Source organism: Kitasatospora sp. MAA19 (assembly GCF_029894125.1).
GTDB lineage: Bacteria > Actinomycetota > Actinomycetes > Streptomycetales > Streptomycetaceae > Kitasatospora.
The window spans coordinates 57,672-115,088 of record NZ_JARXYZ010000025.1; the positions used below are offsets into that span (position 1 = coordinate 57,672).

General features: G+C 72.8%; 50 protein-coding genes (1 of these 50 cut by a window edge). 27 read left to right on the forward strand and 23 right to left on the reverse strand.

The features are described from left to right. Nucleotides 1-2,150 carry the 5' portion of a PEP/pyruvate-binding domain-containing protein gene (locus P3T27_RS29805; protein WP_280684027.1) on the reverse strand. Its footprint begins 16 nt before the window's first position, so only the first 2,150 of its 2,166 coding nucleotides appear in the window; the start codon lies at nucleotides 2,148-2,150; its stop codon lies off the left edge, out of view. 494 nt (nucleotides 2,151-2,644) lie between these two features. Between P3T27_RS29805 and P3T27_RS29810 the strand changes: the two genes are divergently transcribed. Together P3T27_RS29810 and P3T27_RS29815 are read left to right on the forward strand one after the other, a co-directional pair. After that, the gene (locus P3T27_RS29810) at nucleotides 2,645-3,448 is read left to right on the forward strand and encodes a glycerophosphodiester phosphodiesterase (RefSeq protein WP_280684029.1); all 804 of its coding nucleotides are present in this window, start codon (nucleotides 2,645-2,647) and stop codon (nucleotides 3,446-3,448) included. A gap of 89 nt (nucleotides 3,449-3,537) precedes the next feature. After that, nucleotides 3,538-4,851: an MFS transporter gene (locus P3T27_RS29815; RefSeq protein WP_280684138.1), complete on the forward strand. Its 1,314-nt coding sequence runs from the start codon at nucleotides 3,538-3,540 to the stop codon at nucleotides 4,849-4,851. 53 nt (nucleotides 4,852-4,904) lie between these two features. Here the strand turns inward: P3T27_RS29815 and P3T27_RS29820 are convergent, their stop codons facing one another. Next, on the reverse strand, nucleotides 4,905-5,069 hold the full coding sequence (locus P3T27_RS29820) for a hypothetical protein (protein WP_280684140.1): 165 nt from the start codon (nucleotides 5,067-5,069) through the stop codon (nucleotides 4,905-4,907). 238 nt (nucleotides 5,070-5,307) lie between these two features. Here P3T27_RS29820 and P3T27_RS29825 point away from each other — a divergent pair, with 238 nt between their 5' ends. The 8 genes from P3T27_RS29825 to P3T27_RS29860 all read left to right on the forward strand — a co-directional run bounded on the left by P3T27_RS29825 (nucleotide 5,308) and on the right by P3T27_RS29860 (nucleotide 12,977). Continuing rightward, nucleotides 5,308-5,610, forward strand: coding sequence for a muconolactone Delta-isomerase family protein (locus tag P3T27_RS29825; RefSeq protein ID WP_280684031.1), 303 nt, complete (start codon nucleotides 5,308-5,310; stop codon nucleotides 5,608-5,610). After that, on the forward strand, nucleotides 5,607-5,966 hold the full coding sequence (locus P3T27_RS29830) for an SgcJ/EcaC family oxidoreductase (protein WP_280684033.1): 360 nt from the start codon (nucleotides 5,607-5,609) through the stop codon (nucleotides 5,964-5,966). The genes P3T27_RS29825 and P3T27_RS29830 overlap by 4 nt, the downstream gene beginning before the upstream one ends. Nucleotides 5,967-6,034: 68 nt before the next feature. After that, nucleotides 6,035-6,541, forward strand: a complete 507-nt coding sequence (locus tag P3T27_RS29835; RefSeq protein ID WP_280684035.1) for a carboxymuconolactone decarboxylase family protein — start codon at nucleotides 6,035-6,037, stop codon at nucleotides 6,539-6,541. 192 nt (nucleotides 6,542-6,733) lie between these two features. Then, nucleotides 6,734-7,996, forward strand: coding sequence for a DUF4157 domain-containing protein (locus P3T27_RS29840; RefSeq protein WP_280684142.1), 1,263 nt, complete (start codon nucleotides 6,734-6,736; stop codon nucleotides 7,994-7,996). 299 nt (nucleotides 7,997-8,295) lie between these two features. Further along, the gene (locus tag P3T27_RS29845; protein WP_280684037.1) at nucleotides 8,296-8,805 is read left to right on the forward strand and encodes a hypothetical protein; all 510 of its coding nucleotides are present in this window, start codon (nucleotides 8,296-8,298) and stop codon (nucleotides 8,803-8,805) included. Nucleotides 8,806-9,186: 381 nt separating this feature from the next. Next, nucleotides 9,187-10,311 (forward strand): IS630 family transposase, encoded by a 1,125-nt coding sequence (locus P3T27_RS29850; RefSeq protein WP_280684039.1) that lies wholly within the window; start codon nucleotides 9,187-9,189, stop codon nucleotides 10,309-10,311. A gap of 45 nt (nucleotides 10,312-10,356) precedes the next feature. Continuing rightward, nucleotides 10,357-10,935, forward strand: a complete 579-nt coding sequence (locus P3T27_RS29855; RefSeq protein WP_280684041.1) for a maleylpyruvate isomerase N-terminal domain-containing protein — start codon at nucleotides 10,357-10,359, stop codon at nucleotides 10,933-10,935. Then, complete coding sequence (locus P3T27_RS29860) at nucleotides 10,932-12,977, forward strand: WD40 repeat domain-containing protein (protein ID WP_280684043.1); 2,046 nt, start codon at nucleotides 10,932-10,934, stop codon at nucleotides 12,975-12,977. Before P3T27_RS29855 ends, P3T27_RS29860 begins: the two co-directional genes overlap by 4 nt. Before the next feature lie 83 nt (nucleotides 12,978-13,060). On the opposite strand, the gene P3T27_RS29865 is transcribed toward P3T27_RS29860, so the two are convergent. Beyond that, nucleotides 13,061-13,903 carry an IS5 family transposase gene (locus P3T27_RS29865; protein ID WP_280684045.1) on the reverse strand — a complete coding sequence of 281 codons (843 nt, stop codon included), beginning with the start codon at nucleotides 13,901-13,903 and terminating at the stop codon, nucleotides 13,061-13,063. 271 nt (nucleotides 13,904-14,174) lie between these two features. Continuing rightward, nucleotides 14,175-14,471, reverse strand: coding sequence for a hypothetical protein (locus P3T27_RS29870; protein ID WP_280684047.1), 297 nt, complete (start codon nucleotides 14,469-14,471; stop codon nucleotides 14,175-14,177). Between the two features lie 156 nt (nucleotides 14,472-14,627). Between P3T27_RS29870 and P3T27_RS29875 the strand changes: the two genes are divergently transcribed. Further along, nucleotides 14,628-15,140 (forward strand): GNAT family N-acetyltransferase, encoded by a 513-nt coding sequence (locus P3T27_RS29875; protein WP_280684049.1) that lies wholly within the window; start codon nucleotides 14,628-14,630, stop codon nucleotides 15,138-15,140. Between the two features lie 322 nt (nucleotides 15,141-15,462). Here the strand turns inward: P3T27_RS29875 and P3T27_RS29880 are convergent, their stop codons facing one another. From P3T27_RS29880 to P3T27_RS29895, 4 genes are all read right to left on the reverse strand, one after another. Continuing rightward, the gene (locus P3T27_RS29880; protein ID WP_280684051.1) at nucleotides 15,463-16,158 is read right to left on the reverse strand and encodes a hypothetical protein; all 696 of its coding nucleotides are present in this window, start codon (nucleotides 16,156-16,158) and stop codon (nucleotides 15,463-15,465) included. Next, nucleotides 16,155-20,396 carry an NEW3 domain-containing protein gene (locus P3T27_RS29885; RefSeq protein WP_280684053.1) on the reverse strand — a complete coding sequence of 1,414 codons (4,242 nt, stop codon included), beginning with the start codon at nucleotides 20,394-20,396 and terminating at the stop codon, nucleotides 16,155-16,157. Before P3T27_RS29885 ends, P3T27_RS29880 begins: the two co-directional genes overlap by 4 nt. A 32-nt stretch (nucleotides 20,397-20,428) precedes the next feature. Next, nucleotides 20,429-22,873 (reverse strand): discoidin domain-containing protein, encoded by a 2,445-nt coding sequence (locus tag P3T27_RS29890; protein WP_280684055.1) that lies wholly within the window; start codon nucleotides 22,871-22,873, stop codon nucleotides 20,429-20,431. Nucleotides 22,874-23,086: 213 nt separating this feature from the next. Then, nucleotides 23,087-24,163 (reverse strand): LacI family DNA-binding transcriptional regulator, encoded by a 1,077-nt coding sequence (locus P3T27_RS29895; protein WP_280684057.1) that lies wholly within the window; start codon nucleotides 24,161-24,163, stop codon nucleotides 23,087-23,089. A gap of 169 nt (nucleotides 24,164-24,332) precedes the next feature. Between P3T27_RS29895 and P3T27_RS29900 the strand changes: the two genes are divergently transcribed. From P3T27_RS29900 to manA, 7 genes are all read left to right on the forward strand, one after another. Continuing rightward, nucleotides 24,333-25,622 carry a sugar ABC transporter substrate-binding protein gene (locus tag P3T27_RS29900; RefSeq protein ID WP_280684059.1) on the forward strand — a complete coding sequence of 430 codons (1,290 nt, stop codon included), beginning with the start codon at nucleotides 24,333-24,335 and terminating at the stop codon, nucleotides 25,620-25,622. A 96-nt stretch (nucleotides 25,623-25,718) separates the two neighbouring features. Then, nucleotides 25,719-26,591, forward strand: a complete 873-nt coding sequence (locus tag P3T27_RS29905) for a sugar ABC transporter permease (protein WP_280684061.1) — start codon at nucleotides 25,719-25,721, stop codon at nucleotides 26,589-26,591. Nucleotides 26,592-26,596: 5 nt separating this feature from the next. After that, a complete protein-coding gene (locus tag P3T27_RS29910; RefSeq protein WP_280684063.1) occupies nucleotides 26,597-27,514 on the forward strand; it encodes a carbohydrate ABC transporter permease in 918 nt (305 codons plus the stop codon). Between the two features lie 105 nt (nucleotides 27,515-27,619). Next, nucleotides 27,620-28,888: a glycosyl hydrolase gene (locus P3T27_RS29915; RefSeq protein WP_280684065.1), complete on the forward strand. Its 1,269-nt coding sequence runs from the start codon at nucleotides 27,620-27,622 to the stop codon at nucleotides 28,886-28,888. 52 nt (nucleotides 28,889-28,940) lie between these two features. Then, nucleotides 28,941-31,982, forward strand: a complete 3,042-nt coding sequence (locus P3T27_RS29920; RefSeq protein ID WP_280684067.1) for a glycoside hydrolase family 38 C-terminal domain-containing protein — start codon at nucleotides 28,941-28,943, stop codon at nucleotides 31,980-31,982. A gap of 175 nt (nucleotides 31,983-32,157) precedes the next feature. Continuing rightward, nucleotides 32,158-33,108 (forward strand): ROK family protein, encoded by a 951-nt coding sequence (locus P3T27_RS29925; RefSeq protein WP_280684069.1) that lies wholly within the window; start codon nucleotides 32,158-32,160, stop codon nucleotides 33,106-33,108. Between the two features lie 24 nt (nucleotides 33,109-33,132). Further along, the gene (manA, locus tag P3T27_RS29930) at nucleotides 33,133-34,383 is read left to right on the forward strand and encodes a mannose-6-phosphate isomerase, class I (RefSeq protein WP_280684071.1); all 1,251 of its coding nucleotides are present in this window, start codon (nucleotides 33,133-33,135) and stop codon (nucleotides 34,381-34,383) included. Here manA and P3T27_RS29935 read toward each other — a convergent pair. The 8 genes from P3T27_RS29935 to P3T27_RS29970 form a co-directional block, all read right to left on the reverse strand. Then, nucleotides 34,266-34,742 (reverse strand): DUF2267 domain-containing protein, encoded by a 477-nt coding sequence (locus P3T27_RS29935; protein ID WP_280684073.1) that lies wholly within the window; start codon nucleotides 34,740-34,742, stop codon nucleotides 34,266-34,268. The two genes, manA and P3T27_RS29935, sit on opposite strands and share 118 nt — an antisense overlap. A gap of 367 nt (nucleotides 34,743-35,109) precedes the next feature. Continuing rightward, nucleotides 35,110-35,655: a thioesterase family protein gene (locus tag P3T27_RS29940; RefSeq protein ID WP_280684075.1), complete on the reverse strand. Its 546-nt coding sequence runs from the start codon at nucleotides 35,653-35,655 to the stop codon at nucleotides 35,110-35,112. After that, nucleotides 35,652-35,963 (reverse strand): hypothetical protein, encoded by a 312-nt coding sequence (locus P3T27_RS29945; RefSeq protein ID WP_280684077.1) that lies wholly within the window; start codon nucleotides 35,961-35,963, stop codon nucleotides 35,652-35,654. The genes P3T27_RS29940 and P3T27_RS29945 overlap by 4 nt, the downstream gene beginning before the upstream one ends. A 276-nt stretch (nucleotides 35,964-36,239) precedes the next feature. Then, nucleotides 36,240-37,199 (reverse strand): DUF6528 family protein, encoded by a 960-nt coding sequence (locus tag P3T27_RS29950; RefSeq protein WP_280684078.1) that lies wholly within the window; start codon nucleotides 37,197-37,199, stop codon nucleotides 36,240-36,242. A 119-nt stretch (nucleotides 37,200-37,318) separates the two neighbouring features. Continuing rightward, a complete protein-coding gene (locus P3T27_RS29955) occupies nucleotides 37,319-38,704 on the reverse strand; it encodes an FAD-binding oxidoreductase (protein ID WP_280684080.1) in 1,386 nt (461 codons plus the stop codon). Nucleotides 38,705-38,809: 105 nt separating this feature from the next. Then, a complete protein-coding gene (locus P3T27_RS29960; protein ID WP_280684082.1) occupies nucleotides 38,810-39,307 on the reverse strand; it encodes a flavoprotein in 498 nt (165 codons plus the stop codon). A 214-nt stretch (nucleotides 39,308-39,521) separates the two neighbouring features. Continuing rightward, a complete protein-coding gene (locus P3T27_RS29965) occupies nucleotides 39,522-39,713 on the reverse strand; it encodes a hypothetical protein (protein WP_280684084.1) in 192 nt (63 codons plus the stop codon). Nucleotides 39,714-39,913: 200 nt separating this feature from the next. Beyond that, complete coding sequence (locus P3T27_RS29970) at nucleotides 39,914-40,399, reverse strand: cysteine/serine endopeptidase inhibitor (RefSeq protein ID WP_280684086.1); 486 nt, start codon at nucleotides 40,397-40,399, stop codon at nucleotides 39,914-39,916. A gap of 256 nt (nucleotides 40,400-40,655) precedes the next feature. Here P3T27_RS29970 and P3T27_RS29975 point away from each other — a divergent pair, with 256 nt between their 5' ends. Then, the gene (locus P3T27_RS29975; protein ID WP_280684088.1) at nucleotides 40,656-40,895 is read left to right on the forward strand and encodes a hypothetical protein; all 240 of its coding nucleotides are present in this window, start codon (nucleotides 40,656-40,658) and stop codon (nucleotides 40,893-40,895) included. 16 nt (nucleotides 40,896-40,911) lie between these two features. Here P3T27_RS29975 and P3T27_RS29980 read toward each other — a convergent pair whose 3' ends face one another. Further along, entirely contained in the window at nucleotides 40,912-41,721 is an 810-nt protein-coding gene (locus P3T27_RS29980) for an SMP-30/gluconolactonase/LRE family protein (protein WP_280684090.1), read from the reverse strand. A gap of 562 nt (nucleotides 41,722-42,283) precedes the next feature. Between P3T27_RS29980 and P3T27_RS29985 the strand changes: the two genes are divergently transcribed. Beyond that, entirely contained in the window at nucleotides 42,284-42,937 is a 654-nt protein-coding gene (locus P3T27_RS29985) for a 4'-phosphopantetheinyl transferase superfamily protein (RefSeq protein ID WP_280684092.1), read from the forward strand. Nucleotides 42,938-42,978: 41 nt separating this feature from the next. Continuing rightward, on the forward strand, nucleotides 42,979-43,362 hold the full coding sequence (locus P3T27_RS29990) for a barstar family protein (RefSeq protein WP_280684094.1): 384 nt from the start codon (nucleotides 42,979-42,981) through the stop codon (nucleotides 43,360-43,362). Nucleotides 43,363-43,420: 58 nt separating this feature from the next. Here P3T27_RS29990 and P3T27_RS29995 read toward each other — a convergent pair whose 3' ends face one another. Both P3T27_RS29995 and P3T27_RS30000 read right to left on the reverse strand, forming a co-directional pair. After that, nucleotides 43,421-44,326, reverse strand: coding sequence for a polysaccharide deacetylase family protein (locus P3T27_RS29995; RefSeq protein ID WP_280684096.1), 906 nt, complete (start codon nucleotides 44,324-44,326; stop codon nucleotides 43,421-43,423). A gap of 239 nt (nucleotides 44,327-44,565) precedes the next feature. Continuing rightward, nucleotides 44,566-47,250: a hypothetical protein gene (locus P3T27_RS30000; RefSeq protein WP_280684098.1), complete on the reverse strand. Its 2,685-nt coding sequence runs from the start codon at nucleotides 47,248-47,250 to the stop codon at nucleotides 44,566-44,568. Between the two features lie 102 nt (nucleotides 47,251-47,352). Between P3T27_RS30000 and P3T27_RS41055 the strand changes: the two genes are divergently transcribed. Together P3T27_RS41055 and P3T27_RS30010 are read left to right on the forward strand one after the other, a co-directional pair. Further along, entirely contained in the window at nucleotides 47,353-47,688 is a 336-nt protein-coding gene (locus tag P3T27_RS41055) for a hypothetical protein (protein ID WP_348534149.1), read from the forward strand. 135 nt (nucleotides 47,689-47,823) lie between these two features. Then, nucleotides 47,824-48,318, forward strand: coding sequence for a hypothetical protein (locus tag P3T27_RS30010; RefSeq protein ID WP_280684100.1), 495 nt, complete (start codon nucleotides 47,824-47,826; stop codon nucleotides 48,316-48,318). Nucleotides 48,319-48,362: 44 nt separating this feature from the next. Here the strand turns inward: P3T27_RS30010 and P3T27_RS30015 are convergent, their stop codons facing one another. Further along, complete coding sequence (locus P3T27_RS30015; RefSeq protein ID WP_280684144.1) at nucleotides 48,363-48,821, reverse strand: DinB family protein; 459 nt, start codon at nucleotides 48,819-48,821, stop codon at nucleotides 48,363-48,365. A gap of 280 nt (nucleotides 48,822-49,101) precedes the next feature. Here P3T27_RS30015 and P3T27_RS30020 point away from each other — a divergent pair, with 280 nt between their 5' ends. Continuing rightward, complete coding sequence (locus tag P3T27_RS30020) at nucleotides 49,102-49,914, forward strand: class I SAM-dependent methyltransferase (protein WP_280684102.1); 813 nt, start codon at nucleotides 49,102-49,104, stop codon at nucleotides 49,912-49,914. 147 nt (nucleotides 49,915-50,061) lie between these two features. On the opposite strand, the gene P3T27_RS30025 is transcribed toward P3T27_RS30020, so the two are convergent. Continuing rightward, complete coding sequence (locus P3T27_RS30025) at nucleotides 50,062-51,021, reverse strand: hypothetical protein (RefSeq protein ID WP_280684104.1); 960 nt, start codon at nucleotides 51,019-51,021, stop codon at nucleotides 50,062-50,064. A 193-nt stretch (nucleotides 51,022-51,214) separates the two neighbouring features. On the opposite strand from P3T27_RS30025, the gene P3T27_RS30030 reads away from it, so the two are divergent. From P3T27_RS30030 to P3T27_RS30040, 3 genes are all read left to right on the forward strand, one after another. After that, nucleotides 51,215-52,558, forward strand: coding sequence for a condensation domain-containing protein (locus P3T27_RS30030; RefSeq protein WP_280684106.1), 1,344 nt, complete (start codon nucleotides 51,215-51,217; stop codon nucleotides 52,556-52,558). A 152-nt stretch (nucleotides 52,559-52,710) separates the two neighbouring features. Beyond that, on the forward strand, nucleotides 52,711-53,682 hold the full coding sequence (locus P3T27_RS30035) for an NAD-dependent epimerase/dehydratase family protein (RefSeq protein WP_280684108.1): 972 nt from the start codon (nucleotides 52,711-52,713) through the stop codon (nucleotides 53,680-53,682). Between the two features lie 125 nt (nucleotides 53,683-53,807). After that, nucleotides 53,808-54,656: an AAC(3) family N-acetyltransferase gene (locus P3T27_RS30040; RefSeq protein ID WP_280684110.1), complete on the forward strand. Its 849-nt coding sequence runs from the start codon at nucleotides 53,808-53,810 to the stop codon at nucleotides 54,654-54,656. Between the two features lie 124 nt (nucleotides 54,657-54,780). Here the strand turns inward: P3T27_RS30040 and P3T27_RS30045 are convergent, their stop codons facing one another. Next, the gene (locus tag P3T27_RS30045) at nucleotides 54,781-56,304 is read right to left on the reverse strand and encodes a M1 family metallopeptidase (RefSeq protein ID WP_280684112.1); all 1,524 of its coding nucleotides are present in this window, start codon (nucleotides 56,302-56,304) and stop codon (nucleotides 54,781-54,783) included. Nucleotides 56,305-56,510: 206 nt separating this feature from the next. After that, a complete protein-coding gene (locus P3T27_RS30050; protein WP_280684114.1) occupies nucleotides 56,511-57,383 on the reverse strand; it encodes a sulfurtransferase in 873 nt (290 codons plus the stop codon). Nucleotides 57,384-57,417: the final 34 nt, after the last annotated feature.

Here is a 57,417-nt window from a genome sequence, read left to right on the forward strand (position 1 = left end):
AAGGGGCGCAGCTGCAGCAGGCTGACCCGGTCGTCCTCGATCGCCCACTCGATGTCGACCGGGGCGGCGTAGCTCTCGTCGGGCGAGAAGTGCGACTGCAACAGCCGGCTGATCAGGGCCAGTCGGCCCACGAGGTCCTTGGTCGCAGCGTCCAGGTCGGCGGTGGCGGTGCCCAGCGAGACCGTGCGGCTGCCGCCCTCCATGGTGTTGCACAGGTACTGGAGCGGGGCGCCCTGGCCGGAGACCACCTCGGTCACCGAGCGCGGCGAGATGTTGAGGTAGACGTTGCGGAAGTCCTGCGGGCTCAGCGGGTTGCAGGTGACCAGGACGCCGCCGACGGTGGCGCCGACCTGCTCCTGGACGATCACGCCCATGCCGCAGTGGTCCAGGGGGATGCCCGCCTGGTGCCGCAGCAGTACGGCGCGCGGTGAGAGCAGCGAGGCCCAGACCTCCCGGACCGCATCGAGGACCCCGTCGAGGGCCCCTTCGTGGACCTCTCCGTCGACCGCTTCGTGGGCCGCGCCGTGGACCGCGCCGTGGACCGGGCTCGTGCCGCCGACGTTCGCCACCGACTCGTAGAGTCCGGCGGCGGAGAAGCCGGGCAGGTCTTCGGCATTGGACGAGCTGCGCACGACCAGGACGGGTGCGCCGTACAGGTGCCGGTCGAGCGCGCGGTCGATCTCGGTGCGGACCGGGTCGGGCAGCGGGGTGGTGCGGATCAGCCGCTGCGCTTCGCGGCAGAGCTCTCCCAGCTGCGTGGTCTGCGTGGCCTGCGCGGCCTGCGGGGTCGGCGAGGTCTGCGAAGTGCGCGAGGCCAGCCAAGTCCCGCTCAGGAGCGCGGAGTCGAGCCGGCCGAGGACGCTCCGGAGCTCCGCCGAGGAGTCGAGGAAGCGCTGCTGGAGCGAGAACGGCAGCACGATCCCGCGCGGCACCTGGGTGTACTCCTTCACCAGGCGCTGGGCGGCGGCGACCAGTTCGGCCTCGTCCGCGTTCTCCGGGAGGCCGAGTTGCCGGGCCAGGTAGCGCAGCAGGTTGTCCCGGGGCGGCCTGGGGGCGCGGTAGAAGCCGAGCCAGCGAGGTGAGCCGTGCTGCAGCAGGTGGGTGAGTTCACCGAGGTTGGCGGCCTTGGTGCCGAACCGCACGTGGTCGCCCGCGCGCAGCTCGGACAGGGCGGTGATCGGGGTGGGCGCGAGGTCGGGCCGGTCCACGGTGACGCGTTCGGCCGGGGGCGTCGGCGGGACGCCGTCGGAATGCGGCTGCGCGGCTTCGAGGTGGAGGTCGGAGCCGTCGGCGTCGACCCGGTAGTGGACCCACCGCCCGGCCAGCCCGGCCCGCTCGATCCGGTCGACGGCCTCGGTGCCGACGGCGTTGGGGATCCGCCACCCGGCGGCCATCACGTTGATGTGGGAGAGCGGCGTGGTGTGTTCGGTGTGGATGATGCCCGACACCCGGGGGATGTCCTCGGGCACCCGGGGCATCACCACGATGTCGTGCCACTCCAGCGGCTCGGGGTCGGCCCGGTACTCCGCCTCGGAGCGGAACACCCGCAGCCGCCCGTGGGCCTGCCCGTCGTTCAGGGGCACGAAGGAGGCCGTGGAGTAGAGCTCGTGGGACAGGACGCGCGGTATCTCGCTCTCCGGTATCCCGGCGACGTAGTCCTCCTGCCGGTGGTTGGCCGGCTTGAGGACCAGCGGCAGCGTCGGGTCGATGTGGTCGCGCACCCGGTGGTAGAAGAAGCGCAGCATCTCCTGGGACATGGTGTCGACGTCGACGGTCTCCAAGGACAGGAAGGCGTCGTCCGCTCGGCCTTCTCCGGTACCGCCCCCGTCACCGCGCCGGGAGTGCAGCGCGAGGGTACCGAGATAGAAACGGCGATCGGGATTCCGGTAGACGTCGTCATTGAACGAATCGAGCCCGCGGGCCAGTTCGTCGAGCGACATGCCGAGTATCTCGCACCCGATGTAGCGGACGTGGAGGGTGCCGTCGGCGCTGTCGATGAAGTGGAGCACCGACTCGGCCCGGTCGAGCACGATCTTCACATAGGGATAGCCCCCGATGGTGCCGGCCAGCTGGGAAAACTCCTGGGTGGTGAGCTTTTCGCCGGTCAGGCGGGGCCGCGTGGTCGCTTTGTCGCGATCCGAACGGGTCATGCGCACAGTTCAGCCATTCGTCATCATGTACACGATCAGTGTGCAGCAGGTCAGAAGGTGGTACGGCTTCACACACACTGCCATCAAATCTGAACTTCTGACGAATAGTCATGCACCATCAGGCCACCATGAAATGTTTCAGCCATGTGAATCGCGTCAAGGAAACCTTGATGGCAGGCCACCTTGTGGCAAAGGTCACAGCAATGAAGTCTCTAAACGATCAAAAGTGATCAAACATCGCCGGAATGTTGCTTCTTGCACGATCTCCCGGCACAGGTCCCGGCGGATCACGCCATCGGATCGCATCATCGGATCGCACCGTCGGGACTCGTCATCAGGACTCGTCATCACGACGCGCAGCGGCCACGCCCCCGGTCCAGGCCGCACACTCGGGCGTTACTGCTTGACAGGATGCGTAATACTGTAACGCGCGCGGTCCGGACGGCGGCGGAGCGGACGGCGCGGCCTCCTCCCCCGGCAGCTCGGAGCACGACATGCACCCCTTCCTCGACCATCCGGGGCCGCTGGCCTTCGCGCACCGGGGTGGCGACCTCGGGCACCCGGAGAACTCGCTCGCGGCCTTCGAGGCCGCCGTCGCCCTCGGGTACCGGTACCTGGAGACGGACGTGCACACCACCGCCGACGGCGTGCTGGTGGCCTTCCACGACTCCCGCCTCGACCGGGTCACCGATCGCGCCGGTGCGGTGGCGGAGCTGCCCTGGGAGACCGTCAGGCGGGCCAGGATCGGTGGCAGCGAGCCCGTGCCGCTGCTGGAGGACCTGCTCGGCGCGTTCCCCGACGCCCGCTTCAACATCGACGTCAAGGCGGCGCCGGCCATCGGGCCGCTGGTCGAGACGATCCGCCGGACCGGCGCCTGGGACCGGGTCTGCGTCGGCGGCTTCTCCGACAGCCGGCTCGCCGCCGTCCGCGCCGCCGCGGGCCCCCGGCTGGCCACTTCGCTCGGCCCGCGTGAGGTGGCCCGGCTGCGGCTGCGCTCGCTGGCCGGGCCGCTGCCGCGGGGGCGCCGTTCGCCGTTCACCGGGGTGTGCGCGCAGGTGCCGGAGCGGCACCTGGGCCTGCGGGTGGTCGACCGGGCCTTCGTCCGGGCCGCCCACCGCCTCGGCCTTCAGGTCCACGTCTGGACTGTGGACGATCCCACACGGATCAGGTCTCTCCTCGACCTCGGTGTGGATGGCATCATGGCCGATCGCATCGACGTCCTGCGGGACGTCCTCGGCGAGCGCGGCTGCTGGACGGACGGCAGTACCGGCTCCAGCACGGTGACGGGGACCCCATGAGCACCACGAACTCGGCGACGCACCTACCGGACGATCAACCGACCGATCCGGCGGCCGCCGCCTCCGCCGACGGCCGCGCCCTGCGCCGGATGCAGTTCGGCTGGTACATCAACGACTGGGCCAACACCGCCTTCTCCACCACCGTCCTGACGGTGTTCCTCGGGCCCTACCTGACCACCGTCGCCAAGAACGCCGCCGACGCGTCCGGTGACGTGCACCCGCTCGGCCTGTCGATCCGCGCGGGCTCCTTCTTCCCGTACACGGTCTCCTTCTCCGTGCTGATATCGGTCGCGGCGATGCTGCTCACCGGCACGCTCGCGGACCGCACCGGGCGACACAAGGAGCTGATGTGCGGCTTCGCCTACGTCGGCGCGATCGCCACGACGGGGATGTTCTTCCTCGACGGCGACCGCTACCTGCTCGGCGGCGCGCTGCTGGTGGTCGCCAACATCGCGTACGCGGTGTCGGTCGCGCTCTCCTACGCCTACCTCCCCGGCCTGGCCGCCCCCGACGAGCGCGACGCGGTCTCCTCCAAGGGCTGGGCGTACGGCTACGCGGGCGGCGGACTGCTGCTGATCGCCAACCTGGCGCTGTTCGAGGGGCACGACGCGCTCGGCGTGTCCTCCGGCACCGCCGTGCGGATCTGCCTGGCCTCGGCGGGCCTGTGGTGGGCGCTGTTCACGATCGTCCCGATGCTGCGGCTGCCCTCCCGGGCGGGCGTCGCACCCAGCCGGGCCACGGCCTCGACCGGACAGCCCGCCGCCGGCAGCCTGCGCGAACTCGGCCGCACGCTCAGGGGCATGCGCAAGCACCCGCTCACGCTGCTCTACCTGGCCGCCTTCCTCTGTTACAACGACGGCATCCAGACCGTCGTCTCCCAGGCCTCGCTCTACGGCAGCGAGGAACTCGGCCTGGACCAGACCTCGCTGGTCGCCGCCGTCCTCCTGGTCCAGGCCCTGGCGATCGGCGGCGCCCTGCTGCTCGGCCGGATCGCCCGGCGGTACGGCGCCAAGCGGACCGTTCTCGGCTCCCTGGTCGGCTGGGTGATCACCCTCGCCCTCGGGTACGTCATGCCCGCCCACCAGCCCGTCTGGTTCTACGCCCTGGCCTGCATGATCGGCCTGGTGCTCGGCGGCAGCCAGGCGCTGTCCCGCTCGCTGTTCTCCCACCTCATCCCGGCCGGCAAGGAGGCCGAGTACTTCAGCGTCTACAAGGTCAGCGACCGCGGCACCAGTTGGATGGGCCCGCTGGTCTTCGGCCTCGCGTACCAGGTCACGGGCAGCTACCGGTCGGCGATCATCTCGCTGCTGGTGTTCTTCGTGATCGGCTTCGCGGTGCTCGTGAAGGTCCCCGTCCGCCGCGCGATCGAGGCCGTCGGCAACCCGGTCCCCGAGCGGCTCTGACGGGCCGGGTCCTGCTGCTCCTGTCACCGCTCCGCCGACCGGTCGCCGACCGGTCACGAGAGCAGCAGGGCCCGGTCCCACCCGGGTGGGACGGGCGTCGTCGCGGCCAGCAGGGTGCCGCGGGCGAGGTCGCGCAGGGGCGCGTCGTCGAGGGCGGTGCCGGCCAATCGGAGCGCGCGGGCGATGCCCGGACCGCCGTGGCACCAGGAGGCGGGCAGCGACTGTCTGTTGACACTTTCGGCCGGGCCGCTGTGATCCCCGTGTCCCCCGGGGGCGTGTCAGCCCGTGATCAGAGTGGTGCCGGGGATGGTCTTCCAGCCACTCCAACCGGTCTGACCCGGTTCACCGTCCGCGAGACCCGCGCGGGCCACGGCGCCCGGCCGTGAACGGCGTGGCAGCGCAGCGGTGACCGCACCCCCCTCGATACTCCGGTAGACCCCGTACGAGAGGACGCCCATGGAATTCCTGGTCGACATGGTGACCACTGTCCCGGACGGCACCCCCGAGGAGGCGATTGCCGACATCCGGGCCCGCGAAGCCGATCGTGCCCGCGAACTCGCAGCCTGCGGCACCCTGTTGCGGCTCTGGCGCCCGCCGCTCGCTCCCGGCGAGTGGCGCACCTGGGGCCTGTTCAGCGCCCCCGACGAGGAGCGGCTGGAACAGGCGCTCGCCTCCATGCCCCTGCGGGTGTGGCGGCGGGACACCGTCACCCCGCTCTCCCCGCACCCCAACGACCCCGGCCCGGAAGGCACCCGATGAACGACGCAGCCGTCCTGTGTGACGTCCTCGACCGCTGGAAGACCGCCGTCGACGCCCACCGGCCCGAGCAGGCCGCCGCCTGCTTCACCGAGGACGCGATCTTCCAGGGCCTCCACCCGTACAGCGTGGGCCGCGCGGGCGTCGCCGCGTACTACGCCTCCCAGCCACCCGGCCTGACCGCCGACTACCGCGTCCTGGAGATCCGCCGGCTCGCCGACGACCTCCTCCTCGGGTACCTGGGCGTCGACTTCGCCTTCCCCGACCGCCCCACCCTCACCGTCAACCTCGGCGTCCTGCTGCGCCGCTCCGACGACGGCTGGTCCATTGCCCACTACCAGGTCTCGCTGCTCCCCTGACCTCCGCTGTCACATTCCATCGCCGCGATCCGTCGGGTCGGTAGGAGCAACCCGAAAGGAACACCGCCATGGAAACCCGATCGATCACCACCGAGATCCCGCTGCGCCCCCGGCTGGCCCAGGACCCCGTCCAGCTCGTCCCCGAACTGGCCGAGGTCTCGGCGGCCCTGTTCAAGGCCGCCGGCAACGGCGCGGTGCCGCGCGCCACGATCAGCCTGGTCCAGCTACGGGCCGGCCAGATCGCCGGCAGCACGTACCTGACCGTCCTGCACACCGGCTTCCTCCGCAAGGCGGGCGAGTCGGAGGAGCGCATCACCTCGGTCGCGACCTGGCAGGACTCGCCCTACTTCACCGGCCCCGAACGCGCTGCCCTGGCCCTGGTCGAGGCCGCCCTCCAGCCCACCACCCAAGGCGAGCGGGTGTCCGACGAGCTCTACGCCCAGGTCGCCGAGCACTACGACGAGAAGGCGCTGACGACCCTCACCATCGCCATCGGCCAGGTCAACTTCTTCACCGCCATCGCCCTCGTCGCCAAGCCCGTCCCCGGCCGTTCCTTCACCGATCCCTGGGTGTGACGCCCGCCACCTCGTGAACCCGGCCCGCCGAGCCCCAGCTCGGCGGGCCGACGGGGAAGGTGGCCCCAAGAGACATCGGACGCTGCCCTGTCGTACCTTTCGCCGGACCTGCGGGGTCGAACAGACTGGAAGGGGCCGTCACCGATACCTTGAAGGGGCCTTCCTGTGCGCGCCCACGACCCCGGCAGTGCGATTGCCGCCGACCGACGACCAGTCCGTACCGGCCGGCCCACGACTGCCGCCCGGCGCCCGTCCGGTGCCGGGGTCGTGACTCCCGCGGCACTCGCCGCCATGCAACGGGCCGTGGGCAACGCCGCGGTGAGCCGGATGCTGGAGCAGCACGAGCACTCGACCGGGTGCGGGCACGACCGAGCCGCGCCCGACGTGCAGCGCTCCGCCGTCCACGAGGTGCTCAGGAGCCCTGGTACACCCCTGGCCGACGGGCTCCGGAGCGAGATGGAGACCCGGCTCGGCGCGGACTTCTCCGACGTCCGCCTGCACACCGGCGCGAGCGCCCGGGAGTCCGCGGCCGGGATCGGCGCCCGCGCCTACACCTCGGGCAGCCACATCGTGATCGGCTCCGGAGGAGGCGACAAGCACACGCTCGCCCACGAGTTGACCCACGTCATCCAGCAGCGCAGCGGCCCCGTCGCGGGCACCGACAACGGGACCGGGCTGCGGGTCAGCGACCCCTCCGACCGCTTCGAGCGCGAGGCCGAGGCCAACGCCTCCCGGGTGCTGTCCCGGCCGCCGGCCCGGGACCCCGAGCCGGTGCACGCGGCCCACACGCCCGGCACCCGGGCCGCCGAGCCCTCGGTGCAGCGGTGGCCCCAGCCGAAGCCCGCCGAGGAGGAAGGCGACCACACCGACGTCGACCCCGACTATCCGGGGCTGCGGCTCATCCTGGACGAGGCGAAGACCGAAGAGCACGGCGACGAGTACGGCGTAGAGGTCTACCAGCTCGCCGGCTCCGAGGAGCGTGTGATCTTCGACGGGGAAAGCAGCTACAGGTACATCAAGTTCGACGACGGCCTGGAGACCTACCGCAGCCTCAACAACGGGGAGATCGGGCCGGACCAGGCACAGGCGGACCTGAGCGGCCACTTCACGCGGCAACGGGACACGAGCTATCACGTCCGGGCCGGCGGCGCGGCCTTCCACGGGGCACGGATCGACCAGCTGCAGGACTTCGAGACGCAGGGCGTACGGTCGGGCCAACTGGTCGAAGTGAGCGTCGCGTTGCTGCAAGGGGCCAGCGGCCGTGCGCAGACCGTGGCGGGCGGGCTCGTCGAGAACCGACTCAACGCCGCCGTCACCGGTATGAGGAACAGCGCCGCGCTCGAACCGATCAAGATCAAGCTCAACGGAGACGGCATCAGCATCGAGGACGGGAACCACCGCCTGGGCGCGGCCGCCCGGTTGGGGCACGCCTACGCGCCCTGCAAGATCGTCTGACGGCCGACCACCTCTGACTGCCTCGAACGTGCGCCCTCACCCCTGACCGAGGCTGCCCCCCAGCCCACCACCCACACCGAGCCCGTACGCGGCCGCTCCTTCACCGACCCCTGGGCGTGAACCCATCAGCGGCACGGCGCGGACCGAGCCCACGCCGTGCCGCTGATGGCCCGTATCGGTCACCGTCCGCAGCCGTTCGGGGGACACCTCTCCGCTCCCGGTGCCCCGGCCGCCCGCGGCGGGCATCCGTGAGCTCGTCGACCCTCCGCACACCAGGAGGACCGTTCCGAGGAGGCGCCATGGACGAAGAGCAGGTAGTACCGGCCCAGGACGACGCGCTCATCACGCTGAGGGAGTGGGCCACGCTCGACAGCGCCCCGGCCCTGCACCGGCTGCTGGCCGAGATCGACGGCTCCGGCCACCCCACGGCGCTGCCGCTGTCCTTCTCCGGCGTGAAGGTCCTCGGCAACGTCGTCACCGGTGACGCGACCGTCAACTTCTTCCTCGGGAAGGAGACCACCGGTTCGTTCTGGCTGCTGTTGTTCGTTCCCGAGGACGACACCGGCACCCTCCTCCCGCCGCCCCACGGCGACCGGACCGACGGCACCGCCATCCTCTTCGCAAGCGCCACCAGCGTCCTCTCCCCCGGCAAGCCCACCAGCGACCGCCGCCGCGGCTACGGCCTCCAGCCGCCGAAGGTCCTCGCCTACCCGGCCGGCGTCCTCGTCGCCGCCCGCTGCGACCTCTACGGCGGCTACACGATGCTGGGCAGCCTCGGCTTCCAGGTCACCCTGGGACTCCAACCGTAGATGCCGGACCTGTACCGGCCCGCCGAGCACGCTGCTCGGCGGGCCGGCCATCGCCGCCGCCTCCGGCATCGCCGACCGCCCCAACGGCCCGACCTTGGCTTAGAACTCGCGCGGATAGGCGGAAAGGAGGATACCGGCGGGGTCCAGGCGGGGGCCTGCGTAATGTGCAATGGTGACGCTTCGTGTTCGTGTGCCTGCGCTCGCGTCCTGTCGGTGCCCTGCCCATGTGCAGGCGGGGGTCTGGCGGTCGTGCTTTCTGCGGTGCTGTGTTGCTGGGTACGGCTAGTGCTCTGACCGCATAGGTTCACCGGGTTTCTGCCCGCACCGAGGCTGGGGCCGATTGGATGGGGGCTGACATCCCAGCCAGCGCGTGGAGGCGCGGTGGCAGAGCCGGTCAAGGTCCGCAGACTGACTGATCAGGAGGGGCAGCGGCTGCAGCAGATTGTGCGTCGGGGCAGTACCAGTTCGGTGCGGTACCGGCGGGCGATGATGCTGCTGGCCTCGGCCGGCGGTAACCGCGTCCCGGTGATCGCCCAGCTGGTGGCGGCCGACGAGGACACGGTGCGCGACGTCGTTCACCGCTTCAACCAGATCGGCCTGGTCTGTCTGGACCCTCAGTGGGCGGGAGGCCGTCCCCGCCAACTCAGCCCTGACGACGAGAACTTCGCCGTCCAGACGGCCACCACCCGCCCGACCAAGCTCGCCCAGCCCTTCACCCGCTGGTCCATCCGCAAGCTCGCCGCCTACCTCCGCAGAGTCCACGGCCGGGTGATCCGCATCGGCCGCGAGGCCCTGCGCTGCCTGCGCGCCCGACGCGGCGTCACCTTCCAACGAACCAAGACCTGGAAGGAGTCCACCGACCCCGACCGCGACGCCAAACTCGACCGGATCGAGCACGCCCTGGAGCACTTCCCCGACCGCGTTTTCGCGTTCGACGAGTTCGGGCCGCTCGGCATCCGCCCCACCGGCGGATCCTGCTGGGCCAAGCAGGGCCGACCGGACCGGGTCCCGGCGACCTACCACCGCACCCACGGCGTGACCTACTTCCACGGCTGCTACTCCATCGGCGACGACACTCTCTGGGGCGTCAACCACCGCCGCAAGGGCACCACCAACAGCCTGGCCGCGCTCAAGTCGATCCGCGCCGCCCGCCCCGACGGCGCCCCGATCTACGTGATCATGGACAACCTCTCCGCCCACAAGGGCGCCAAGATCCGCCAGTGGGCCCGGAAGAACAAGGTGGAGCTGTGCTTCACCCCGACCAACGCCTCCTGGGCCAACCCCATCGAGGCGCACTTCGGACCGCTGCGGCAGTTCACCCTCGCCAACTCCAACCACCCCAACCACACCGTCCAGACCCGTGAACTGCACCGATACCTTCGCTGGCGCAACGCCAACACCCGCCACCCCGACGTCCTGGCCGCCCAACGCCGCGAACGCGCCCGCATCCGCAGCGAGAAGGGCCTGCGCTGGGGCGGACGCCCCCTCGCGAGCGCGGCAGCCTAACTGTGGACGGATGAACCCTCTTCGCCGCAGCCATAGCATCGCCTGATGCGCAACATCGACAACCGAGACGTCAACGAAGCCGTGACCGAGATGCTGCGGGTACTCGGTCCGCACGACGCGCAGGACTGGTCGGTACCGGCAGGTTCGCTGGAATGGAGCTGCTGGACGACGGCCGCCCACATCGCCCATGACCTGCTGGCCTACGCCGGACAGGTCGCCGCACGCCCGACGGACGCCTACCTGCCCTTCGACCTCTCCGTCCACCCGGACAGCTCCCCGCGCGAGGTGCTCCAGGTGGTCACCGCCTGCGCAGGGCTACTCGGCAGTGCACTGGCCACGGCCCGCCCGGAGGTCCGGGCCTGGCACTGGGGTCCCTGCGACCCGCCAGGTTTCGCGGCGATGGGTGTCGCCGAGGTGCTCCTGCACACCCGCGACATCACCCAGGGGCTGGGCGTGCCGTGGCTGCCCCCGGCGCCGCTCTGCGCGGCAGTGCTCCACCGGCTCTTCCCCGATGCCCCACCCGGTGACCCGGCTCATGTCCTCCTCTGGTGCACCGGCCGGGGCGACCTGGACGGCCATCCCCGCCGCACCTCATGGACATGGCAGGCGGCAGTAGCCGAGTGACCAGACCTACCGCGGGCAGACGGAGAGACGCCCCAAACACGGCGAACCATCCCGGGCACAGCACTAGTGTGCCGGTCATGTCTGATGATCTGCGGGACGGCCGCCCGCGTGCTGAATCTTCCGTGGCCGCCCAGCGGTTGGCCGATCCGGGGTTCCTGGTGAACGCGGACCCGGGATCGGTGATGGCGTTGCTGGATGCGGCGTCGGGTCCGGCGGCGCGATTGGCCGCGTCGGTGTACCGGGCCTCGACAGACCTGCATCGTGACGTCACTGCGGGGGTACGCCGACAGCTGCTGGCGCTGGATGCGGCCCGTTACGGGGACCGGGAGCTGTCGGCACGGATCACCGCAGTACCGGTGGAGGACGAACCCGCCGCACCGTGGGGCGTCGAGTGGGCCACCGGCTCCCAGCTGGACCGGTCCGTGCGTCGTATTCCGACTGGCCACACCGAACCGTTGCTGGCGATGGCGACGGCGGTGGTCGACGGCCGCCCCGTGGCGGTCACCGGCAGTTGTGACCGGACCGTGCGGGTATGGGACCTGACCACCGGCCGGCAGATCGGCCAACCCCTCACCGGCCACACCGGCGAGGTGGACGCGGTGGCGACGGCGGTGGTCGACGGCCGCCCCGTGGCGGTCACCGGCGGTTCTGACCGGACCGTGCGGGTATGGGACCTGACCACCGGCCGGCAGATCGGCCAACCCCTCACCGGCCACGCAGCTGCGGTGGGGGCGGTGGCGACGGCGGTGCTCGACGGCCGTCCCGTCGCGGTCACCGGCGGCGGCGATCACACGGTGCGGGTGTGGGACCTGACCACGCGCGAGCAGATCGGCGAGCCCCTCACCGGCCACACCTCTTATGTGTACTCGGTGGCGACGGCGGTGCTCGACGGCCGTCCCGTCGCGGTCACCGGCAGCCACGACGACACCGTGCGGGTATGGGACCTGACCACGCGCGAGCAGACCGGCGAGCCGCTCACAGTCGCCGACTCCGGCGCACCGGTGGAGCCGTACGAGGAGGGGGTGCGAGCGGTGGCGACGGCGGTGGTCGATGGCCACCTCGTGGCGGTCACCGGTGGCCACGACGAGACCGTGCGGGTATGGGATCTGACCACGGGCCGGCAGATCGGCCGACCTCTCACCGGTCACGACGGCTGGGTGTTGTCGGTGGTCACGACAACGATCGACGGCCGCCCCTGCATCGTCAGCGGAGGCGAGGACTGGACGCTCCAGGTGTGGGATCTGGCCACGGGCAAGCAGGTCGGCGAGCCGGTGATCGGCCATAGCGACAAGGTGCGGGCGGTGGCGACAGCGGTGCTGGACGGCCGTCCTCACGTGATCGCCGGCAGTCAGGACGGGATGGTGCGGGTATGGGACCTGGCCTCGGGCGGCCAGGTGGGTGAGCCGCCCACCGGCCACACTGGCGATGTGAACGCGGTGGCGACGACAGTGGTCGACGGCTGCCCCGTGGCGGTCACCGGCGGCGACGGCACGGTGCGGGTCTGGGATCTGACCACCGGTCGGCAGGTCGGCCTGCACCTCACCGGCCAGGACGACTGGGTGTGGGCGGTGGCGACGGCGGTGGTCGACGGCCGCTCCCTGGCGGTCACCGGCGGCGACGATGGCACGGTGCGGGTCTGGGACCTGACCGCAGGTCGGCAGATTGGCCAACCCCTCACCGGCCACACCGACTGCGTGCTGGCGGTGGCGACGGCGGTGGTCGAGGGCCGCCCCGTCGCGGTCACCGGCGGCAGCGATGGCTCGGTGCGGGTTTGGGACCTGACCACCGTCCAGGAGATCGGCCAACCCCTCACCGGCCACACCGGCGATGTGAACGCGGTGGCGACGGCGGTGGTCGACGACCGCTCCCTGGCGGTCACCGGCGGCGACGATGGCACGGTGCGGGTCTGGGACCTGACCACCGGCGTCCAGGTCGGGCCGGAGTTGGTGTTCCCGCTGCCGGTCTGCGCGGTGGCCGTGGTGCCGGATGGTCGGCTGGTGGTGGGCTTCGGCTGGGAGGTCGCGGTGTTGGCCCGCCGTTGACCGGGCCCCGCACAGACGTCTCGCAGTACGAGCCACTTGAGAGGCGGTCCCCCGAGGACATGGGGGTCTTCAGGGGCTGATGTTCAGGGGCGACGGCGGGGACGTGTCTGCCAGCGGTGGGTGGTCCAGGCTCGTCGAATGAGGCTGCGGACGGTGGTGATCGTGTCCGCGAGGTCGAAGAACGCGTCAATCACGACGGCGCGGCGCTCAAAGCAGCGGGCGAGACGGTGGAAGGCGTTCTGCCAGGCGTGGGTCCGCTCGACATGCCACCGTTCGCTTGCCTGGATCGGGGCCTTCTCACCCTTGTGCGCGATCCGGCCGTGCAGGCCGCGTTCGTCGAGCAGGGCGCGGGTCTTGTTCGAGTCGTAGCCGGCGTCCAAGTGCACCGTGATGTCCTCGGGCAGCGGCCCGAGGTCCACCAGGCGATCCAGGGTCGAGGCCAGCAGCGGAGAGTCGTGGCAGTTCGCCCCTGCCAGGACATGGCCGAGCGGGATTCCGTAGCCATCCGTCATGCCGGAGCGTTTCAGGCCCTGTTTGCCCCGGTCAACCGGCGAACGCCCGGCAACCTCGCCACCGCCGGGGGCCTTGGTGATGGAGCCGTCGATGGCAATATGATCCAGCACCAGGCCGACGATGCGGTCGTAGGCGGCGAGCGCGATCTGCCTGAACTGGCTGAAGATGCCCAGTCGGATCCACTCGTCGCGGCGGCTGCGGATGGTACTCGCCGAGCAGGTCGTGTCGGCGATCGCCTCGTAGGAGCAGCCGAACCGCAGCACCTGCAGGAGCTTGTTGAACACGATCCGGTCATGGATGCGCGGGCGGTGGCAGCGCAGGGGATGGTCTGGGTGGTAGGCCGCCCGAGCGGGCAACAACGCCGAGAACTGATCCCACAGCGGCTCAGCCAGCCACGACGGCAGTACAGGCACAAGTCGCCCCCGTTGACCACTGAGCGTCGCAACTCCGTGATCACCATACCTGCGCCTGCCTTTCCACCAGGGCTACCGCCGCGCCTATCTGCGCGACCTCTTACTGCCAGGGGGTGTTCGGGAATCCGATCGCCTGTCCGTGTCCACCGCCGGCCGTCAGCGATCACGTCCTGCGGCGAATCCGGCCACCAAGGCGCCGGCGAAAGCCACCCACCACACGAGCCGAGCAACGACAACCACACCTTTCATGGAACCGATGGCGCAGGCGAGTTCAGCTGCCACCGGCTGCTTCCCGCTGTTCCTGCCGAAGGCCACTCCGGAGGAGTTCGACGAGACGGACGATCATCTCCGGTGTCGTCGCTCCGAGTTCGATGAGGAAGGATCCGGTGAGCCTGCCCGCAGGCCAGTCGACGCCCGCGGACGGCAAGGTGATTCCGCCCAGCGCAAGGACGGCCACGAGATCGTCGAACGCATCGGCGGCGGCGCGACGCTGGTCGGCGGTGGCCCGGCCGCTCGCCCAGCTCGGACAGAGAGAAGTCGAACAGGCCACCGCCACCGCCACCGCCACCGCCACCAGTGTGTACGCGCTGATGGGCGCCGACCCGCTTCCGCCGAGGCTCCGCACCCTCCTCGGCGACTTCCACCGCGGCCTGATCACCCTGGCACCGACCTCGGCAGTTACGCGAGAGTGGACCGACAGAGTCCACGCCCAGGGAGGCACCCAGTGACGATAGCCCTACGCCGCCACGAGGCCGGCAGCATTCCCGCCGACCACACGCAGGTGCTCATCGACGTCCACGCGGACGCCTACCGGGACCAAGCAGACGACCCCTTCGTCCAGCGCTTCCCCTGGTTCGCCAAGCACTGGACGTCCCGGCCCGGCTACAGCTGCGTCATGGCCTACGACGACGACGAGCCGGTCGGCTACTGCTACGGCGCCCCGCTGGAAGACGGCCGCGAGTGGTGGCGCCCGCACATGTCGCCGCCTTCCAACACGTCAACGTTCGCCGTGTCCGAGGTCATGGTGCGCCCCGACTGGCGGAAGCTCGGCATCGCCGAGCAGACACACGATGCGCTGCTCTCCGGACGGGACGAAGCACTGGCCGTGCTCTACGTCGATGTCACCCACCCTCGGGTCCAAGCACTGTACGAGCGCTGGGCATACAAGAGGGTCGGCGAGCACCGTCCATTCGAAGACGCCCCGCTCTACGCCGTCATGGTCCGCACCCTTCGATGACCCGGTGAGTCCGAACCGCCGAGCAGCAGCTACAGTCCCGGCACCAAGCCGCCGCAGTACGGGTCCGTGACGGTACAGCGGGCCGCCGCGCGCCCTGGGCGGATGCGGCGGCTGACGTGCGGATGGGCTGGGTCACCGGCGGCCCGACCTGAGCCGGTCACAGCACGGGTGAACCATGCCCCGCTGACATGAAGCCGTCGACTCGGTCACGGGCTCCGCGGACCAGCCGGATGATCATTTGTCAGGCAGGCCGTAGCGAGGGCCGGAAGCCGCCTGGCCGCCGCGTTCGGTCTCCGAGCGCGGCGGCCAAGGCCTCGGGTTGTCAGTGGCGGTGGTGGTTGTCAGGTTGGGCCGGGTCGCCGGGGTGTTCCAGGCCCTCGACGAGGGTGAGGCGTCGGGCGCGCTCGTGGTCGAGCCAGCGGACGAAGGCGGCGCGGCGGGCGGCCTCCTTCAGGGCGGGGGTGGGGTCGTGGTCATCAGTGACGGTGTGGATGGCGAGGAGGGCGGCCGTCCAGGGACCGGCGGTGACCCGTTCACCCGGTGCGGCCGCGCGGAGGGCTTCGGCGAGGGCCGTCGGGAGGGTGTCGGGGTCGGCTTCCAACTCGCCGTCGGGGAGGGCGAGGTGCCAGCGGACGATCGGCGGGCGGGTGGTCACGCCGCGGTAGTGGGCGAGGTCGGCGGCGGAGGGTTCGACGTCGGCGGTGACGGACGCGTAGACGGCCCGAACGGCCGCGCTGCCCTCGTACGCGGCGGCGGTGATGGAGCCGAGTTCGACGGCGGCCTGTTGGTCGAGGCGGGCGGGGCCGGGTGCGGAGACGGCCAACGCCCGTTCGGCGGCCACCGTCTCACACAGGGCCTCGGTCAGAAGAACCTGCGCGACCCAGCGGGTGAGCTGGCGGTCCTCCGAACTGCCGGGCTGGGGCAGGGCGGTGGAGCGCGGGCCGGTGCGGAGGGCGGCGAGGCGGCGGTCGAGGGCGGTGCGCGGGAGGGGCCGTCCGTCGAGCAGGCCGAGGGTCATGCCTCCACCTCCAGGGCGACGGTCGGGGCGTACTGGCAGCGGCCGAACCACATGACCTTGGCCAGCGCCCAGTACGCGCCGGGGTCGGTGGACTCGGGGGCGACGATCTCGAAGTCGACGGTTGTCGAGGATTCAGCCAGGACGGTGAAACCGCGGACCGGGTCGGCGATGGCCTCCCAGGTGCCCCAGGGGGAGACGAGTTGCAGCTCGCCCCGGATCTCACCTCGGGTGCGGTTGGTGAGGGTCAGGGTGAGGGTGGTGCGGTCACCGGGCGTGAGGCGGAGCGTTTCGTCGGAGACGGTGACGGAGAGGCCGGTGTCCCGGCCCGCCTCGGCCTTGGTGCCCTGGGCGGCCGTCCAGTCCTCGGGAGCGTCGCCGGGGACGGGCAGCAGGCCGGGGAGCTCGCCCACGGCGATGGTCACCACGTCCTCGATCTCCTGGCCGTCGTGGGTGATCCGGACGGCGGCGAAGTACAGGCCGGGCGGGGCCTCGGCGGGCGGGGTGAGGGTGACCGGGAAGCGCAGGTGGCCGCCGGCCTCCAGCCGGTACGGGCGGCTGCCGAGGCTCGCCGTCCAGCCCTCGGGCGGCAGGACGACGGCCGTGCCCTCGACCGCCGCATCGCGCAGTTGCGAGGACAGGGCGACGGAGAGTTCGACCGCTTCGCCGTCCGTCCGCAGCAGGCCGGGCGAGGCACCGACGGACACCGGCAGGTAGCCGAGCGGCGCCGGGCCCCGGTTGTGCAGCCAGTAGCGGGCGTGGACGGGCTGCGCGGGTTCGGCGACCGGGCCGAGGACCGGCCCACCGGGCTCGGCGACACCGGCGACACTCGCGCCGCCAGCGCCCCCGGCAACACCCGCGACACCCGCGACACCCGCGACGCCGGGGGCGGCGAGCAGGGTGGCGATCTGCGAGCCGGCCAGGTCGAGGCGCTCGGCGGCCGCGCCGAGGGGCCGTTCCAGCAGGTCGGCGGGCCGCACCTCGCCCAGCCCGAGCGCGCCGCGGAGTTCCGCCGTGCGCCCGAGACCGGTCGACTCGACCAGCCGGACGGTGAGTTCGCTGCCGACCGCCGCGGCCGAGCCGTGCGCGATCGGGTTCCCGGCGGGCTTGAGCGCACCGAGCAGCACCTCGCGCTGCGGCTCGACCCGCAGCCAGGAGAGGGTGGCCGGCAGCGGGCCGTCCTGCGCCGGGGCGATCCGCGCGTACAGCGGGTGGTTGAACTCCTGCCCCTGCGCGGGCAGGGTCTGGTCCCGCCAGTCACCCGGGCCGCCGACCAGCGCGTAGCTGAACTCGTGCGTCCAGTGCTGGAGTTGGAAGGAGGATCCATCCGGCAGGGTGCGCCGGGGCGGGTCGATCCAGACGCCGGACGGCCAGCCGGTGCAGCTGCGCATCAGGGACAGGTGCAGGGCGCCGGTGGTGTCGACCGCGAAGCCGGGCAGGCCGAAGCTGAGCAACGCGACGGTGTGGTCGGCAAGTTGGTCCACGACCTCGGACGGGCAGACGGCGCCGATCCGGGCGTCGGCGAGGTCGGCGACCAGCGCGGCGGTGTCCGTGACGACCAGGGCGGGCAGCGCCCGCAGGTCGCGCAGGTCGGCGCCGGGCTGCCAGACCTCGGCGAGCGGGGTGAGGGCGGGCACCCAGACCGCGCCGTGGGCCTTGAGGACGCTCGCGTACTCCTCGCCCGCCCGCTCGATCAACTCCCGTGCGGCGTCGTTGTCTTCGGGGCCGCCGAGGACGATCCGGAAGTCGGGCAGGTTGGAGTCGACGTCCAGCCAGCCGTACCGGGCCCAGTCGGCGCCGGAGGTGGTGGCGGTGACGCCGACCCGGGCGAGGGCGACCACCAGCGGGCGGGCGTCGGCGGCGTCGTCCAGAGTCGGGACGACCACCTCGGCGACGCCCAACGCACGCTCCCCCGAAGGGGATCCGGCCGGATCACGCAGGACGGCGCGCGCGGTGGCGCCGAGGCCGAACCAGGTGTTCGCCGGGTTGTCCAGGGTCCACGGCGCCTCGGCGGAGTCGACGTCGGGCAGGGCGAAGCCGCGCCCGACGACGGCGCCGGCGACCTCGCTGACCGGCAGCGCACCGGGCAGGTCGACGGGGAAGCGCAGCCGCAGCAGACGGTCGGCGCCGGAGTAGTCGACGACCCGGGTGCGGCAGTCGACCCGGTCGAGGCCGCGCCACAGGGTGACGGTCTGCTCGTAGCGGATCCCGTCGACCGTGCCGCCGATCACCAGCCGCTCGCCGAGCGGGCCGGTCTCGCGGCGCACCTCGGCCGGGGCCGTGCCGGAGCCGCGCACCGGGCCGCTCGGCACCAGGTGCCAGGGGCCCTCGCCGAAGTCGGGGTGCTGCGGGTACTCCTCGTAGACCCTCAGTTCGTTGCCGATCCGGCCACCCTGGATCAACTCCCGGTCGTGCAGCAGGTCGTGGACGGAGGACAGGCCGCCGCCGCGGGCCGGGTCGGCGGTCACCCGGTAGCGGTCGTTGGTGATCTCCACCCCCTCGGCCGTCGTCCAGGGTTCCTCCGCCGAGCCCTCCACCAGCCGCCAGGTGCGCCAGCCGAGCGCGGGGACGTCGGCGGCGAGGAAGCGCAGCGTCCCTCGGTCGACGACGCTCGGCACCGGCTCGCCCCGGTCGTCCAGGACCCGTACGGCCCTGCCCTCGGGAGGCAACGCGATGGTGACCAGGTCGGTCCGGTCGAAGGAGAGCGTGTTGGTGACCACCACGGCCGCACCCTCGCCCGCCGTGGAGATCCGCGCGGTGAGCGCGTCCAGCGCCTCGTCCCGGACGGCGGCCGCGAGGTCGTGCGCCTCGCGCCAGCCGCCGAGCAGGTCGAGGTACACCTGGTCGGACTCGGAGCCGGTGATGGCGTCGTGGTGGGCGCCGTAGGCGAGTTGGCGCCAGACCTTGTCGAGCGCGGCGGAGGGGTACTCGCCGAGGCCGTGGACGGAGGCCAGGGTGGCGAGCTTCTCGGCGTCGGCGGCGGCGACCTCGCCGGCCCGCTGGGCCTGCTTGGTGTCGATGTACGAGACGTCCTTGCCGGTGTAGACCGGGTTCATGTCGCGGGTCTGCGGGCTGGGCCGGCGGCCGGTGGCGGCGAGTTCGGCCCGGACGGCGTCGAGGAAGTCGCGCGGGGTGGCGCAGACGAAGCGCGGCCAGAGGTACTTGGCGGCCCAGGAGCGGTGGATCTCGGTGACCCACTTGTTCGGCGGGGTGTAGTCCGTCCCCACCGGCAGCAGCAGGTTCCTGGTCGCGCCCACGGGCTTGAGCTTGCGGTACAGCTCGTAGACGGCCTGTTCGGCGGTGGCGAGGTCCGGGGAGGAGTCCATCCACCAGCCGGCCGAGTAGTGGTGCGGCATGTAGTGGGTGAGCACGCCCTCGCCGGAGGGGGCGATCCACTCGAACTCGCTCGGGAACTGCATCACCCGGGCGTCGTCCTTGGCCTCGCGGAAGTTCTTCTGGATCGGGCCCCACTGGTGGAAGGGGCCGCGGGCCCAGGCGCTGCCGGTGAGCCCGGCGGCGGCGAGGTGGCCGGGGAACTGCGGATCGTGCCCGAACACGTCGAGCTGCCAGGCGGTTTGGGGATCGCCGCCGAGGATGTCGCGTTGGTAGCCGATGCCGTAGACGATGTTGCGGATGGTGGTCTCGGCGCCGGTGAGGTTGGTGTTGGGCTCGTTGTAGGTGCCGCCGACGAGTTCGACCTGGCCGCGTTCCAGCAGCGTGCGCAGCGTCTCGCGGCGCTCGGGGTGCTGGTCGAAGTACGGCTTGAGGTAGTCGACTTCGGCGAGGACGAACTTGTACACCGGGTCCCGCAGCGCGAGGTCCAGATGGGCGTCGACGAGTGCGAAGCCGTTGCGCTCCCAGAGCGGCCGGGTGGTGGCGTCGGCGGAGAGCAGCTCCCAGGGGGAGGTGTAGGCGGCCTGGGTGTTCCACCAGACCGGGTCGTAGTGGAAGTGGGAGACCAGGAACATCGTCCAGCCGGGTTCGGCGACCTCCACCAGGGCGTCCACCGAGGCGCCTTCTGCCCTGACAGTGACGGGCAGTTGAGCGCCCGGCTCGGCGCCGGTGAGCTCCAGTGGGACTTCGACCGGCCCCGTGCCGGTCGCCTCGCCGCGCACGCCCGGGCCGCTGACGGTGATCCGGGCGGCCGGGCCGTCGAGCGTCACCCGCAGCAGCTGGCGCGGGGCGTCCTCGGGGCCGATGAAGAGGTCGGTGTTCTCGACGGCGGTGATGGTGACCGGCACGGGGAGGGTCCTTTCGGTGTCGGTACGGGGGCCTACTGGCCCCAGGCCTCGAACTCGTAGATGCGGGCGGCCGGATCGGTGTTCTGGGCGGGCTTGGTGACGACCAGGCGGACGTAGCGGGCCGTGCTGGTCACCGGGTGGGTGGTGGTGCCTGCGGTGTTGCCGGTGACGTTGGCGACCGTGGTCCACGGGTCGGTGGTGTTCGAGCGGACCTGGATCGAGAAGTCGCGGGTGTTGTAGGAGGCACTCTCGCCGCCCGCCGCCGCGTGCTTGACCACGAACGTGGACAGGCTCTTGGTCGAACCGAGGTCCACCTCGAGCCACTTGGAGCTGTCCAGGCTGCACCACTTGTCGCCGGTGCCGCCGTTGACGCTGCCGTTGACGGCCTTCGCGGGGCCCTCGTTGGCGTTGCACCGGCCGGAGGCGGTGGCCGGGCGGTTCAGCGCCAGGTTGCTGCCGGTCGCGGGCGGCGTGCCGGTCCAGCCGACGGTGGTGGAGGCGGCGGTGGAGCGGCCGTAGGTGGTGGAGACGGCCTCGACGTCGAGGGTGGTGGCGTCCTCGGTCCCGGCCCGGTCGAGGCGGCCGACGAAGTACGCGTCGTTGGGGGTCGCGCCGAGGAAGGTCCGGCTGCCGTCGGCGTTGCGCCGGTACACCTCGTAGTGGTGGACGTTGCCGCCGGGCGCCGCGGTCCAGGACAGGCGCAGCGACTGGCTGGAGCCCGCCGTCACGTCGCTCGCGCCGAGGACGGTGAGGCCGCTGGGCGCCGCCGGGGTGTCCACCGCGCCGTCGTAGACGGAGACCTGGCCGATCCGCACGTCGTAGGAGGGGTCGGAGCCGTCGGCCTGGAGGGCGATCTGGGCGATCGTGCGGCCCGCGTACGGGGACAGGTCGAGGCTGTGCCGCTCCCAGCCGGTACCGGAGTTGGCGCCCAGGTCGATCGTGGTGAAGCTGCTCGGCGCGTCGGTGAAGGAGACCGCGGCCTTGAGCTTGGTCGGCCCGGCGGCCGGGGTCTTGACCACCAGGTCCAGCTTGGTGGTCGCCGCCACCGGGAGCTTGGTCTCGTACAGCCGCACGGTGTTGGTCGCGTCCAGGGTGCCGGTGAGGCGCAGCGAGGAGCCGCCCTGGTAGGCGTCGGTGAAGTCGACGGACGGGGTGAGCTTGCTGCCGGTGGAGTTGACCACCCACCGGTAGGTCGGTGGGACGTCCTGGAGGGAGAGGTTGTTCCAGCCGCCGGTGGCGACCCGGGTGCCGGCGGAGTTGTAGAAGTCGCCCTGCCCGGTGTTGAAGCTGGTGACGAAGGGCTTGGCGGTGATCGGCGAGGACTCGGCGACGTAGCCGGCCAGGCCGGGCCAGCTGTCGGAGGGGTTGACGGCGGACGGGTCACCCTTGGCGCCGACCCAGTAGCGGGCGTCCTTGGCGTAGAAGTCGGCCCGGTCCGTGGCGGACTTCCAGGTCCATTCGGGCCGGTAGAGGCCCAGCGAGGTGGTGTGCGGCTTGCCGGCCGGGAAGAGGCTGTTCCAGTCGACGCCGGTGTTGTAGCCGTTGGCCTCGGTGTCGATGCCGGAGTAGAGGTCGTACTCGCTGCGGCCGAGCTGCCGGGCCAGCGTGCGGGAGGAGTTCAGGCCGCTGGAGCTCCAGTCGAAGTTCAGGAACATCGAGTCCGAGGTGCGCTTCGAACCGTCCTGGAGGAAGGGCGAGTTGGCGGAGGTGAGGGCGTTCTGCCAGTTGACCGAGCCGGAGGTGGTCATGGCGTCGTACCACATGAAGTCGGTGCCGCTCTGCGCCTTGGTGTACTGCATGAGGTTGCGCACTTCGGTGGCCAGGCCCGCGTCTCCGCCGCCGGTCTCCTGGTTGATGAACCAGCCGTCGAAGCCGTAGTACCGGGCGGCCTGGACGAGCTTGTCGGCGACGGGGTAGCGGTTGCCGGACTTCTGGACGAAGTCGCGGACCCACTGGAGCTGGCCGCCGTAGGCGCCGGGCGGGAAGAAGACGGTGCCGTAGACCTTGACGCCGTTGCGGTGGGCGGCGTCGATGACGGTCGGGTTGGGGGCGAGAATCAGGCCCTCGCCGGCCGAGCCGCCCCAGAAGACCAGCTTGTCGACGTACTGCCAGTAGCCGAAGGCGTAGTAGTTGGGGTCGGCGGAGCCCTGGGAGGGGTTGTTGGAGGTGGGCCCGAAGGAGACCAGTGAGGCGATCCTGCCTTCGCCGGCCCGGGCGTTCGGGCTCGCCTTGAGGGCCGGGTCGCTGGTGCGGGGCTGGAGCGGGACACGGGAGCGGTTGAAGCGGGCGTCCGGGTCGGTGGCCGGGTCCCAGTTCAGGATGGTGTCGGGGTACCAGTACGAGGCGTAGGGCTGGCTGCCGGCGGTGGTGGCGGCCGGGGTGGCGGGCGCCTTCGGCTCGGCGTGGGCGGCGGGTGCGGCGCCCAGCGCGGCGGTCGCGAGCGCGGCGCTGAGCAGCAGGGGCATCCGTCGTGACATCAGGGGTATCCGTCGTGACATGCGGTGGCTCCGATCGAGCGGAGGAGGGTGGGGACGGGCCCGTCTGCGCGGACGGGTCCGGGTGCATGTGGCGTGGCGGTGCTCATCGGGGTGACGGTTCGCCGCCACGGCCGGCGGGTCTTCGGGGTGGCAGGCCGGCAGGGGGTGCCGGGATGAGAGCGCGCCGAGCGGGGCCCCCGCTCGGCGCCGAGGCTAAACCGGTTCAGAACCGCTGTCAACGACTCGCGCAACAACCACTCCTGCGGGCGAGTCCGCCCCCGGCGGCGAGGTGGACTCGCGCACGGTCAGCCGCGGCGTGGGCATCTGCAGGTCGCGCCCGGCCCCGGTTTCGTCGAGGGCCGCCAGCAGACTGCGGGCGACCTGCTCGCCGAGCGCGAAGGTGTCCCGGCTGAGCGCGGTCAGCGGCGGGTGGACGATCCGGGCCAGCACGGAGTCGTCGAAGGAGACGATGGACAGTTCGCCGGGCACCGCCACGCCCATCTCCCCGGCCACGCCGAGCCCGGCGACGGCCATCACGTCGCTGTCGTAGACGATCGCGGTGGGCCGGCGGGCCCGGGAGAGCAGGGCGCGGGTGGCGGCGGCGCCCTCGGCGTCGCTGAAGTCGGTGGGCACCGAGACGGCCTCCTCCAGTCCGAGCCGGCGGGAGGCGTCGCGCAGCGCGCGAATCCGTCGCTGGGTGTGCTGGAAGTGCGGCAGGCCGGCCAGGTGGGCGATCCGGCGGTGCCCGATGGCGGCCAGGTAGTCGACGATCGAGAGCATCGCCTCCCGGTCGTCGGCCCAGATCCGCAGCGGCCCACCGCCCCGGCCGGGCCCGCCCAGGACGACGGCGGGCAGGCCGAGTTCGTCCAGGACCGGCAACCGCGGGTCGCGGACCTGCAGGTCGACGACGATGAAGCCGTCGACCCGGTGCTCGGAGGCCCAGCGCCGGTAGACCTCGATCTCGGCGGCGGTGTCCTCGACCACCATCAGGTGCAGCGCGACGGAGCTGGCCGAGAGCACCGCCTGGAGGCCGGAGAGCAGTTGGCTGAAGAACGGCTCGACCCCGATGGTGCGGGCCGGGCGGGCGATCACCAGGCCGACGGCGTCGGCCCGGGCGCCGCCGAGGGCGCGCGCGGCGCTGTGCGGGCGCCAGTTCATCTCCTCGGCGACCCGCAGGATCCGGGCCCTGGTCGCCTCGCTCACGCCGGGGCGGCCGTTGAGCGCGAAGGACACCGCGCCCTTGGAGACACCGGCCTGGCGCGCGATGTCGGCGATCGTCGGTCTGGCCACAGAACCCGACTCCTTCTCTTGACATCCAAGTTTAGGCCGGAGCATAGTCCCTGGCATAGCTAGACCGGTTTAGTACGTCAGGTTCTGGAACTCGGCACCACCCCCGTGACCAGCACCACCCCCGAGCTCGGCACGATCCCCCACCCATCCCCAGGACCGGGAGACCCTCATGCGAAGAATCTGGGCGGCACTGACCACGACGGCCCTCACCGCGGCCGCGCTCACCGGCTGCGGACTCGGCTCCGGCGACAGCAAGAACAGCGACAGTGTGGCGAGTGCGGCCGCCACCGGCGAGGTCAAGGGCAAGGTCTCGATCCAGACCTGGGCGCTCAAGCCCAAGTTCACCGACTACATGCAGGGCGTGATCGACGGCTTCAAGAAGAAGTACCCCGGCGTCGAGGTCGACTGGCTCGACCAGCCCGGCGAGGGCTACTCCGACAAGGTGCTCAGCCAGGCCGCCGCCGGCGGTCTGCCCGACGTGGTCAACCTCCCGCCGGACTTCGCCTTCCCGCTGGCGAAGAAGGACCTCCTGCTGGACGTCGCCAAGGCCGACCCCAAGCTCGCCGACGAGTACGTCGCGGGCGGTGTCGAGGCCTACCGCTACACCGGCCAGAACGGCACCTTCGGCTACCCCTGGTACCTCAACACCGATGTGAACTACTGGAATTCGGAACTCCTGACCAACAACGGCCTGGACCCGAAGAAGCTCCCCGCCAGCCTCGACGACCTGATCGCCCAGGCCCGGGTGATGAAGGAGAAGTCCGGCGGCCAGACCTACCTGATGAGCCGCAAGCCGGGCCTCGGCGACCTCTACAACGCCGGCGTGAAGATCATGTCCGACGACGGCAAGTCCTTCACCTTCAACACCCCCGAGGCCGCCGCGCTGCTCGACAAGTACCGCGATGCCTTCAAGGAGGGCCTGCTGCCCAAGGACGTGCTGACCAACACCTACGTCGGCAACTCCAAGCTCTTCAACGCGGGCACGGCGGCCTGGACCACCGGCGGCGGCAACTTCATCACCAGCCTCGCCACCGACAACCCGACGCTCGCCCCGAAGATGACCTCCTCCCCGACGATGGGCGTCCCGCCGCTGTACGTGCAGGGCCTGTCCATCCCGAAGACCACCAAGAACCCGGCCGCCGCGGTCGCCCTCGCCCGCTGGGTCACCAGCCCGGAGAACCAGGCCGCGTTCTCCCACCTCACCAGCGTCTTCCCGTCCACCAAGGCCTCCGCGAACGACCCGTTCTTCAGCAAGAGCGACGGCAGCAACTCCGGCGACGCCAAGGTGGTCGCCTTCGACTCGCTCGCCAAGGCCAAGCTGATCCAGCCCGTCCAGGTCGACGACGCGATGAGCACCATCATCAACCAGCAGATCGCGCTGGCCATCAGCGGCGACGCGAGCTCCAAGCAGGCGCTGGACTCCGCCGTCGAGCAGTGCAACAAGCTGCTCAAGGGCTGACCCCACCGCCACCCCGACCGTACCGGCGACGCGGCGGGAGCCCCTCGGCCCGCCGCCCCCGGGAATGACCCGCACCACCCCCAGGAAGGCAACGGCATGACCCACCGGCGTTGGTTCACACCCTGGCTGCTCGCCGGGCCCGCACTACTCTGGCTGGCCGTCTTCAACCTCTGGCCGGCGGTCAACACGGTGATCCTGTCCTTCACCAACGCCAAGCCCCTGGGCGGCGGGCAGTTCACCGGCCTGGAGAACTACGGGCGCCTGCTCGACGACGAACAACTCGCCGACGCCCTGCTCAACAGCATCGTCTTCATGCTGGTCTGTCTGCCCCTGCTGACCGTCCTGCCGCTGCTGCTCGCCCTCCTCGTCCAGCGGAAGATCCCCGGCATCACCTTCTTCCGCACCGCCTTCTACACCCCGGTGATCGCCTCCGCCGTCGTGGTGGCACTGATCTGGGGCTGGGTCCTGGACGACCGCGGCCTGGTCAACGGCATGCTCCAGCAGAGCGGGCTGACCGACTCCCCGGTCTCCTTCCTCACCGACCGCTGGCTGCTGCTGTTCAGCGCGATCGCCCTGACCGTCTGGAAGGGGCTCGGCTACTACATGGTCATCTACCTGTCCGCGCTGGCCAACGTCCCGCGCGAACTGCACGAGGCGGCGGCCGTCGACGGGGCCAGCCCCCTCCGCCGGTTCTGGCACGTCACCCTGCCCGGGGTGCGGCCGACCATGATGCTGATCTCCGTCCTCATCTCGGTCAGCGCGCTGCGCGTCTTCTCCGAGCTGTACGTGCTCTCGCACGGGCAGGGCGGCCCCGGCGGGCGGGACATGTCGGTGGTGATGCTGATCCAGATGTACAGCCGCGGCTTCAACGGGCACCTCGGCTACGCCTCGGCGCTCAGCCTGATGCTGTTCGTCATCACCCTCGGCCCGATGCTGCTCCTGATGCGCCTGAACCGGAAGGCGGCCTGAACCCCATGACCTCCAGCCGTTCAGAGACCTCGCAGCCGTCCACGACCACAAAGCCCGCCCGGGACTCCCAGGCCTCCCGGGGCTCCCGGGGCTTCAACACCCCCTCCCCCGCCCAGACCGCCGCCCGCTACCTGCTCCTGCTGCTCGTCCTGCTGCTGGTGGTCGGCCCGTTCCTCTGGCAGCTCTCCACCTCCCTCAAGGGTCCCGACGAGGACGTCTACACCCGCACCCCGAGCTTCCTGCCCGAGCAGCTGACCTTCGGCAACTACGGCAAGGTCGCCGACACCATCCCGGTCTGGACCTACGCCCTCAACTCGCTGATCGTCGCCGCCGTCTGCATCACCGGCAACGTGGTCGGCTGCACCCTGGCCGGCTACGCGCTCGCCCGGCTGCGCTTCCGCGGCGCCAAGCTCGTCCTCGGCCTCTTCCTCGCCACCCTGGTCCTCCCCGGCGAGGTCACCATCGTCTCCCAGTACGTGCTGGTGCGCAGCCTCGGCCTGGCCGACAGCCTGGCCGGCGTCGCCCTGCCCGGCGCGATCGCGATGCTCAACGTGCTGCTGATGCGCACCGCCTTCGCCGCCGTCCCACTCGAACTCGACCAGGCCGCCCTGGTCGACGGCGCCACCGTCTGGCAGCGGCTCTGGCACATCGGCCTGCCCAACGTGCGCGGCATGCTCAGCGTGATCGTCATCTTCACCTTCATCGGCGCCTGGGACGACTTCCTCTGGCCGCTGATCGTGCTCAACGACCCGCAGAAGTACACCCTCACCGTCGGACTCCAGTACCTGAACGGCACCTTCTCCGCCAACCCGCGGCTGATCGCGGCCGGCACCATGATCGCCTTCCTGCCGATCGTCGTGGTGTTCGGCGTCTGCCAGCGCTTCTTCTTCAAGGGCGTCGAAGAGGGTGCCGTCAAGGGTTAGGGCTTGGCTCACCGTTCCCGCCGCGCGCTGACGCGACGCGCACCGTGAGCCCAGCCCTGGCCCCACCGCCCGTTCGCCCCAACCCCGTTGAGGAAGCACCCGCCCATGACCACCCCCGCACCGCAGCGCCCCCGCTTCGGCGTCAACTACACGCCCACCACCGGCTGGTTCCACCACTGGCTCGACTTCGACCTCGACGCCGTCCGCGCCGACCTCGACTCCGTCGCCGCGCTCGGCCTGGACCACGTCCGGGTCTTCCCGCTCTGGCCGCTGTTCCAGCCCAACCGCACCCTGATCCGCCCGCGCGCCGTCGACCAGTTGGCGGCCCTGGTGGACGCGGCCGGCGAGCGCGGCCTGGACGTCGCGGTGGACGGCCTGCAGGGCCACCTGTCGAGCTTCGACTTCCTGCCCTCGTGGACCCAGACCTGGCACCGGCGGAACATCTTCACCGACCCCGAGGTCATCGACGGCCAGGCCGCCTACCTGCGCACCCTCGCCGAGGCCCTGCGCGAACGGCCCAACTTCCTCGGCATGACGCTCGGCAACGAGATCAACCAGTTCTCCGGCGACCCGCACCCCGACCCCGACCGGATCACCCCGGAGCAGGCCGACGCCTGGCTGCGCCGGATGCTCGACGCGTGCGAGCGGGGCGCGCCCGACCGGCTGCACCTGCACGCCTCCTACGACGCCGCCTGGTACCTGGACGGGCACCCGTTCACCCCCTGGCACTCGGCCCGGATCGGCGCCGCCACCGCCGTGCACTCCTGGGTGTTCAACGGCACCGCCCAGCGCTACGGCGCGCACTCCACCGCCACCGCGCAGCACGCCGCCTACCTGGTCGAGCTCTCCAAGGCCTGGGCGGACGACCCGGCCCGCCCGGTCTGGCTCCAGGAGGTCGGCGCCCCCGCCCCGCACATCACCGCCGAGGACGCGGCCCGGTTCACCGGCGCCACCGTCGAGGCCGTGCTGGACTGCCCGGACCTGTGGGGCGTCACCTGGTGGTGCTCGCACGACGTGGACCGCTCGCTGGCCGACTTCCCCGAGCTGGAGTACAGCCTCGGCCTGCTCACCACCGACCGCAAGGTCAAGCCGGCCGGCGCCCGGCTGGCCGAGGCCGCCGCCGAGGCCCGCCGCTCCTGGCAGCCGCCCGCGCCGCGCACCACCGCTGTGGTGGTGGCCACCGGGGACGAGGTGACCTCGCCCAAGCGCTCGGTCTGCGGGCCCGGCGGCGCCGTCTACGAGGCGTTCATGCGCCTCGCCGAGGCGGGCGCCCGCCCGACCACCGTCCTCGCCGAGCGCGCCGGGGACCGGGCGCACCTGGCGGCGCGCGGAATCACCGAGGTGGTCCACCCGGACGACGTACGGTCCCTCTGACAACCCCTTGCCCCTGCCGTTCCCCCTCAGTCACGCAACGGAGCCTGCCGACATGCACGATGACCGCACCCTGGTCGAGTCCCGCCTCAAGCGCGTCCTGGACGAGCGCATCCGCCCGGCCGTCTACCCCGAGTCCGTCCCGCTGGAGGTCGGCGTCTGGACGGCGCCCGGCGAGCCCGTGCCGGTCGCCGAGGGACTGGCCGCGCCGCGCACCCCGATCGCGGTCGGCGACGCCTGGGGCGCGCCCTGGGGCACCAGTTGGCTGACCGTGACCGGCACCGTGCCCGAGGCCTGGGCCGGGCGGACGGTCGAGGCGCTGATCGACCTCGGCTTCGACGCCAACATGCCCGGCTTCCAGTGCGAGGGCCTGGTCTACCGCCCGGACGGCACCCCGGTGAAGGGCCTCAACCCGCAGAACCAGTGGGTGCGCATCGCCGCCCCCGCGGCCGGCGGCGAGCAGGTGCTGCTGCACGTCGAGGCGGCCTCCAACCCGGTGATCCTGGACTACCACCCCTTCCTGCCCACCGAGTTGGGCGACAAGGACACCGCCGGTGACCAGCCGCAGTACAAGCTGACCCGGATGGACCTCGCCGTCTTCGACGAGACGGTCTGGCAGCTGGTGCTGGACCTGGAGGTGCTCGGCGAGCTGATGGCCGAGCTGCCGGTCGAGGGCGCCCGCCGCTGGGAGATCCTGCGCGCCGTCGAGCGGGCGCTGGACGCGGTCGACCTCCAGGACGTCAACGGCACCGCGGCCGCCGCCCGTTCGGAGCTCGCCGGGGTGCTGGCCGCGCCCGCCGTGCCGTCCGCGCACCGGATCAGCGCGATCGGCCACGCGCACATCGACTCCGCCTGGCTCTGGCCGCTGCGCGAGACCGTCCGCAAGGTGGCCCGCACCACCGCCAACATGACCGCGCTGCTGGAGGACGAGCCGGACTTCCTCTACACCATGTCCCAGGCGCAGCAGTTCGCCTGGATCAAGGAGCACCGCCCCGAGGTGTACGCGCGGGTGCGGAAGGCGGTGGCGGAGGGGCGGTTCGTCCCGGCCGGCGGCATGTGGGTGGAGTCCGACACCAACATGCCGAGCTCCGAGGCGATGGCACGCCAGTTCGTGCACGGCAAGCGGTTCTTCCTGGACGAGTTCGGGGTGGAGAACCACGAGGCCTGGCTGCCGGACACCTTCGGCTTCACCGGCGGCCTGCCGCAGATCATCCGCAACGCCGGCTCCAAGTGGCTGCTGACGCAGAAGATCTCGTGGAGCCAGATCAACAAGTTCCCGCACCACACCTTCCTCTGGGAGGGCATCGACGGGACCAGGATCTTCACCCACTTCCCGCCCGTGGACACCTACAACTGCTCCATGAAGGGCAGCGAGATCGCCCACGCGGCGAAGAACTTCAAGGACAAGGGGGTGGCCCGGCACTCGCTCGCCCCGACCGGCTGGGGCGACGGCGGCGGCGGCACCACCCGCGAGATGGTCGCCAAGGCGGCCCGGATGAAGGACCTGGAGGGCTCGGCCACCGTCCACTGGGAGCGGCCCGCCGAGTTCTTCGCCAAGGCCGAGGCCGAGTACCGGAACCCGCCGGTCTGGGTCGGTGAGCTCTACCTGGAGCTGCACCGGGCCACCCTGACCAGCCAGGCGAAGACCAAGCAGGGCAACCGGCGCAGCGAGAACCTGCTGCGCGAGGCCGAACTCTGGTGCGCCACCGCGGCGTTGCGCACCGGCGCGGCCTACCCGTACGAGCCGCTGGACCGGATCTGGAAGACCGTCCTGCTGCACCAGTTCCACGACATCCTGCCCGGCTCCTCCATCGCCTGGGTGCACCGCGAGGCCGAGGCGACGTACGCGGCGGTGGCCGCGGAGCTGGAGTCGCTGATCGGGCAGGCCCAGCAGGCCCTCGCCGGGGACGCCTCCGGCAAGCGCGAACTGGTCTTCAACGCGGCGCCGCACCCGCGCTCGGCCGTTCCGGCGGGCGGGGCTGCCCCGGCCGCCTCCGGCGCGGGCGCCTGCGAGGTGGTCGAGCGGCCGGAGGGCGGCTACCTGCTGCGCAACGGGCTGCTGGACGTGGTCGTGGACGGCGAGGGCCTGGTGGCCTCGGTGGTCGAGGTCGCGAGCGGCCGGGAGACCGTCGCCCCCGGCACCCGGGCCAACCTGCTCCAGCTGCACCCCGACTTCCCCAACATGTGGGACGCCTGGGACGTCGACGAGTTCTACCGCAACACCGTCACGGACCTGACCGCCGTGGACGCGGTGACGGCCCTCTCCGCCCCGGACCAGGCCACCGTCCGGGTGTCCCGCTCCTTCGGCTCGTCCACCGTCGTCCAGACGCTCACCCTGCGGGCGGGCGAGCAGCGGCTCGACATCGACACCGAGGTCGACTGGCACGAGACCGAGAAGTTCCTCAAGGCCGCGTTCCCGCTGGACGTCCACACCGAGCGCTACGCCGCCGAGACCCAGTTCGGCCACCTCTACCGGCCCACCCACACCAACACCAGCTGGGACGCCGCCAAGTTCGAGGCCTGCAACCACCGCTTCGTCCACCTCGACGAGCCCGGCTGGGGCGTCGCCCTGGTCACCGCCTCCACCTACGGGCACGACGTCACCCGCGCCGTGCGCGACACCGACGGCGGAACCACCACCACGGTTCGCTTCTCCCTGCTGCGCGCACCCCGCTTCCCCGACCCGAAGACCGACCAGGGCCTGCACCACTTCCGGCACGCCCTCGTCCCGGGCGCGGCGATCGGCGACGCCGTCCGCGAGGGCTACCGGATCGGCCTGCCCGAGCGGCGCGTCACCGGCAGCGCCGAGCAGGTCGCGCCGCTGGTGGAGCTGGACAACGACGCCCTGGTGGTCAGCGCGGTCAAGCTCGCCGACGACCGCAGCGGCGACCTGATCGTCCGCGTCTACGAGGCCGGCGGCGGGCGCGCCCGGGGCCGGCTCACCACCTCCTACCCGCTGGCCGGCGCCGTCCCCTGCGACCTGCTGGAGCGGCCGTGGGACGGCACCCGCGGCGAGATCGCCCTGGAGGACGGTGGGGTGCGGCTGGCGCTGCGGCCGTTCGAGCTGGTCACGCTGCGCCTGAGCGCGGCCAGCTGACCGGGGCGGCCGACCGGGCGGGTGGGGCCGCGGGTACGCCACCCGCGGCCCCACCCGCCGCAGGGCCTCCGTCGCGGGGGCCGTGCGCCTCGGACGCCCCACTACGCTGATCGGCGCCCCGGCCCCACCGGGCCGGGCGCCACCCCCTGCCCGCACTCGCCTGGAGCCCGCCGCGATGACCCTCACCCCGCCTTCCGCCGCCACCCCGCTGTTCGCCGCCGTGGACATCGGCGGCACGAAGATCGCCGGGGCGCTGGTCGACGGCCACGGGCGGCTGCGGCACCGGCTCCAGCTGCCCACCCCGGCCCAGGAGCCGGGCGCGGCCGTGCTCTCCGTCGTGCACGAGGTGCTGGACCAGCTGGCCGGCGCCGCCGGCTGGGCCGAGGTGACCGCCGTCGGGATCGGCAGCGCCGGCCCGGTCGACCTCGCCGCCGGCACCGTCAGCCCGGTCAACATCCCCGGCTGGCGCGGCTTCCCGCTGGTCGCCGAGGTCGCCGCGCACCCGGCGGTGGCCGCCCGGGGCCTGCCCGTCCGGCTGGCCGGGGACGGCGTCGCGATGGCCGCCGCCGAACACTGGCAGGGCGCGGCCCGGGGCGCGGACAACGCGCTGTGCCTGGTGGTGTCGACGGGCGTCGGCGCCGGACTGGTGCTCGACGGCGCCGTCCGGCCCGGCCCCAGCGGCAACGCCGGCCACCTCGGCCACATCACCGTCGAGCTGGACGGCGAGCCCTGCCCGTGCGGCTCGCGCGGCTGCCTGGAAGGCCTCGCCAGCGGCACCGCGATCGCCCGCCGGGCCCTCGCCGAGGGCTGGCGCCCGAGCGGGGAGGACCGCTCGGCCCGCGCCGTCGCCGACGCCGCCGGGGCGGGCGACCCGATCGCGCTCGCCTCCTTCGACCGCGCCGCCCAGGCCCTCGCCGCCGGGATCGCCGCCACCGCGGCCCTGGTCGACCTCGACCGGGTGGTGGTCGGCGGCGGCGTCGCCACCGCCGGCGACCTGCTGTTCGCGCCGCTCGCCCGCCACCTCGACCGCTACGCCACGCTGTCCTACGTCCGCGGCCTCGACGTCCGCCGCGCCGAGCTCGGCACCGACGCCGGGCTGATCGGCGCCGCGGCGCTCTGCCGCTGACCCGCACCCTTCGGAGGCCGCGCCGTGCCGCTCCCGCCCTTCGCCCTGCTCCACAACCCGGTCCGCCCGTACGCGTGGGGCTCGCCCACCGCCATCCCCGCGCTGACCGGCACCCCGCCCACCGGCGCCCCGCAGGCCGAACTGTGGATGGGCGCACACCCGTCGGCGCCGTCCACCCTGGACGGCCCCGACGGACCACAGCCGCTGGACGAGCTGATCCGCCAGGACCCGGACGGCCTGCTCGGGCCCGGCACCGTACGGCGCTTCGGCCCGGCGCTGCCGTTCCTGTTCAAGCTGCTGGCCGCCGACCGGGCGCTCTCCCTCCAGGTCCACCCGACCCGGGCCCAGGCCGCGGCCGGGTACGCGGACGAGGAGGCCCGCGGCATTCCACTCGACGCGCCCCGGCGGATCTACCGGGACCGCGAGCACAAGCCCGAACTGATCTGTGCACTGGGCGAGTTCGAGGCGCTGTGCGGTTTCCGTCCGGCCGCCGACACGGCTCGGCTGCTGGACGCGCTCGCCGTCCCGCTGCTCGCCCCCTGGGCCGAGGCCCTGCGCGGGCGGCACCCCGCCGAGGTACTGCCCGCGCTGCTGCGCCGGTCCCTGGCCGAGGACCGGCCCGGAAGAGGCCAACTCGCTGACGTCAACCGGTCGTTGCAGCGGGTCGCGGCCGCCGGCGGCCCGTTCGCCGAGGCCTGCGCCGGCTACGCCCGCGCCGCGGACGAGTACCCCGGCGACCCGGGCCTGATCGCGGCGCTGCTGCTCAACCACGTACGGCTTCGCGCGGGCCAGGCCCTGTACCTGGACGCCGGGGTGCCGCACGCCTATCTCCGGGGCCTGGGCGTGGAGTTGATGGCCAGCTCGGACAACGTGCTGCGCTGCGGACTCACCCCCAAGCACGTGGACGTCGACGGCCTGCTGGCGGTCACGTCCTTCCGCACGGGCGAACCCCGCGTCCTCGCGGCGCTCCCGCGCGACCCCGTCGAGGACGAATTCCCCTCCCCCGCCGAGGAGTTCCGCCTCTCCCGGCTGCACCCCGGCGCGGCCGCCGCCCGCATGGAGCTGCCCACCCCGCAGATCCTGCTCTGCGTCGCGGGCCGCGCCCGACTGCACGCACCCGGCTTCGCGGACCTCGACCTGCCTCCCGGCGCGTCCGCCTACCTGCGGCCGGGCGCCGGACCGGTCGGGCTGACCGGCCCGGGCGCGGAGCTGTTCCGGGCCACCACCGGCGCCCCCGCCCAGGCGGGCGTCGGGCAGCCGAACAGCAGGTCGTAGCCGTCCGGAAGCTGATCGACCACGCGGTCGACGACGTCCCTCGGAGCCAGGTCGACGAGGGTGCTGAGCACCGCCCCGATGTCCCACGGCGCGGTCGCCTCGGTCGCGCCGTCGATCCACCCGCCCACACCGCGCACGAAGCGCTCGGCGGTCAGCGGCTCGGCGGCGGGCCCGGCGTCGCGCAGGATCGCGGCGTACGTCTCGGGCAGTGCGTCGGCGAGGTCGGCCCGTGCGGTCCCGACCAGGTGCTCGCCGAGCAGTGCGAGCACGACCCGGATGGCGTGCTCCGCCTCCCCCTCGTTCCGGTACTCCCCGCGTTCGACGACGCGGGCGCGAAAGTCCTCCCGGGAGCTGGTCATCGCGTCCTCCTTCCGGTCGGCGGAATCCCGCGGGAACCGGCGGCGGCCCGCCTGACGGCCGGGGGCCCGATCGCCGGTGCCGGAGGCCAACGGCCCGGTGACAGGCGACAAGAGGCCTGGTGGGACGGCGGCCGGCGACGGTCGGCCGGTGGCCTGCGACGGAAGGCCGGCGACCGGAGGCGGCGGGGTCCGGCCGGTGACGCCGACGCGGCCCGCGACCGCGGTGGGGCGTCCCGGTGCCCGTGCTGCTCAGCCTACTGCGGCGCGGCGGGAGGGAGACCGGCCGGGCGGATCGACGCCGTTGTCGATCACGCCGCCGGCCCGCACCCGGCCCGGCGCGGGGGCTACCGGGGACGGGGCCCCGGCGTCAGGCCGCCGAGGCCCGGCACCGTCTGCGGGTCCGGCTCGGCGAGGCGGTGCTCGACCGGACCGCCACGCGCTGCGGCGAGGTTGTGGGCGGCGCGGTGGGCAGTGCCGCCACGGCCCGTTCGGCGTCCGGCATAAACGCCGCGAGAAAACTCCGCTCGTTCGAGCTGAGCTTGCGCGAGCGGCCGGATTCGCGATCCCGCGCGACCACCACGGTTCTGGCCCGCATAAAGGTGAGCGGATCACGGCAGACATTCACCACGACATGCGCGGAACTTCGTCCGATCCGTTCCACGGTCAGCCGCACCGACAATGGCTCGGGCCGGTGGTGCAACTGCTCCAGGAAATCGATCTCGTGCCGCGCGATAATGAATCCGGACGGGAAAAGGGATTCCCGGACGGCGGTCGCGTGGTGGCAGAACAGGTCGTAAATCCCCTCCTGGACGTAGCCGACCAGCCGGGCGTTGTTGATGTGCCCGTTCTCGTCGACGTCGCTCCACCGGGTGGGGCAGGACAGCACATGCCCGCCCGGACGCAGCGCGCTCACTGCTGCGTCAGCCCGGCGCCGGTCGCGGCGGGGAGCAGAGCCCGCTGCAACCTGGCGTAGTAGCCCGACTGTTCGGCCGCCATCCGGGCCGCCGTCCAACCCTCTTCAGCGGCTTCCGCAGCGGCCTGGACGACCAGGCTGTCGAGCACCGCATCGACGGACCGGCAGAGTTCGGCGACCGCCGCGAGCCGCTCGGTGACATCGGAACCACCGGCCACGCCCCGGGCCGGGAAAGCGGCCAGCGATTCCGCCGCGAGCTGCAGGTCGTCGACGGTGTCCGGCATTTTCTCCGGCATGTTGTCCGGCATGAAATTCGACATATTTTTCTCCAGGACTCATTCCGGCCATTACGGCCCAGTAGCTAGTGTTCGAATACACCGAATCGGCGTCGGCCCCCCGACGCCTTCGACGCTATCCCAGCCGGCACGGTCGACGGATGGTTTACGGACGGCGACGGGAAACTCACTTCTATTGGAGTAGTTTGCCGGGGTACACAATATGCCCCATCATCCGAATGCCGTCGGCCGTTCGGGTGGCATCGCCGACCCGAACCCTGAAACCGGCACCCGTGCGTCGCACATGTGCTACCAGGCTCCCCACCACCTCGCCTTGTAGAGGTGCGTCCCGCGCAGCGTCCGCGTCCCGTCCGGCCGGTGCAGGATGATCACCGAGGTGCACCAGTCGCACGGGCCGGTGTGGTCCGGGGCCACGGTGAGCAGCCGACCGGTGCCGGGCTCGTCGCCGATGCTCTTGACGTCCCGGACGGCTGCGGGGTCGCCCAGCCGCACGGCGGTGAAGCGGTCGTCCGCCGGGTCGTAGCGCCAAAGGTGGGTCAGGGTACTCACCCAGAACCGCCCGGGCGCGGCCAGCACCGGCGCGAGGTCGTGCCCGCCGTGGTCCGGCAGCGGCGTCGTACGGACGACGGTCAGGGTGGGCGCCGCCGGGGTGCCGCCCACCCGCAGCGCGATGAGCACGTCGTCGCCGAGCGCCCAGAGCAGGCCCGTCCGCCCTTCCCAGTGCACGCCGTGCGCGCCCGGGAGCCGGTAGGCGGCGTGTGCGGTGGCGCGCGGGCCCTGCGAGGCCGCGTACACCCGGACCCACCCACCGCCGCTCGCCGTGACCGCGACGTTGCCGTCCGGCAGCAGCTCGATGCTGTGCGGATTGGCCCCCTCGCCCACGTCCGCCGCCCAGCGGGTCACGCCGGTGGCGGTCTCGACGACGGCGGCCAGCCCGCCGGAGGCGGTGGCCAGCAGGTAGCGCCGGCCCTGCCGGACCCGGCTCTTCGCCTCGTCCGGGTTCGTCCAGCTCCGCGCGGGTGCCAGGTCCGCGAGGTCGGCCGCCCGGTCGGCGCTCCAGCCCCAGACGACGGGCAGCCGCCCCGGGCCCTGGTAGGCCATCAGCTCCTCGGCGCTCTGCAGCACCAGGACGCGACGGGACGCCTGGTCCACCACCACGACCGCCCACCCGGGCGACCTGGCCTGCGCACCGGTCGCCGGCACGCAGAACAGCAGGGCGCACAGGCCTACCAGCGTTCTCCTCAGCACGCCCCCACCGTGCTTGCTCCCGGGCCGCTTTGCACGGCGGGGCGTCCGAACGGCCGCGCTCGGTAACGCCCGGAGACGACGTCACCGCCCCGAGGCGAGGTCACCGCCCCGAGGCGAGGTCACCGCCCGGAAACGACGTCCGCGACCCGGGCGATCGGCGAGGTGGTGCTCCGACCGGCCGCCTCCTGGCGGTCGGCCGCGTGGTAGGCCGCATACATCGCGTGCACCCCGATCCAGCGCAGCGGCTCCGGCTCCCAGCGGCGCACGGTGTGGCCCACCCAGGGCAGCCGGGTCAGCTCGGTGTCCCGGCCGAGGACAAGGTCGCGCAGCGTCCGGCCGGCCAGGTTCGTCGTGGTCACCCCGCTGCCGACGTACCCGCCCGCCCAGCCGAGACCGCTCGCCCGGTCCAGCTCGACCGTGGCGCACCAGTCCCGGGGGACGCCCAGCACCCCCGCCCAGGCGTGGTCGATCCGGGCCTGCGCGGCGGCCGGGAAGAAACGGTTCAGGATCCCGCGCAGCTGGCGCACCGTCTCCACCTGGGTGCCGCCGTCGGAGTCCGTCCGCGAACCGAACCGGTACGGCACCCCCCGGCCGCCCAGCGCGATCCGGTCGTCGGCGGTGCGCTGCGCGTACATGTAGGCGTGCGCGAAGTCGCCCAGCACCTCGCGGCCCTGCCAGCCCGCGTCCGCCCAGAAGGCGGCGGGCAGCGGCTCGGTGGCGATCATCGCGGAGTTCATCGGCAGCCAGGTCCGCCGCTCACCGCGCAGCCCGGCCGTGAATCCCTCGGTGGCGCGCAGCACATGATCGGCCGTCACCGTGCCGTGCGGCGTCACCGCACGCGGCCGGCCGTACGCGGTGCCCGGCAGGATCGTGGTCACCGCCGTCCCCTCGTGCACCTCCACCCCCAGCTCGCGCACCACCCGCACCAGGCCGCGCACCAGCTCGGCCGGCTGGATCCGCGCGCCGTACGGCGACCAGGTGCCGCCCAGGACGCCTGCGACGGCTATCCGGTCGGCCGCCTCCTTGGCGCCCAGCAGCTCGACACGGCCGGGGCCGTACGCCTGCTCGGCCTCGGCGAAAGCCCGCAGCCTTTCCAACTGGGCCTTGTTCCTGGCGACTTCGAGCACCCCGCCGCGCACGATGTCCGCGTCGATCCCCTCGGCGGCGGCGACGTCCACCACCTCGCCGACGGCCTCGTCCATCGCCCGTTGCATCGCCGCGGCCGGGTGCCACCCGTACCGCTTGGCGAACGCGCCCCGGCCCGCGAAGCCGTTGTACAGCCAGCCGCCGTTGCGCCCGGAGGCACCGTAGCCGCAGAACCGCCGTTCCAGCAGCGCGATCCGCAGCGACGGCTCCGCCTTCTTGAGGTAGTACGCCGTCCAGAGCCCGGTGTACCCGCCGCCGACGATGCACACGTCCACGTCCGCACTGCCGGGCAGCGGCGGCCCCGGCACCGGCACCCCACCCGCCGCGTACCAGAACGACACCTCGCCGTTGACCGCCACCGCAACCTCCCGCGCCCTCGCCGACCTGCCCGGACGCTACTCCCCGCCCCTCGGCGCGGAACACCCTCACACTGCCAAGATCCCCGCCCCCGGCCAGCCACCCTGTCAGTCCTCCAGCAGCTCCAACACCCGCGTCCAGCGGTACGCCCCCGGCACGAACTCCGCGATCCGCACCCCCATACCCCGCAGCGTCGCCAGGCTCTCCCCGTACGCCGGATGCACCGCCTGCGCCGCGCTCAGGCACGGCTGCACCGCCACCGGGACGCCCCACCCGTACGACTCGCAGAGGATGCCGAGCGCCAGCGTGTCCGAGATCCCCGCCGCCCACTTGTTGATCGTGTTGAACGTCGCCGGCGCCACGACGATCGCGTCCGGTTCCGGCAACGGCCGCGGATCCCCCGGCCGCCGCCAGGCCGAGCGGACGGGATACCCCGTCCGCGCCACGATCCCCTCCTCATCGATGAACCCCATCGCCGGCGGCGTCGCCACCACCCCCACCTCCCAGCCCTTCTCCTGCGCGGCGGCGATCAACTCCCCCACCCCGCCCGCCACTCCCGCCGCACACACCACGACGCACAGCACCGGCTTCCCGTCCCCACGCACTTCCGCACTCTCCGCTCGCCACCAACACACCACACGCCAACCGGACCGCCCATCCCGCTCCACCACGGGATCCGCCCGCACGACCCTCCCGGACGGCTCCGCGGCGGCTCCCCACAACTCGCCTCGCCCGGTGGGCCGCTCGCGTGCGTCCGAGGATGCGGCCATGGGGACGCTACTACCGTTGAGAACACCCGGCATTCTGCGACGGCAGCGGCTACTTGAGGCCCTGCGTGACGCGGATGAGCTCCTGGTCCGAGAGCGGGGCCGGCCCACCCACCGTGTCGGCGGTCTCGCGGACCACGAGGTCAGGTTGCCGCTCGCAGCTCCAGCCGATGCTGAGCGTCAAGGTGCGGCCGTCGGCGCTGACGAGCAACTGGCCGACCGTGGCGCCCTTGTGGACCTTCATGCCCGGGGGGCTGGAACACCCAAGCCGTCACCGCGACGCCACCCACCACGACGCCTGCGGTCACGATGGCGGCTGGATTCCTGCGCCGTCGAAGCCTCACCATGCGACGAACAGTCCCGAACACGGGCGCGACCGGCGCCGGGTGCCGCGCCCCCACGGCTTCGTGGGAGCGCGGCACCCGGCGTCGCGGGGCCGCCGGATCAGCCGATGGTGGAGCCGGCTACGGGCGCGGAGAGTTCGACGGTCCTGCCGTTGAGGCCGGTCTGCACGAACTGCCACGTGAGGCCGTTGATGACGCCCTGGCCGAGCGGAGCGAACTGAGCGAAGGCGGGCTGGCTGAGGTCGATGTGGGTGGATTCGCAGGAGAGGCACTTGTCCCTGACCGGGACGGTGACGGTCTTGCCCTGGTAGGTGACCTTGACCGAGATGCCCTGACACAGGGGGTCGTTGTTGGGGTTGGCGGCGGTCCACCAGGCGGGGGAGACGGCGACGAGCAGCTGGCTGGACGCGTCGATCGGGGTGCCGCAGGCGCCGTAGCCGGCGTCGGTGTAGTAGGTGGCCTTGCCGGTCATGGGCTGGTTGATCGGTATCGAGGCGCTGGCGGTACCGGCGGTGAGGGCGATGAGGGCGGCGGCCGCGAGCGGGGCGCCCGCGAGGATCCTGAGGTTCTTGCTGATGGCGCGCATGGTTCCCTCCGGTTCGATAGCCATGGGCATGACAGACACAAGTCGCCAAGGCCGCAAGGGAATTCGGCGGCGCCATGCCCATCCGAGTAAAGGGAACGTATGCGCTCGGCATTGATGTGGTCCAGACCTCCGCCATGTTGGCATGAACACAAGGCATGAACCTTTACCAATGCGGCCGAAGGGGCGAAGATACGTGACCGCTCCGCAACGCAGGGTGTTGACAGGCCACCACACCCGCCCACGGAGGCTCCGTCACATGCGCACCGCACTCGCCGCCCTGCTCCTCGGCGCCGTCCTGATCCCGGCCACCGCCACCCCTGCCACGGCCACCCCGGCAACCGCCACCGCCACCCCGGCCACGGCCGCACCCACCGCCGCCGCACCCCACGAGGTGAACCAGGGCTACAGCATCCCCGTCGGCGCCGTCACCGACCTCGGCGCCCTGCCCGTACTCGGCAGCCTCGGGCTGGACTTCGCCCGGCTGCTGGGGCAGTAGCCGGGGCCGTAGGGGATCAGAGCCGCACGCTGAACAGGCCCCCGGAGAGCGGGTGTCGGTCCGACCGGGCGGACGTGATGTAGAGCGTCCGCCCGTCCGCCCCGCCGAAGGCGCAACTGGTCACGCGCGGCACCGGCAGCTCCACCGAGGCCAGCACCACGCCCTCCGGCGAGAGGCAGTGCACCGCCCAGCCGTCCCAGAACGCCACCCACAGGTTGCCGTCGGCGTCGAGCGTCATGCCGTCCGGCGAGCCCGGCAGGTGGGAGACGTCGAGCGAGCGGATCCGCTCGACGACCGGGCCGTGCTCGGGGTACGCGTAGAGGGCGATGCGGCGTGTCGTCGTGTCGATGTGCCAGAGCCGGTCGGGCTCCGGCCAGGCCAGGCCGTTGGGGATGTCGAGCCCGCCGAGGATCGCCCGGACGCCACCGTCCGGCTCCAGGCGGTACAGCGATCCGGGCTCACGCGGTTCGCCGCGCCCCATCGTGCCGGCGACCGGGCGGCCGTACGGGTCGGTCTTGCCGTCGTTCATCCGGCGGTCCGGGCGGTCGGCCTCGACGGCGGCGACCAGCGTGGTGCGGCCGGTCGCCGGGTCGAGCAGTTCGAAGCCCCGCTCGGTGGCGAGCATCAGCTCGCCGTCGCCGTACGGCATCAACGTGCCGGGGGTGACGTCGAGTTGGAGGGACCGGATCTCGCCCGAGGACGGCTCCAGGGTGAGCACCCGCCGGTCGGGGATGCCGATCCAGCGCAGCAGCTGCGTGCCGGGATCCCACAGCGGGCCCTCGCCCAGGTCCAGGTAGGGCGTATCGGCGACGGGTTCGGCACGCACGGCAGGGCTCTCCTCAACAGGCGTCAGCACAGCAGGACTTCGGGCGGCATCGTGGTCATCCCACCGTCCACGGCGGGGCGGGCACCGCCGGCGAACGACGGTTCCTCGCTCGCCAGGAAGCCGACCGCCCGGGCGGACCTCGGCTACCCGGGCGACCTCGGCCACGCTGCCGAGCCGCCCCGGTGGGGACGACCGTAGCACCGCCGCGCTCGGCTGCGGATCCGTCCGCGCCTGCCCACTCCGCCCGACCGGGACGCAGTCGGGCGCACGCGTCGGCGGCCTGCACCAGGAAGCCGACCAGGGCACCTTCGTCTCGCACAGTGCCCGGCACTCCGTCACCTACCCCACGGCGCACCGGCCCCGTCCCCTGACGCGGTCGCCCAGGCGCTGCGCGAGGCAGGGCAGGGCAGGGCAGCGGCGGCCTTCGAGTGGCGGCGCCGGTGGTTCCAGTGCTCCTGGTGGTCCCGATGACGCTTCCCCCGAAGGCCACCGGGACCACCCCCACCCGGGTTAGGCTCGGTCCGCGCGGCGGCCGTCCGCGCCACCGACCGAGGGGGAGCGTGTGATCGGGGACCTGCTGCCGGACGCCGTCGTCACCGAGGTGGCCTACGACGACCCGCCGGAGGCCCGGCTGGAGCCAGCCGAGGAGGCGGCCGTCGCCCAGGCCGTCGCCAAGCGCCGCCGCGAGTTCACCACCGTCCGCCACTGCGCCCGCACCGCCCTCACCCGCCTCGGCGTCCCCTACCGCCCGCTGGTCCCCGGCCAGCGTGGCGCCCCGAGCTGGCCCGACGGCGTCGTCGGCAGCCTCACCCACTGCGACGGCTTCCGCGCCGCCGCCGTCGCCAAGGCGGACGACCTCGCCTCGGTCGGCATCGACGCCGAGCCCGCCCTCCCGCTCCCGGACGACGTCCTGGACGTCATCGGACTGCCCGACGAGCGCAAGCGGATCGCCGAGCTGCTCGCCGAACACCCGGGCACCCCGTGGGACCGCATCCTGTTCAGCGCCAAGGAGTCCGTCTACAAGGCGTGGTTTCCGCTGACCGGGCTGTTCCTGGACTTCAGCGAGGCCGACCTGGTCCTCTCCCCCGACGGCTCCTTCACCGCCCGCCTGCTGGTCCCCGGCCCGACGGTCGGCGACCGCCGCGTCGAGGGCTTCGACGGCCGCTGGACCGTCCGGGACGGCCTGCTCGCCACTGCCATCGCGGTGGCCCGGTAGTGCGGCCCGCCGACGACCGCACTCGGCATATCCTCGACCCCGTGACCGTGACCTATGTGATAGCCGGCGCCCGGATCCGCACGCTGGAGGACTTCTGGGACGTCGTCGGGGAGACCATCGGCAGCGACGGCTACTTCGGCCGGAACCTCGACGCCTTCGCCGACTGCCTGCGCGGCGGCTACGGCACCCCCGAGGACGGCGACTACCTGATCGAGTGGCGCGACCACGAGGTCTCCCGGCGCAACCTCGGCTACCCGGAGACGGTCCGCCAGCTGGAGCTGCGGCTGGGCCACTGCCACCCCGCCAACCGCGAGCACGTCCGCGCCGACCTCGCCGCCGCCCGGGCCGGACAGGGGCCGACGGTCTTCGACTGGCTCGTCCGGATCATCGAGGAGGAGCACCCCGGAGGCCTCCGACTGGCCTAACGCTCGCCGCTGGATCCTGCCGGGCCCAGCACGCAGGCCCAGCACGACAGCCCGGGCGTCAGCCCAGCACGTCCGACAGCCGGACGAAGCGCCGACCCGCCGCCAGCAGCCCCGGCACCGCCGCCGCCATACCGGGGGCGGTGCCGCCGCCCGGGTGGTTCATGTGGCCGATCACGATCGATCCCGGCGGGGCCGCCGCGACCTCCTGCCGCACCTCGGAGGCGCTGAGCGTCGCCCCGCCGTCACCGTTCACGGTGAAGCCCGCGACGCGCTCCCCCAGGTCGGCGACCATTCGGGTGGCGACGTCGTCGTAGTGCGCGGTGCCAGAGCGGAAGAACCGCACCGGGTGGCCGAGCAGCCCGGCGAGCTGGTGCGCGTTGCCCACCACCTCGTCGTACACCTCGCCGACGTCGCGGGTGCCGGCGATGCCGTAGGCGGAGCGGCCGCTCACCGAGAGCGGGCGGTGGACGGTGCCGTGGTTGCCGATCTCGAAGAGCGGGTCGGCGGCGAGCCGCTCGAACACGTCCGGGTTGGCGGCGATCCAGCGGGCGTTCAGGAAGAGCGTGGCCGGGACGGAGCGCGCCCGCAGGAAGTCGATCAGGTCGGCGTCGTAGCCGTTCCCGCCGGGGCCGCCGCAGGCGTCGAAGGTGAGCGCCGTCGCCCGTTCGCCGTCCGGCAGCGCGGTGATCACCCCGGCGACCTCCAGCCCCCACTCCTTCGGCGCCGTGCCGCCGTACCGGTCGACCAGCTCCGCCCGGGTCGGCTCCCGGCGCGCGGCCGGAGTGGCCGTCGCAGCCGGGGCAGCCGTCGCGGCCGGGGTGACCGTCGCAGCCGTCGCGGCCGGAGTAGCCGTCGCGGAGAGCGCCGGGGACGGATCCCCCACCCCGCCTCGCGCCGACGGCCGGCACCCCGCCAGCGCGCTCCCGGCCACCGCCGCCAACAGCACCCGCCGGCTCAGTGCCACACCCGTCTCCTCCGCGACGATCCGATCCTCATCATCCTCATGAGAATGAACCGACCGATCGTCGCCACGTGCAACTCGCCGCCCCGACGCCCGCGCCCTTCACCGACCCGCCCCACGCCCGTGGGCCCCGGCGCACCCCTGATTCACCGCCACGGGTGGGGAGCGGACAGACCTGCCCGCCCCGATGCGGGCACCCCGGACAAGGCCGCCGTGACCGGGCGCGGCCCGGTCGCGATCGGTCAGCGCGACGGGGTCCGCAGCGCCAGTCGTTCGCGCAGAACCTGCTCCCAGCCGGCCAGCGCCCGGTCCCGCTCGGTCCAGTGCTCCTGACGCAGCACCGGCTCGGCCGGGTGCAGCCCGCGGACGGCCAGCCAGCGCTCGGCGATCTCGCCGAGCCCGGGGTGGCAGTCCGTCTCCCGCACGTACGCGATCAGGCGGTCGCCCGCCGCCAGGGCGCCCTGCCGGGTGCCGTCCACCAGCTCGTGGAACAGCAGCGCCAGCAGCACCATCCAGCGGTCCGCGCCGCCGTTCGTGTCGGCCAGCCGCCGCTCGCCCTCCGCGAGGTGCGTGCGGACCTCGGCTGCCGTGCCGTAACCGGTCCGGGCGACCCCGCGGAAGAGGTACGTCTGCGCCACCCCGACCGCCGCCCGCATCTCCTGATTGACCTCAAGTGCCCGGTCCAGTACGGCGATCGCCTCCAGCGGGCGGATCCAGGAGAGCACCATGCCGAGGTGCCGCCAGCCGCCGTCCCGTCCGATGCCGGCCGCCGCCAGCTCGGGATCGTCCACCTCCGCCCGCAGATAGCGCTCGGCGTCCGCGAACTCCCCTTGCAGATAGCTGAACTGGCCCAACAGATCGAGCGCCTGGGCCCGGTGGAAGCCGATGGCCGAGTCGAGGTGCGCCCGCGACCAGTCCACCAGCCGTCGGCCGTCGCCGCGCAGCCACTGCACCCAGGCCAGGTCCTTCTCCGCCGTGCTGCGCAGTGGGCTCTCGACCTCCGCCGCCTGCGCGATCAGCCGTTCCGCCTCCGCGTAGCGGCCGGCCTCCTCAAGTGCCTTGCCCAGCCGGTGCCGGACGAACAGGCCGGGGTAGCCGCCGCCGGCCAGCGCCGGGTGGGCGGCGGCCCGTTCCAGCAGCTCCACCGCGATGGCGCGACTGCCCAGGTTGCGCTGGGCGATGCCCTGGCAGGCGAGGGCGAAGGCGGCCGTGGGGCCGTCCGCCGGGACCGGCCAGTCGGCGGTGTCAGCGAGCACCTGGGTGCCGAACCGCAGCCGCAAGCCGTAGGCGAGGTCGTAGAGCCAGTCCGGGACCTCGCCGGTCTCGGCGGTGAGCAGCCCGGCAGTGGTGAAGCCCTCGGCCAGCCGGGCGCGGTCGGCCGTGGTCGGGTCGGCGGCGGTCTCGGCCAGCTGCCCGCCGAGGTGGCCGACCATGCGCTCGGCCGCCCGGCGCCACTCGGCCGTGGACCAGGCGTCGTCGGTGTCCTGGTCGTGCGCGCGGACCGCCTCCCGTACGTATTCGTCGACCGAGTGCCGCAGCCAGCCGGTGCTCCGCTGCTGCACGATCGGGCGGGCCAGGAAGCGGCGCAGCGCACTGTCCCGGGCGTCCGGGACGGCGGCGTTCAGCAGGTCGGCGTCGAAGCCGTGCACCAGCGAGGCGGCGCGCAGCAGCGCCCGCTCCTCGCGGTCCAGGTCGCGCATGATCCGAATGAACATCTCGGCGAAGGTCCCTCCGAAATCGGCCGGTTGGGGCGTTCGTCCGTCGGCGCTGAGCTGGTCGAAGTACTCGGCCGACAGCTCCAGGTACAGCGGAGCTCCGCCGGAGGCCACGATGACGGCCTCTCGGATGTCCAAAGGGATCGCGGGCTCGCCACGCCGGGTCAGCCGCAGCCTCAGGTAGGTGTCGGCGTCGATCGGCGAGAGGCCGGTCAGCTGGTGCTGGGCGCCGTGGTAGCCGGCCACTTGGAGGTCGCCCTGCCGCTGCTGCGGGAGGGTGACGGCCAGCGTGGGCCAGTAGTTGGGCCCCGAGTAGTGGATCGCCGGGTGGTGCCGGTCGCCCCAGTCGAGCCGGTTGCGCCCGGTGGCAACGAACAGCACGTTGGGCAGCAGGTAGACCAGCCTGGCCAGCCGGTCCTCGAATCCGCCGCCCAGCCGCGGGCGGCGCTCGGTCTTCTCCAGCGTGTCGAGGAAGAACACCACGTCGAGGGGGTGCCGGTGGCTGTGCTCGGCGAGGTCCCAGGAGAGCAGGGCCGGCAGGAACGGCAGTTGCTCGGCCGGGTCCTCGATCTCGGTGATCGCCTCCAGCCCCGGGCAGGTGGCGAGCAACCGGTCCCGGCGGATCCGGTCCCGTATCCTGCTGATCAGCGCGGTGACCGCCCGGCGGGCCAGGCCCGCGATCGGGATCGGCCCGAGCAGCGCGTTGAGGGTCTCGTCGATCTGCTGGGGCAGGTCGGCCACGCCGTTGAGGCGGCGCAGCGCCGAGTCACGGGAGATCACCTGGCCCAGCGGCTCGCCGGGATGGGCCCGCTGCCAGTAGACGGCGAAGGCCAGGTCGAAGGCGGGCCAGTTGCGTTCGCGTTGGCCGACGGCCGCGCGCAGCGCGATGACCAGGTTCTCCAGCTCGGCGAAGGCCGGGTCCTCGAAGTCGATCCGGCAGCCGATCCTGCGCTCGGCGGGCTGGTCGTACTCGCCGTTCCGCAACCGCTGTTCGAGGTGCTTGGACAGCCGGGTCTTGCCGATGCCGCCGAGCCCGTGGAAGACCAGCAGGTTGCGCCGCTGGGCCGGGGCGGTGGCGGTGGGTGCCGCGTGCTGCCGCAGGTCGGCGACGGCCTGGTCGAAGGCCCTGATGAGCGGCCTGCGGTCGACGAAGACGTCCGCGACCTCGATCGCCGAGCGCCGTCGGCCGTCGAACAGCCGGTCCAGCTCCATGCGGGATACCCCCTTGTCGGGGGCTGTCCTTCCCGGCCTTCGTACCGTCAAACTCGCCTTGGGGCGCGTGGAATTCCTGTGCTGCGAGGCTGCGGGCACCGGGTGCTCCGGCGAACCTGCTCCGGACCCGTCCCCGGTGGGACGGTCCGCTTCCTCACCGACGAGGGCCGGCTGCGCCAGGAGTCCCTGCCCACCGACGGCTCCGGCACGGTGGCGTGGCGGACGACGGCCTCGCTCGCCGCCCACGTCCGGGCCGAGGTCCGCCACCCGACGGCGGACGGGACGCCCGGCCGGGGCAGCACGATGGGCCCGGACCTCCTCTGGGGCCCGATGGCGGCCCGCACCAACCCGATCGTGCTCCGCGCCGAGGACGCCGAGGACCACTGCCAGGTGGTCCGGACCAGGAGGGGGACGACTCGGGGCACCGGCGTGGACTAGGTTGATCCCCGAATGCATCAGTCGTAGGAACGAGGCGGTCGGCTGTCCGCATCCGGGTCCGACCGGCCCTTCCGCACTCCGCCCGCCTCGCCCCGGCTACCCGTCCGTCCCCGGCCCGCGAAGGGATCAGCAGCTGTGAACCGTACGACCGTAGGTGGGCCGGAGCTCGGGGGCGGCCGGGGTGCCGGCGGCGTCCTCGTCCTCGTCGACCCGTCCGGGGCCGACCAGAGCCCGGTCGCGGCCCTGCTCGCGGAGGAACTGCACCCGAGCGTCCACCTGCGCGCGCACGACTTCCTGCGGGTCATCCGGCGCGGCCAGCTGCCGCCCCACCTCCCCGAGGCCGAGCGGCAGAACACCACCGCCCTCGCCGCCGCCGCACAGGCCGCCTTCGCCTACGCCACCCGCGGCTACCAGGTCATCGTCGAGTGCCCGGCCGCCCCGTCCACCCTGGACACCTTCCGCCGCGAGAGCCGCACCACCGGCACCGCCCTGCACTACGTCGTCCTCCACCCGGCCCCGGACACCGCCGCCGGCCCCCACACCCTGGACACCAGCGCTCTCACCCCCGAGACCACCGCCAAGTCCATCCTCACCGCCCTCACCCACCGCACCCACCTCCTCGGCTGGTAGCCCCGCCCGCCCCCGAGGCGGGCTGCGCCCGGGCCACGCCTGGGCTACGCCCCCACCGTGCCGTCGATGGCCTCGCGGAGGAAGTCGGCGTGGCCGTTGTGGCGGGCGTACTCGTGGATCAGGTGGAGCATCACCAGGCGCAGCGAGACCTCCGCCTGCCAGCGCGGCTGGTAGCCGGTGACGTCGAGGGAGGCGGCGGCGCGCTCGATCCGGCGGGAGTGCCCGACCTCGGCCTGCCAGGCGGCGAAGGCCTCGGCGCGGGTGGCGCCGGTGGCGTCGTAGGCCGCCTGGTAGTCGCCGTCCTCGGACCAGACCAGCGGGACGTCCTCGCCGTCGATGACGCGCCGGAACCAGGTGCGCTCCACCTCCGCCATGTGCCGGACCAGGCCGAGCAGGGTCAGCGTGGACGGCGGGCTGGAGCGCTGCCGCAGCTGCTCCTCGGTGAGGCCCTCGCACTTCATCGCGAGCGTCGCCCGGTGGAAGTCCAGGAAGGCGCGCAGCATCTCGCGCTCGCCGCCGGTCAGCGGCGGGGCGGGGCGTTCGTCGGTGTTCACGGGATCGTTTCTCCTCTGGCTGTGGAATCCTCGCGGACTGTAACGAACGGATCGCCCTGCCTGACAGCGCATTTCGCTCCCGGCGGCGAGGCGGCGCGGACCCCCTCCGCCACCCAGTAGCATCCACCCCAAGACCGTCACTCGCCGTGTTCGGACGCATACCGGTTTGGGTACGTACCTCGGCGCGCCCGAGGGCCGGGCGACCACAGACCAGGAGACCCAGCGACCCATGGACCAGAACCGCATCCCCCCGACCGTCCGCCGGACCTACGGCGCCGGCGATCTGTCCCAAGCCGCCAGCTTCGCAGGCGGGTTCATCAACTTCGGCTACTGGCAGGGCATGGACCTCACCGCCCCCACCGCAGAGGACCGGGTGCACAGTCAGGAGCAGCTCTACCGCCGGGTCCTGCGGGCGTTCCCGGAGCCACACCCACACCTGCGCCTGGCCGAGGTCGGCTGCGGACGCGGACTCGGCGCCGCCCTCGCGCTGCGCGAGTTCCGGTTCGCCGCCGTCACCGGGGTCGACATCCACCCCGACCAGATCGAACGCGCCCGCGCCGTCAACGCCAAGGCCCTGGCCACCTACCCCGATCGGCTCGCCTACACCCTCGGCTCCGCTGACGATCTCCCCTTCGCCGACGCCTCCTTGGACGGCGTCTACTCCGTCGAGGCCGCCCAGCACTTCCGCGGCCTCACCGGCTTCGCCCGCGAGGCCGCCCGCGTGCTACGCCCAGGCGGCCGACTCGTCGTCACCACCTTCTTCGCCACCGACGGCCCCGACATCGCCGAACGCCTCAGCATCCTCCTCGCCAGCTTCGCCGACGGCCTCGACGTCCCCCACCCGCTCACCACCTTCACCCGCGACCTCACCGCCGCCGGCTTCACCGCCGTCACCACCGAGACCATCGGCCCCGACGTCTGGCCCGGCCTCGACCGCTACCTCGCCGAGACCGTCCCACCCGGCCACTGGACCCGCAACTTCCTCCCCGCCTGGCACAACGGCCTCCTCGACTACCACGTCATCACCGCCCACCGCCCCTGACCCGCCACCCCCATCAGCGTGCCGACCTGCCTGCCGCCCCGGCAGGACGGCACGCTCCGGGTCCCGCACCGTGGCGGTCACCCTGCCCCGACGGCACCCAGCCCCGGGGCCCGGGTCCGCCGCGCAGGCGGGGTTCGGAGCCCGACGTTACGTCCAGGCCCACCGGATGCCCGCGGCCCCCGGCCCCAGGGCGGCGGCGACCACGTGCGCGAGGTGGTGGCTGTCCAGAGTCAGGTCGGCCGTGCCGTCGGCCGGCCCGTCCGAGTCGCGGGCCGTGAACCACTGGCACTGCACCGGGAGTTCGGCCGGGTCGAAGCGCACCCGCAGGACGTAGTGGTCGGCGGGGAAGCGGAAGGCGGCGCGGTACCGGCAACACTCGGCGTCGCTGTGGGGGCGCACCTCGAAGGAGAACACCTGGGTCTCGGAGCAGTGCAGCGAGCGGTCGAAGAGCAGCTCCGCGAGCACCACCCGGGCCTCCGGGTCGCGGCGCACCCGGCCCAGCCGGCAGCTGTCCCCGGCCAGGATCTCGACGGCGTCCTGGTCCACGCCCTCGTCGCAGTCGTAGATCACCAGGGCCCGGTCGACCCCGTCCTGGCGGGCCCGGATCGCCAGCATCGAGCTGAGCGCCGCCAGTTCGTGGTGCGGCCCGACCGTCACCGTCGCGTACTCGGTGACCACCTGGAGCTTTCCGGCGGCCGGGCTGTCCAGTGCCGCGAGCAGCCCGTCCAGGTCGCCGGGGGTGCGCACGATCTGGGGGTACGGGCGGGGCGGACGGGGGGCGCGGGCCGCCGCACCACGCGGTCGCGGCGGCCCGAGCAGGACGGTGAGCGAGCGCGGCGGCAGCCCGAGGATCTCCTCCAACGCGGCCACCACCCGTAACGACTCCGGGCGCTCCGGCCGGCGCAGCCCGCGTTGCCAGTAGCTCAGGGTGGTGACGGCGATCCGCAGGCCGCTCTCGGCCAGCCGGCTGCGCAGCCGTTCCAGCGGCAGGCCGCGGGCCTCGATCGCGGTGCGCAGCGCGACGTCGAAGGGCCCGTTCCGCAGCGCGGCCAGTACGGCACCGTCCTCGGGCACGGCACCGGACGGCGGCTTCTGACGACTGGCCATCGGGACTCCCGGGGCTACTGGCCCGCCGTCCGGGCGCGCCCTCGACCTCGACTCCCCCGCCCGGCCACGGCCACGGGCCCTGGTCAACCCTCGACGCCCGGCGGGCGGTGCGCCACACTCTCCCCAGCAGCATCCGCGCTCCCAACGCACCGGCACGACGTCACGATCCACCGCCACATCGGAGAGCCACACGGTGACCACTCGTCAACTGCTGGAGATCGCCTTCTCGTCCGGCCGGTCCGGCGCCGGACCCGCCACCTGGGGCCAACAGGCCATCCGGGACGCCGTGAGCCGGCTGGCCCCGGCCGACGTGCCGCGGTACAACATCGCCACCGCGGCTCCGCTCGCCCCCGGGCTGCCGCTGCCCGTCCTGCTCGACGGCCTGGCGCGGCTGCTGCACCTGCACGACTCCCTGCACACCCGACTGGTGCCGGGCGAGGACGGTCGGCTGCTCCAAGTGCTGGACGCGGAGGGCAGGTTGGGCATCGAGGTCCGCCACTGCGCGGAGGGGTGCGACCCGGCGCAGGCGGGCGGCCGGCTGCACGACGAACTCGCGGCGCAGCCGTTCGACACCGCCGCGCAGTGGCCGATCCGGGTCGGTGTGGTGGAGGCGGGCGGGTTGGCCCGGTACGTGAGCCTGGTGCTCTCGCACACCGCGGTCGACGGCACGGGGATGAACCGCCTGGTGGCGGACCTGACCGCGCTCTGCCTGGGCACCTCGCCGGACGAGCTGGCCAAGCTGCGCGAGCCTGGCCAACAGCCCCTGGAGGAGGCGGAGTTCCAGGTGTCGGAGCGCGGGCAGCGGCGGGACGCGGGCGCCCGCAAGCAGTTCCTGCGCAAGCTCCGGTCGGCCCCGGCCCGACTGTTTCCGCAGCCGTCCGGGCCTGCCGACGCGTTCCCGAACGCCGTGCTGCGCTCGCCGGCGCTGCCCGGCGCGGTGGAACGCGTGGCGGCCGCCCACCGGGTGAGCTCCTCCTCGGTGCTGCTGGCGGCGACGGCCACGATGACGGCCCGACTGTCGGGTTCGGCGGAGGCGGTGCTGAGCGTCGTGGTCAGCAACCGCTTCCGGCCCGAGCTGACCAACGCGGTGAGCGTGGTCGCGGGCGACGGCCTGTTCCATCTCCCGGACGCCACCGCCGAGTTCGGCGACGTCGTGCGGCGCACACACGCTGCCGCGATCGGCACCTACCGCCACGCCTACTACGACAGGCTCCGGTTGGACGCCGAGATCGGGCGGCTCGCCGCCGACGGCGTCCCGCTCGCCGACCGGTCCTGCGTCTTCAACGACACCCGCGAGCTGGTTCTGGCCGCTCCCGGCACCGACACCGGCGGCGACCGGACCACCCTGACCTGGCCGGTGGAGTTCGAACCGCGCCCCGGCCTGACGTACGCCCTGGACGCGCTGCAGTTCCCGGACGCGCTCAGCCTGACCATGACGGCCGACCCGGCCGTGCTCCCGCGCCCGGCGATGGAGCGCTTCCTGTACGGGATCGAGGAGTTGATCCTCACCGAGGCCCGCGCCGCCGAAGCGGGCTGACCCCGGTACCCGACACCGGCCGGACCGCGTCGCCATGGCCCCGACGACGCGGTTCCGGGCCGCCGCGGAGACGGCACGCCGCCGGCTCCTCCGCGCGGCGGGCGAGCGCCGGCCCCCGCATGCCGGCCGACCCCCGCCGCTACGCTGGCCCCATGCGGATCCTCGTCCTCGGCGGCACCTCCTTCGTCGGCCGCGCGATCGCCGACCACGCCCTGCGCGACGGTGCCGAGGTCACCCTGTTCACCCGCGGCCGGACCAACCCCGGTCTCTTCCCCGCCGCCACCCACCTCATCGGCGACCGCGACACCGGCGACCACACCGCCCTGCGCGACGGCCGCTGGGACGCGGTGGTGGACGTCAGCGGCTACCGCCCCCGCCAGGTCGACCAGGCGATGGCCGCACTCGGCGACCGGGTCGGCCGCTACCTGTTCATCTCCAGCCACGCGGTGTACGAGCGGACCGGCCTCGCCCCCGGCTCGGACGAGTCCGCCCCGCGCCGCGCACCGCTGCGCGACGCCGAGCAGCTGACCGAGGAGACGTACGGCCGGCTCAAGGTCGCCTGCGAGGACGCCGTCACCGCCCGCTACGGCGACCGGGCGACGATCGTGCGGCCCGGAAAGGTCGCCGGCCCCCACGACGACCAGCGCGGGCTCACCTACTGGGCCCGCCGGGCCGCCCGGGGCGGGCGGGTCGCGCTGCCGGGGCGGCCGGAGCAGCCCGTCCAGGTGGTCGACGTCCGCGACCTGGCCCGGCTGGTGGGCCGGCTGCTCCAGGACGACCGGGCGGGCGCCTTCCACGCCGTCGGCCCGGCCGAGCCGACCACGCTGGGCCGGCTGATCGCCACCTGCGCCGAGGTGGCGGGCACCGAGGTGGAGGTCGTCCCGGTGCCGCCGGAGAGCGCGCCGCCGCCGTTCTTCCCGCTGGTCCGCGCCGAGCCGCTCTGGCCCGGCCAACAGCGCAGCGCCGCCCGGGCGCGCGCGGCCGGGCTGCCGGCGACCCCGCTCGCGGTCACCGCCGCCGACGTGCTCGCCTGGGACAGGGCGCGCGGCGAACCTCCGCTCGGCCACGGCTTCACGCCCGAGCAGGAGGCCCGGGTGCTGGCCGAGTCGGCGGGCCTACGGTGACCGCCGACCCGCGCGTCACCGCGATGCGCCCCGAGCACCCGTCCTGACCGGTTGTCAGTGGCACCCGCTATGGTCGGCCCCGAACGATCCCACCAGCACCTGCACCAGCGCCACCAGGGGGCACCATGACCTCGCACCGCACCACCGCGCAGAGCGCCGGGCCACGCACCGCCCCGCCCGGCGCGCCGCTGAGCACCGCCGATCTCGTCGAGGGCTGGCGGCGGGTCGGCGTCCGCGAGGGCATGGCGGTGATCGTGCACTCCTCGCTCTCCAGCCTCGGCCGGGTCGACGGCGGCGCCGCGGCCGTGGTGGCCAGCCTGCGCGAGGCGGTCGGGCCCGGCGGCACGGTCGCGGTGCCCACGTTCACCGGCGATGTCGTCAGCGACCCGGCACCGGAGCACACCGGCCTTCCGAGCCCCGAGATCGCCGAACGGCGGGCCGCCGTCCCGCTGTTCCACGCCGGGCTCCCCTCCCGGATGGGCGCCGTCCCGGAGGCGCTGCGCGCGCTGCCGGAGAGCCTGCGCAGCACACATCCGCAGGCCTCGGTCGCCGCGGTCGGGGCGCACGCCCGGGAGGTCACCGTCCGCCGCTCACTGGGCTTCGCGGTCGGTCGCGAGTCGCCCTTCGGCGCGCTGCACGACCTCGGCGGGTACGTGCTGCTGATCGGCGTCGGGCACAACCGCAACACCTTCCTGCACTACGCGGAGACCTTCGCGCCCAACCGCCGGCTCAAGCTCCGCCGCTTCCCGATGGCGATCCAGGGCGAGCGGGTCTGGATCGAGGCGCCCGACGTGGGCAACGACAACAGCACCCACTTCCCCGTCGTGGGGCGGGAGTTCGAGGAGCAGGCGGGCATCCGCGAGGTGCTGGTCGGCAGCGCGCCCTGCCGGCTGATCCCGGTCCGGGAGCTCATACCCTTCGCCGTCCGCCGCCTCACCGAGCTGCTGGCGGCCGACGGCCCCGGAGCGGCGTAGCCCGATCGACCGCCCGCTTCCTCAAGCGGCCGACCGGACCACACCCGTCACCAGGTCACCTGCTCACCTGCTCACCTGCTCACCTGCTCACCTGCTCACCTGCTCACCGCAGACGCGCCAGGCCTCAATGCTCCGCGTCGTGCAGCGAGTTGGTCTCCTGGATCTTCTTCCAGGACTTCGGCTCCACCGGCAGCTGCCCGTCGGCCCGACCCGCGTCCGCCCCCGGCGCCAGCGAGGCCGCCCCGGCGGGCGCCGGCCCGGTGGCCGGCTTGGCTGCCGTGAACAGCCAGGTGGTGAAGAGGTCCCCGAGCTTCTTCCCGGAGATCTTCTCCGCGTACGCCTGGAAGTCCTGGACGGTGGCGTTGCCGTAGCGGTGCTCGGCCGGCCAGCCCTTCAGGATCCGGAAGAACGCGTCGTCCCCGACGGCGTTGCGCAGCGCCTGGATGGCCACCGCGCCCCGGTCGTAGACGGCGTTCGAGAACTGGTCGGCCGCGCCCGGGTCGCCCGGCTTGACGCTCCAGAACGCGTCGTCGGCCGGGTGCGAGGCGTAGACGTAGTCGGCGAGCTCCTGCGCCGTGCCCTCGTTCTCGTGCTCGGACCAGAGGAACTGCGCGTACCGGGCGAAGCCCTCGTTCAGCCAGATGTCGCTCCAGTGCGAGACCGAGACGCTGTCGCCGTACCACTGGTGGGCCAGCTCGTGCACGACGACCGAGGTGTTGGTGCCGCGCGCGAACTGCCGGGGGCTGTAGAAGACCCGGGTCTGGGTCTCCAGGGCGAAGCCGGTCTTGACGTTGGGCACGTAGCCGCCGACCGAGCTGAACGGGTAGTCGCCGAAGTAGCCGCTCAGCCAGTCGACCAGCTCACCGGTGCGCTCGACGCTGGCCCTGGCCGCGTCGGCGTTCTCGCCGAGGTCCTTGCTGTACGCGTTGTAGACGGGCAGCCCGCTCGGCGTGGTGTCGGTCGTGACGTCGAACTTGCCGACCGCGAGGGTGGCCAGGTAGGTCGCCTGCGGCTTGTTCTCGCGCCAGCTGTAACGGGTCCAGCCGGCCTGGGAGGTGGCGCCGGTCAGGATGCCGTTGCTGATCACCTGGTTGCCGTCCGGCACCTGGACCGAGACGTCGAAGGTGGCCTTGTCGCTCGGGTGGTCGTTGCTCGGGAACCACCACCACGCCGACTCGGGCTCGCCGGCCGCCACCGCACCGTCCGGCGTGCGCAGCCAGGCGGTGAAACCGTACTTCTTCACGGTGGACGGGACGCCCTTGTAGCGGACCACCACGGTGGCCTGGCTGCCCTTGGCGAGCGGCCGGGCGGGCGTGATCTCCAGTTCCTGCTCACCGCTGGTGGCGAAGGTCGCCGGTCGCCCGTTGACCCGGACCTCCTGGACGTTCAGCGCGAAGTCCAGGTTGAACCGGGAGAGGTTCTCGGTCGCCGTGGCGAGGATGGTGGTGGTGCCCTCCAGTTCGTCGGTGGCGGGCTGGTATTTCAGCCGGATGTCGTAGTGCGAGACGCGGTACCCGCCGTTTCCGTAGGTCGGGTAGTACGAGTCGCCGGCCCCGGCCGCGCCGGGTTGGAAGTCGGTCGCCGAGGCGGGGACGGCCAGGAACAGGCTCAGGGCGCTGGCGGCAGAGACGATCAGCCTCTTGCGCACGTGGTCCTCCAGGGTCACTGGGACGATGGGTCGGATCGATCCTTGTCCCGGTGGCCCCGGGTCCACTCCCTGATCGTGAGATGTTCATGAAAAGAAACAGGCCGAAATGGCAGCGCCGCGACGCCGTCACACGCCACACCGGCCCCGCACGCCCCGGCAGCCCCTCACCCCCCTGCCGTCGACCCTGCTGCCGACCCCTGCCGCCGTCACCCTCCGAGCGCCACCGGTGCCCGCACCAGCGAGCCGTACTCCGTCCACGAGCCGTCGTAGTTCTTGACGTGCGGGTACCCCAGCAGCTCGGTGAGCGCGAACCAGGTGTGCGCGGAGCGCTCGCCGATCCGGCAGTACGCGATCACCTCGCGCTCCGGCTCCACGCCCTTCCCCCCGTACAGCGCCCGCAGCTCCTCCGCCGAGCGGAACGACCCGTCGTCGTTGGCCGCCTGCGACCAGGGGACGTTGACCGCGCCGGGGATGTGCCCGGGCACCTGCGCCTGTTCCTGCGGCAGGTGCGGCGGTGCGATCAGCTCGCCCCGGTACTCGGCGGGCGAGCGGACGTCGACCAGCACCGCGTCCGAGCCGGGCTTGGCGAACACCTCGGCCTTGCCGAGCACTTCGTCCCGCAGCGCCCGCAGCTCCGGGCGCTCGGGCCCGGTCAGCCGGTAGGTGGTGTGCTGGTAGTCCATCACCTCTTCGGTGAGCCCGCGCCCCTCCAGCTCCCACTTCTTCCGCCCGCCGTCCAGCAGCCGCACCGGCCCGAAGCCGCGCAGCCGCAGCAGCCAGTAGGCGTACGCGGCGAACCAGTTGTTGTTGCCGCCGTAGAGCACCACGGTGGTGTCGTCCTCCACCCCGGCCGCTCGCAGCAGGTGCTGGACGCCCTCCCGGTCGGCGTAGTCGCGGCCGACCCGGCTGTGCAGGTCGGTCGTCCAGTTCCAGCCGACCGCGCCGGGGATGTGGTCCCGGTCGTAGGCGGTGGTGTCCTCGTCCACCTCGACGACCCGGATCGTCCCGTCGTTCAGGTGGTGGGCCAGCCACTCGGTGCGGACCAGCGCCTCGGGGTGTGCGTAGCCGTTGCCGGTCATCGCAGGCCCTCCTTCACTCTGCCCAGGCTGCGGC

What these genes read in the sequence shown, in the direction of transcription:
- P3T27_RS29810 (WP_280684029.1), top strand. Translation starts at nt 2,645, where the DNA reads ATGCACCCCTTCCTCGACCATCCGGGGCCGCTGGCCTTCGCGCACCGG.
- P3T27_RS29815 (WP_280684138.1), top strand. Translation starts at nt 3,538, where the DNA reads ATGCAGTTCGGCTGGTACATCAACGACTGGGCCAACACCGCCTTCTCC.
- P3T27_RS29825 (WP_280684031.1), top strand. Translation starts at nt 5,308, where the DNA reads ATGGAATTCCTGGTCGACATGGTGACCACTGTCCCGGACGGCACCCCC.
- P3T27_RS29830 (WP_280684033.1), top strand. Translation starts at nt 5,607, where the DNA reads ATGAACGACGCAGCCGTCCTGTGTGACGTCCTCGACCGCTGGAAGACC.
- P3T27_RS29835 (WP_280684035.1), top strand. Translation starts at nt 6,035, where the DNA reads ATGGAAACCCGATCGATCACCACCGAGATCCCGCTGCGCCCCCGGCTG.
- P3T27_RS29845 (WP_280684037.1), top strand. Translation starts at nt 8,296, where the DNA reads ATGGACGAAGAGCAGGTAGTACCGGCCCAGGACGACGCGCTCATCACG.
- P3T27_RS29855 (WP_280684041.1), top strand. Translation starts at nt 10,357, where the DNA reads ATGCGCAACATCGACAACCGAGACGTCAACGAAGCCGTGACCGAGATG.
- P3T27_RS29880 (WP_280684051.1), bottom strand. Translation starts at nt 16,158, where the DNA reads ATGACCCTCGGCCTGCTCGACGGACGGCCCCTCCCGCGCACCGCCCTC.
- P3T27_RS29890 (WP_280684055.1), bottom strand. Translation starts at nt 22,873, where the DNA reads ATGTCACGACGGATGCCCCTGCTGCTCAGCGCCGCGCTCGCGACCGCC.
- P3T27_RS29900 (WP_280684059.1), top strand. Translation starts at nt 24,333, where the DNA reads ATGCGAAGAATCTGGGCGGCACTGACCACGACGGCCCTCACCGCGGCC.
- P3T27_RS29905 (WP_280684061.1), top strand. Translation starts at nt 25,719, where the DNA reads ATGACCCACCGGCGTTGGTTCACACCCTGGCTGCTCGCCGGGCCCGCA.
- P3T27_RS29910 (WP_280684063.1), top strand. Translation starts at nt 26,597, where the DNA reads ATGACCTCCAGCCGTTCAGAGACCTCGCAGCCGTCCACGACCACAAAG.
- P3T27_RS29915 (WP_280684065.1), top strand. Translation starts at nt 27,620, where the DNA reads ATGACCACCCCCGCACCGCAGCGCCCCCGCTTCGGCGTCAACTACACG.
- P3T27_RS29920 (WP_280684067.1), top strand. Translation starts at nt 28,941, where the DNA reads ATGCACGATGACCGCACCCTGGTCGAGTCCCGCCTCAAGCGCGTCCTG.
- P3T27_RS29925 (WP_280684069.1), top strand. Translation starts at nt 32,158, where the DNA reads ATGACCCTCACCCCGCCTTCCGCCGCCACCCCGCTGTTCGCCGCCGTG.
- P3T27_RS29935 (WP_280684073.1), bottom strand. Translation starts at nt 34,742, where the DNA reads ATGACCAGCTCCCGGGAGGACTTTCGCGCCCGCGTCGTCGAACGCGGG.
- P3T27_RS29945 (WP_280684077.1), bottom strand. Translation starts at nt 35,963, where the DNA reads ATGCCGGACAACATGCCGGAGAAAATGCCGGACACCGTCGACGACCTG.
- P3T27_RS29965 (WP_280684084.1), bottom strand. Translation starts at nt 39,713, where the DNA reads ATGAAGGTCCACAAGGGCGCCACGGTCGGCCAGTTGCTCGTCAGCGCC.
- P3T27_RS29970 (WP_280684086.1), bottom strand. Translation starts at nt 40,399, where the DNA reads ATGCGCGCCATCAGCAAGAACCTCAGGATCCTCGCGGGCGCCCCGCTC.
- P3T27_RS29975 (WP_280684088.1), top strand. Translation starts at nt 40,656, where the DNA reads ATGCGCACCGCACTCGCCGCCCTGCTCCTCGGCGCCGTCCTGATCCCG.
- P3T27_RS30000 (WP_280684098.1), bottom strand. Translation starts at nt 47,250, where the DNA reads ATGGAGCTGGACCGGCTGTTCGACGGCCGACGGCGCTCGGCGATCGAG.
- P3T27_RS30015 (WP_280684144.1), bottom strand. Translation starts at nt 48,821, where the DNA reads ATGCTGCGCGCCTTCCTGGACTTCCACCGGGCGACGCTCGCGATGAAG.
- P3T27_RS30020 (WP_280684102.1), top strand. Translation starts at nt 49,102, where the DNA reads ATGGACCAGAACCGCATCCCCCCGACCGTCCGCCGGACCTACGGCGCC.
- P3T27_RS30025 (WP_280684104.1), bottom strand. Translation starts at nt 51,021, where the DNA reads ATGGCCAGTCGTCAGAAGCCGCCGTCCGGTGCCGTGCCCGAGGACGGT.
- P3T27_RS30035 (WP_280684108.1), top strand. Translation starts at nt 52,711, where the DNA reads ATGCGGATCCTCGTCCTCGGCGGCACCTCCTTCGTCGGCCGCGCGATC.
- P3T27_RS30040 (WP_280684110.1), top strand. Translation starts at nt 53,808, where the DNA reads ATGACCTCGCACCGCACCACCGCGCAGAGCGCCGGGCCACGCACCGCC.
- P3T27_RS30050 (WP_280684114.1), bottom strand. Translation starts at nt 57,383, where the DNA reads ATGACCGGCAACGGCTACGCACACCCCGAGGCGCTGGTCCGCACCGAG.